We start from the raw sequence: 57129 nt of genomic DNA on the forward strand, positions 1-57129 counted from the left end.
AAGGTCGAGGGCACCGCCATCACCCTGGAAGTGCAGCAGCAGCTCGGCGACGGCGTAGTGCGCACGATTGCGCTCGGCTCCACTGACGGCCTCAGGCGCAACCTGCTGGCCACCAACACCGAGCGCGCCATTTCGGTGCCGGTCGGTGCCGGTACGCTGGGCCGCATCATGGACGTGCTAGGTCGTCCGATCGACGAAGCCGGCGACGTGCAGGCGTCGGACCATTGGGAAATCCACCGCGCTGCACCGTCGTATGAAGACCAGTCCTCCAGCACCGAACTGCTGGAAACCGGCATCAAAGTCATCGACCTGATGTGCCCGTTCGCCAAGGGCGGCAAGGTCGGCCTGTTCGGCGGCGCCGGCGTCGGCAAGACCGTCAACATGATGGAATTGATCAACAACATCGCCAAGGCGCACTCGGGTCTGTCCGTGTTTGCCGGCGTGGGCGAGCGTACCCGTGAGGGCAACGATTTCTACCACGAGATGAAAGACTCCAATGTGCTGGACAAGGTCGCGATGGTGTACGGCCAGATGAACGAGCCGCCGGGCAACCGTCTGCGCGTTGCGCTGACGGGCCTGACCATGGCCGAGTACTTTCGCGACGAGAAGGATGAAAACGGCAAGGGCAAGGACGTGCTGCTGTTCGTAGACAACATCTACCGCTACACGCTGGCCGGTACCGAAGTGTCTGCACTGCTCGGCCGTATGCCGTCGGCAGTGGGTTACCAGCCGACCCTGGCCGAGGAAATGGGCGTGTTGCAGGAGCGCATCACCTCGACCAAGAGCGGTTCGATCACCTCGATCCAGGCCGTGTACGTGCCTGCGGACGACCTGACCGACCCGTCGCCGGCGACCACCTTCGCCCATCTGGATTCGACCGTCACGCTGAGCCGCAACATTGCTTCGCTGGGTATCTATCCGGCCGTGGATCCACTGGATTCCACCAGCCGCCAGATGGACCCGCTGGTGATCGGCAACGAGCATTACGACACCGCCCAGCGTGTCCAGCAGACCTTGCAAAAATACAAGGAACTGAAGGACATCATCGCCATCCTGGGTATGGACGAGCTGAGCGAAGAAGACAAGCAGTCGGTCTCGCGCGCGCGCAAGATCGAGCGCTTCTTCAGTCAGCCGTTCCACGTGGCCGAGGTGTTCACCGGCTCGCCTGGCAAATACGTTTCGCTGAAGGACACCATCCGCGGCTTCAAGGCGATCTGCGACGGCGAGTACGATCACCTGCCGGAACAGGCGTTCTACATGGTCGGCAGCATCGAAGAAGCCGTCGAGAAAGCCAACAAGATGAGCGCCAAGGCGTAAGAGCCGGGATTTGGAATTCGGTACGGCGGTGATCGGGAGATGTGGGCGAGGGGGGTGATGACGGCGAATGCCGCTGCTGCCAATGCCCGATGCCCGATACCCGATCCCCGCCTAACAACGTGAGGCACCCACCATGAGCACTATCCGTTGCGACATCGTCAGCGCCGAGAAGGAAATCTTCCACGGTGAGGCGACCCTGGTCGTGGCCACCGGCGAGTTGGGCGAGCTGGGCATTGCGCCCAAGCACGCGCCGCTGATCACACGCCTGAAGCCGGGCAAGGTGGTGGTCACCACCGCCAGTGGCGAACAGTTGGACTTCGCCATTTCCGGCGGCATCCTGGAAGTTCAGCCGCAGGTGGTGACCGTGCTGGTCGATACCGCGGTGCGTGCGCAGGACATCGACGAAGCCGCCGTGCGCAAGGTCAAGGAAGAGGCCGAGCGTCTGCTGGCCAACCGTGGCGACACGGTGGACGTGGCCCAAGCGCAGCGCCAGCTGGCCGAGGCGACGGTGCAGTTGCAGGCGCTGGAGCGTTTGCGTCGTACGCTGAAGCACTAAGTGCGATGGCGTGAGCCGCTTTGGACGGCGCGCGCAAACGTGATAGCAGATGCATCGCCACACGCACGTGTGGACTGGAAAGGCTGACCTCGTGTCGGCGTTTTCGTTTGTGGAGATGCGCGTGCGTGGCGCGGCCCACGTACGCTGTGGCAGCAGGCACACTGTCTGCTTTGCGCTGTGCCGACGTCTGAAGGCGGCACAGCGTTCACTCATGCATGTCGAGGAACCCGCAATGACTCGCTTGATCGCTGGCATTCGCAGTTACGCGCTCACAGGCCTGCTCGCCGTGGCTCTGCTGGGTTGCGCGTTGCCTGCCCGCAGCCAGCCGCCGCTGGATCCGTTGCTGGATCGCATCGTGCAACGCAATGCGATCGGCGATGCAGTGGCGCTGAGCAAGTGGGACAGCGGCAAGCCGGTGCTGGACCAGACCCGCGAAGCGGCGGTGCTGCAGAGCGTGCGCGATCAGGCGCCTGCGCACGGGCTGGATGCCGACGATGCGGCGCGTTTCTTCGCTGCGCAGATCGAAGCCAACAAGTCGGTGCAGTACGCTTTGTTGAATCACTGGCGCGCACGCGGAAGCGCGCCGGACACCGCACGTCCGGATCTGACCGCGCTGCGCGCACGCCTGGATCAACTGCAGGGCGAATTGCTCGATGCATTGGCCGACGTTGCGACAGCACGCGCAGTGCCCGACTGTCCGACCAGCACCGCGCGTGTAGCAGCGCATTACGCCGCGCGATGGCAGTTGGACGCGCTGCATCGTGCTGCATTGGTACGCAGTCTTGGCGATTTCTGTCACTGAGTCGAGCGGCACCCCATGACAGAAAAGCACCCCATGACAGAAAACGATGGCAGTGACGCTGCTTCCGTTATCTGTCCGCGCGATGTGTTCGTTGCCGATTCTTCATATCAGCGATACACCACATGCCGGCCCAGAAAGAACGACACGATCGCCAGCCCGCCTTCGACCAGTGGCTTGGCCAGCCAGGCCTGACGCAGGCCGATTAGCTCGACCGTCATCGATAGTAGCCAGGTGCTGATCAACGTCAGCGCCAGCCACATCAGCGCAAAGCGTCGGAAGCGCTGCCATCCCAGACGCGCGCTGCCTTCTTGGGCGAAGGTGTAGCAGCCATTGAGCCAGAACCCGAGCATCGCGCCGCTGATGCGTCCGAGCAGATTGGCCGGCACTGCAGGCATGCCTACAGCGGTGGCGGCGATGAAGATGCCGCAGTCCATAGCCAACTGCAGGACGCCAATCATCATGAACTGGCTGCCTTGGCGGAACAGACTCATGCGTGCCTGATGATCGAGAAAGGGCGCTTATGCTAACGGCAGCAGCGCTTAAAGCGTCATCACTAAAAGACGGCCAGGCGGTAACGACGCACCGCCGAGACAGCGACTAGAATTTGACCATCTATTCGCTTTGGAACGTTTCGATGACTTTGCCCCTGCATGTCGTGATCCTGGCCGCGGGCGAGGGCAAGCGCATGCGCTCGTCCTTGCCCAAGGTGCTGCAGCCGCTGGCCGGCCAGCCGATGCTGGCGCACGTGGTTGCCACCGCGCGGCAACTGCAACCGGCCGCGATCCACGTGGTGTACGGACACGGCGGCGATCAGGTGCAGGTGGCGTTCGCAGCCCAAAGCGACCTGCACTGGGCCGGGCAACGCCAGCAACTGGGCACCGGGCACGCGGTGCTGCAGGCGATGCCTGCGATTCCGGATGCGGCGACGGTGCTGGTGTTGTACGGCGATGTGCCGCTGATCCAATCCGACGACTTGCTGCAACTGCTGCGCGCACCCGGACGTATGGCAGTGCTGGTGGCCGATGTGGCCAATCCCACCGGTTACGGGCGCATCTTGCGCGATGCGGAAGGCAAGGTTGCGGCGATCGTCGAGCAGAAGGATGCCAACGATGAGCAGCGCCGCATCCGCACCATCAATACCGGCATCCTCACCGCCGAATCCACCGCGCTGCGGCGTTGGTTGGTGGGTTTGTCGAACGAAAATGCGCAGGGCGAGTTCTATCTTACCGACGTGTTTGCTAGCGCCGCCGCCGATTTCACCCCGGCCGACATGGTGCATGTGGCCGACCCGCAGGATGTGGAAGGCGCCAATGACACCTGGCAGCTCGCCCAGCTCGAACGTGCCTGGCAGGCGCGTGCGGCGCGTAGGTTATGCCTGCAAGGCGTGCGCATGGCCGACCCGGCGCGCGTGGACCAGCGCGGCACCGTGCAGGTGGGCCGCGATGTGCAGCTCGATATCGATGTGATTCTGGAAGGCGATGTGACGCTGGGCGATGGCGTGGTCATCGGCCCGTTCGTGCGGCTGCGCGACGTTACCCTGGGCGCCGGCACACAGGTGCGCGCGCATTGCGATCTGGAAGGGGTGGTGACCGAGGGCGCGGTGATGATCGGCCCGTTTGCGCGCTTGCGTCCCGGCACCGTGTTGGCCGATGGCGTGCATATCGGCAACTTCGTGGAGACCAAGAAACTCACCATGGGGGTGGGCAGCAAGGCCAACCATCTGACCTATCTGGGCGATGCTGTTATCGGCAGCAAGGTCAACATCGGCGCCGGCACCATCACCTGCAACTACGACGGGGTGAACAAGTCGCAGACCACCATCGGCGATGGCGCCTTTGTCGGCTCCAACAGCGCGCTGGTGGCACCGATCGAGATCGGTGCCAATGCCACCATCGGTGCGGGGTCGGTGATCACCCGCGATGCACCGGCCGGCCAGCTCAGTGTGACGCGCCCGCGTCAGACCGTGATTGAAGGCTGGGAGCGACCTACCACGAAGTAACGCGGTTTGCCGCACTGTGCAGGACGTCGCAACGCGTGCTGCCAGGCCACTGCAAAATGAATGGCTAGCGTCACGAGTGCTTAATGAGGTGCGGGATGGAAATGCGATGCTGCTCATTGCGGGCGAAGCTGGTACTGACGTTGGTAGCGCTGCTGCCGGTTGCTGCATCTGCACAGACCTACCGGCTGTATCTGGCGCCCGATGGCAACGATGCCGCGGCAGGCACCAGCGCCTCGACAGCGCTGCGCAGTCTGGCTGCCGCCCAACAGCGCTTGTTCCAGCGGCAGCCTGCCGGCACGGTGGAAGTGGTGATCGCAGCAGGCACGTATCTCACGCAATCTGTGCAATGGACGTTCGCCAACGGCGCGCCCATCCGCTTTATCGCTGCCTCTGGTGTCGCCAGCCCACCGGTGTTCGATGGGCGCGGTGGCGCAACCTGGTTCACGCTGAAAGGCGGTCGGGATACCGCCACCCGCCTGACCTTCGACGGCTTGAAGGTCAGCAATTACTGGATGGCGCTCGATCTGGGCAGCAGCAAGCGCAGCGACGACGGCAATAGCGGCAACGTCATCCGTGACATGACCTTCGAGCGCATCGGTGGCGTCTATGGCAGCAGCAGTGAGGCGGCCTATTCGTTTGCGGCGATCCGGCTGCAGAACTCGCGCGACAACCGCATCGAACACAACCGGTTCGTGTCGATCGAAAACGATACCAAGACATCTGGTTTCATCCATGCGATTTATTTGGCGCGTCACTCGTCCGGAAACCGGATCGAAGACAATACCTTCACCAACGTCAACGGCGATGCCGTGCGCACCCGCGATGCGTCGGACAACACCTACGTCGGCGACAACCGCTTCGTCAGGGCCGGCAAGTACGCGGCGTTTTCGGACTGGATAAAGCCCGAGGTCGAATGCCCTTCGCAGGGCGGGCAGTTTGTCGACAATACCGTGGGCAATGGCTATTACGGCACGATTGTCGCCACGCGCACCACCGGCGCAGACGATGCTTGCGGAGCCTTGAAAAAACCGCGTATCGAGGAGCGCGGGACGTTGCGGCCCGAGTAAACGGACCGCCAAAACAGCTGTCGGCGATGCTGTATCGGCACTGCAAGGTGCTCGCCCCGCGTTTGGTCGAGTAGAGCGGCATCAGTGCATTGTGCAGCACTGCTTCGATCATGCCGTTGCCGCGATCGAGCACTTCGATGCGTAGCCGCTGTGCTACACGCCTCGCGGGTAGTGGAAATCACTGTCGGTAGGGTGGCTGCGCTTCGCTGCAGGCTTCGTGGGCATTCTTGAGCAGATTGAGCAGAGCCTGTTAGATCTGTGCGGCGTCGATCCGAGCACGTCGTCCCGATGCTGGCCTTCGAGCTTGCGACCGTCGTGCAACAGTTTGCTTGCGATGTTATTGGAAAACCCGATGCGGCGCACGCCATCGCTAACGGCCACCATCAGCAGCATCGCCACCGGCGTGTTCTGCAACATCGATGAGCTTTGTGCTCGTCAACGACTGTCGCATTGTCCGCCGACACGCTGTCCCGACACGGTCATGCGGCGGACAAGAGCGGACACGCTAAAATGACCTGCTTAATTCCTCAAGGGATGTTCTATGTGCGGCATTGTCGGAGCGATCGCCGGGCGCGACGTGGTCCCGGTCCTGATCGAAGGACTCAAGCGCCTGGAATACCGCGGCTACGATTCCTCCGGCATTGCGGTGCTCGATGGCGCGCAAGTGCGCCGTGTACGTCGTACCGGACGCGTGGTGGAGATGGCGCAGGCGGCGCAGGCCGAGCAGTTCGGTGCGACGCTGGGCATTGGCCACACCCGCTGGGCCACCCATGGGGGCGTTACCGAAGCCAACGCGCATCCGCACATCAGCGAAGGCGTGGCGCTGGTGCACAACGGCATCATCGAGAACCACGAACAGCAGCGCAGGAAACTGCGTGCGCTCGGCTACATCTTCGAGTCGCAGACCGATACAGAAGTCATCGCGCATTTGATCCATCATCATCTTGGCAGCGCAGGCGACCTGCTGATCGCACTGCAGCGCACCGTCAAGGAGCTCACCGGTGCCTACGCATTGGCGGTGATGAGCCAGGCCGAGCCGGAACGTTTTGTCTGTGCGCGCATGGGCTGCCCATTGCTGATCGGTGTAGGCGAAGGCGAGAACTTCGTCGCCTCCGATGTCTCGGCGATCGTTCAGGCCACCCGCCAGGTGATCTTCCTCGAAGAGGGCGATACGGCCGAATTGCGTCGCGATGGCGTGCGCATCTTCGATACCAACGATGCGCCGGTCGAGCGCCCGCTGCATCTGTCGGATGTGTCGCTGGCATCGCTGGAACTGGGCCCGTTTCGCCACTTCATGCAGAAGGAAATCTACGAGCAGCCGCGCGCGCTTGCCGATACCATCGAAGCGGCGATCGATGCGAAGGGCTTCCCCGCCTCGTTGTTCGGGCCGAACGCCGAAGCGGTGTTGCGCGACATCGAAGGCGTGCAGATTCTGGCATGCGGTACCAGTTATTACGCCGGCATGACCGCACGTTACTGGATCGAAGCCATTGCCGGGCTGCCGTGCAGCGTGGAGATCGCCAGCGAATACCGCTACCGCGCCGCATACGCCAACCCCAAGCATCTGATCGTCACCATCTCCCAATCCGGCGAAACGCTGGACACGATGGAGGCGCTGAAATACGCCAAATCGCTGGGGCATCTGCACACGCTGTCGATCTGCAACGTGCCGGAGAGCGCGATCCCGCGCGCCAGCGAACTGGTCTGCTACACGCGTGCCGGCGCCGAGATCGGTGTGGCCTCGACCAAGGCATTCACCACCCAGTTGGCGGTGTTGTTCCAGCTCACCATGGTGCTGGGCAAGTTGCAGGGCCGCATCAGCGAGATCGAAGAAGCTGACTATCTGGAGCAACTGCGCTTTCTACCTGGCAGCGTGCAGCACGCTTTGAATCTGGAGCCGCAGATCATGGCCTGGGCCGAGCGGTTTTCGGCCAAGGAGAACGCCCTGTTTCTCGGTCGCGGCCTGCATTATCCGATCGCGCTGGAAGGTGCGCTCAAGCTCAAGGAAATCTCTTATATCCACGCCGAAGCGTATCCGGCCGGCGAGTTGAAGCATGGCCCGCTGGCGCTGGTGGATGCAGCGATGCCGGTAGTGGTGATTGCGCCGAACGACCGGCTGCTGGAGAAGGTCAAATCCAATATGCAGGAAGTACGCGCACGTGGCGGCGAGTTGTTCGTGTTCGCCGATCAGGACAGCCACTTCAGCCAATCCGAAGGCGTGCACGTGATCCGCACCCCGCGTCACGCCGGCGTGCTGTCGCCGGTGATCCACACCATCCCGGTGCAGTTGTTGGCGTATCACGCCGCATTGGCACGCGGCACCGATATGGACAAGCCGCGGAATCTTGCCAAGTCGGTGACGGTTGAGTAGGCCTTCCATCTCGTGCGGCACGTGGCGGCAGGATGGCGGATGCCAAGCCAGCCAGCCTGCCACGGTAGCGCGACGTGGGCATCGCGGTCATGGCCGCCGAGGAGGCATCATGCAGGAGGCGAACGTCTGCCGAAGCGAGCACACTCAATCGCTGGTGGCCCTGGTCAACGTAGCAAGCAGTCGCCAGGTGAGTGCGGATGGCGCGGCGGAACCGCAATGTACTAGCGCTACATGAGGATTCCGAGCACCGGCCGCGCCCGCCTGGCGGTGAGCGCAATAGCTTTGTTAGCCACTCTAAGTTGCGGGTCGATCGATGGGACGTGCATTGCGCAGGTGCTGCGCCACGCCAGGGTGGGGAGGCTGTCGCCCTGGGCCGGACACCTGTTCTTTGGCCCGATTTATGCATGCGCTGTGGGCGAGGGTTACACAACGTAGGAGGACGTATGCACGAGTCTTTCAAGCAGGGCGCGCCGGCCGAGGTGTGGCAGGCGCTGGTACGTGAGGCGGGGCAGCGGATCGCGCGGCCGCTGGACGAATCGCGCGAGCACTATCTGGTGTTCGTGTTGCTGCGCTTCCAGCGCGATGCGCATCTGCTCTCGCGCACGCAAGCGCTTGCGTGGCTGCATGCGCAGGAGCAGAGCGGCAGCGTGCGGGCCGATCTGCTGCGCGATGTCGGCGACGGCTGTCTGTTGATCGCAGGATTGTTCCCCGGCGTAGCGCAGCGCCGCAGGCTAAGCGTGGATTACTTCATCGACCTGGGACGCGGTGCGTATTCCGACGTGGCCGACAGCCGCTGCAGCGATGCCGGCCTGTTCGCACAATTGGCCGAAAGCTACCGCGAACTGGTGCGCACACTCGCCGCACTGCGCACGCCACGCGGTTGGCGGCCGGGTGCGGGCGGGGTCTTGCGTGCCTGACTGGTGCGTGCCGGGACGGCCCCGACGCACGCGTCGCGGCCGTCCCGGCCGTCATGACCGCGTTGCGCACGCACGCTACCCTGGCAAGTCTGGACCGCAGCTGGCGTCGTTTTTGTAAGCGTCGTCAGGTGGCGCTAAGGGTTGTCGTCGGCCTTCGTCGGTTCGTGCAGATTGAATGGAAGGATCTCAACCATCCGCATCCTGACTCCCGAGCCCAGATATCAGGTGGGTAACGCCAGTTGTGTGTTGCCCGAGGGGTGTTCCAGGTCTGGGGCTTACGCTCGGTATCGACCTGGTTGCCTTTCTCGCTACCGCCAAACTCGCCAATGTAGGGTTCTATGCCTTGCAGCTTCCATGGCGTCCTGCTACCAGGTTCGCTGGTCATAAAGGTGGCGTGCGCCGGGGGTGCCTTGGTATCCGGCGCGGGAAAGTGATTCTCGCGCTCGGCACCGTTCATTGATCCAGCTGCCATTGGCGACTTCATAAGAAAGAGCGCCATCAGCGTCTACATTGCTGATGAAGTACAGCAGCACTCTGTGGGGGCGGGATGGCTGCAATTGTTCGGTCGCATCCTGCATGGGAGAAGCGCCATTTTTTGAAGGTCGGTCGGTAGCGGCTGTGGCCGTAGTCGGTGTTGCCAGCTTGGTAGCGGTATCCGAAGTGGCCGGCTTGCATGCGGAAATCGTTGCTGACGCAAGAAATGGACCAGTGGAATGTTCCATACAAGCATCGGATTGCATCCATCGCGAAGGTTAACGAAAAGTCTGTTCCAGCTCGATCGTGTTTCCGGTACTCGCGTAGTTACCTCGTCAGCTCCCTGGTGGAGGCCCGGTGCCGGGGGACAGTGTCCGCCATGTCCTTTGCCCGCGTCTTTGACAGCGCTGCCTGCAAGAGCGCCAACAGGCAGCTTGGCCTCGCGTCGTTACGCCAGCGGTGTATTGGAAATGATTTCCACCCAATAGCCGTCCGGGTCCTTGATGAAGGCCAGGTGCTTCATGCGACCGTCTTCCAGGCGCTTCTGGTAGGGCACGTTGAGGGTGTCCCAGCGTGCGCAGGCGGCGTGGATGTCCGGGACCGAAATGCAGATGTGTCCGAAGCCGCGTGGCTCGCTGTTGCCGTCGTGGTAGACCCGGCCGTCCTGGATTTCGGTGCCATGGTTGTGCGTGAGTTCCAGCACGCCCGGGATGCCGGCCATCCACAGGCGACGCTCGGCGTCGTCATCGGGGATCGTGGTGTCTTCCGGCAGCAACGCGAGAAAGTACAGGCTGAACTTCGCATCGGCAAAGTCGCGTGCATCGAGCAGGCGGAAGCCGAGTATGCGCGTATAGAAATCCAGCGACTGTTTGGGGTCCTTGACGCGCAACATGGTGTGGTTGAACACGAAGCCGAGGGTCTCGGCCGGCGCGGCGCTGGCGCCTGGCACGTGTTGCAGATCGGTCAAAGGCATGATGGCTCCTTGATGGAATTGGGGCGCAGCTCTGGCTGCGTTGGGCGCTGATTTTAGCCAGGCATGGGTTGTCGGTATGTCTGCACGGCGAGAATCGGTAATCTTGCCGCTGTGTTTTATCGTCGATCGCAAGAGGCACAATGCCCGAGGTCTATGGCGTGGCATGGGTCGAACGATCAGGCCATCGCGTACGCTGTTGTTGCCTCAGAACCAGAGACGCACGCCGGCAACGAACCGGCTATCGCGCGGCAGCTCGTCGTCCATTAGGGCCCATTGGGCGGTATCGCCGAAGCTACGGCTGTGGACCCAGCCGAGGTAAGGTGCGAAGCGGCGGGTGACTTCATAGCGCAGACGAATGCCGGCCTCGATCTGTTGCAATCCGCTTCCAACGTCACGCCGGTCGTCATCGGTCAGTGCAATGTTGGCTTCCACATGTGGTTGCAGGATCAGTCGGTTGGTGAGCAGTACCTCATATTCGCCTTCCAGCCGCACTGCTGCGCGGCGACCGCTGCCGATGTAGAGCGTAGCTTCGGTCTCGACCTTGTACGGCGTCAGTCCTTGCAGGCCGAGGGCGGCCCGGCTGCGATGCTTACCCGCGCCGATCTCCTGGCGTGCGCCGATCAGTAGATCCCACCATGGCGAGATGGCATGGCCGTAGAAGGCTTCTACTGCGGCGTGCTCAGCGCGTCCAGACTGCCGCTCGCCTTCGCTGCGCAACCAGAGCCGGTCGATATCGCCACCGATCCATGCACGTGCCTCCCACTCTTGAGCGCTGCCGCGATCAGTGCCGAAAGCTCCCAGGCGATCGAGCAGGACATAGTGGTTGATGCTCGTCGAATGCATCGCATGGCGTTGCAACGGCGCAAACGCGGCTGCAATCTCTTCGGCGGTGGGCGTGGGGAGCGGCTCGTGTTGCAGTGAAGTATTGGTCGGCGATGCAGGTGTTTGTATTTGTGCTTTAGCTGGCAGTGCGCGATCCATCTCGATGTGCTCCATCGGTGCGCGGTCCATTGCACCGTGGTCCATTGCATGCCCGTGATCGTCATGCGCGGATGCATCCATCGCATCATGCACATGCTCCTGCGCTCCGCTCGATGCGCTGACAAGCAGTGCGAGCAGCAATACGTGTTGAGTGCGAAGTGCGCTCATGCCTCCACCCGCACTTCGCGCATCATGCCCGCTTCCATGTGGTATAGCAGATGGCAGTGATAAGCCCAGCGGCCGAGTGCGTCGGCACGCACGCGATAGCTGCGGCGTGTGCCGGGCGGCATGTCGATGGTGTGCTTGCGCATCTGGAAATTGCCGTCGGCGTCTTCCAGGTCGCTCCACATGCCGTGCAAGTGGATGGGGTGCTGCATCATGGTGTCGTTGACCAGCACGATGCGCAGCCGCTCGCCGTAACGCAGAGGTAAGGGTTCTGCCGAGGCGAAGGCGATACCGTCGAAGGACCAGACGAACTTTTCCATATGCCCGGTCAAATGCAGCTCGATCTCGCGCCCAGGCTCGCGCCCGTCCGGGTCGTCGAACACGCTGTGCAAATCGGCGTAGCACAGCACGCGGCGGCCGTTGGCGCGTAGCCCGATACCGGGATCGTCCAGTCGCGGTGCAGCGGCATTGCTGCGCATGTCGATCAAGGGATGGCCGTCTTCGCTTGCGGGATGGCGGGGTGTTTTGGTCTGCGGCGGTTCGCTTGCATGCCCGTGCATGTGCATTGCCGGTATCGGCATCGCGTGCGCTGCATGCGGATCGCTCTGCGCCCCATCATCCCCATGCATGGCGTGGCCCCCATGTGTCATGTCATCGCCATGCCCCATATCGCGCATGGTCAGGATCGCACGTGGGTCCAATGCGGGAATCGGCGCCTGCAACCCATGTCGTACCGCCAGCGTGCCGCAGGCGAAACCGGTCCGCCCCATGTCCTGCGCAAACAACGTAAATGCATCTTGGCCGCGCGGTTCGACAATCACATCGAAGGTTTCGGCCGCAGCGATACGCAACTCGTCCACGCTGACCGGATGCACGTATTGGCCGTCGGCGGCTACCACGGTCATGCGCAGACCGGGAATACGAATGTCGAAATACGTCATCGACGAACCGTTGATCAAACGCAGCAATACCTTCTCGCCTGGCTTGAACACCCCGGTCCAGTTGCCGGCCGGGGCGACGCCGTTGAGCAGGTAGGTGTAGGTGTTGGCGTTGACGTCGGACAGGTCGGTCGGGGTCATGCGCATGCGCCCCCACATGCCGCGATCGGCCAGCGTTGCGCGCAAGCCGTCTTCGCGCGCATCGCGCATGAAATCGCCCACGGTGCGCTGCGCGTGATTGTCGTGGCTGGGCATCTGCTTGAGCCGCCGGAACAGTGCAGCCGGGTCCAGATCGGTCCAGTCCGACAGCAGCACCACGTGCTCGCGATCGTGCCGATACGGCGGCGGCGTCAGCGGGTCGATGACGATCGCGCCGTATAGCCCGGCCTGCTCCTGAAACATCGAGTGGCTGTGGTACCAGTACGTGCCGGATTGACGCAGCGCGAAGCGGTAGTGATATTCCTGGCCCGGCGCGATGCCGTCGAAGCTTATGCCTGGTACGCCATCCATGGTTGCCGGCAGCAGCAGGCCGTGCCAATGCACGGAGGTAGGTTGGTCGGTCAGTGCGTTGCATACGCGCACGCTCACCGTGTCGCCCTCGCGCCAGCGCAGCGTGGGGGCGGGCAAGCTCTGGTTGACGGTGATGGCCGGACGCGTGCGCCCGGTGAAGTTGACCGGCATGCGGCCGATCTGCAGCGCTTGGCTGCTACCGCGCAACACCTGCGTCACAGGGTTCGCCGCACGTGCGTCGCCGCGCCATAGGCCGGCGCTTGCGGTAACGCCGCCCAGGGCCAGGCCCTGCACGAAGCGGCGTCGGCTCAGTCCGCCGCTGGAGGGTGGATCGAAAGAATCGGAATCGAAAGACATGACATCTCCGGTGCGGCCCACCAGTGCAGGCGGACGTATGGCATCGCTAGGAAACCCCACGCAATACGCAAGCGGGGCCGATGACGGCAAGGCCGTCAGCGCTCAGGCGATGGGAGGTCGAACCGGTTGTTCGGGCACCGGGCTGCTGCGCCCCTCGGCCCGGGTGGCGGGCAACGTCGCGTGACCGGGCAGGCCCGCGGGCACCGCAGGCAAGGTCGGCAAGGCGAGACTGCAGTGCTGCAGGCAGTCGCAGCTACCCAGCTTGCGGCAATCGGTTGCATGCGCGCGCCTGGTCTTGTCGGGTAGCTGCATTGCAGCGTGCGGTGGCATGCCGTCATGGCGCGGCAGCGCGGCCGGCATCGCCGCATGCGCTGTTGACGCAGCCGATGCCATCTGCGGCATCGCCATGCCCACCGACGCCCACGCGCCGGTGGCCGTATTGGCGACCAGGCACAGGCACAGCAGCAGTCGGAGCAGGCAACGCAGCACAGGCGGTCGGGGGAGATGACAGGTGCGGCGAGCATATCATCGGCCTCCAGTTGTCCGCCCGATGACCTGGCCGCGGTGGGTGCGGGCCCGGGCGGCGGTAGAATTGACGCTTCTTTCATAGCCCAGTCCTGCCATGTCGCAGCGCCAGTGGGTGGCCGCCGCCATCCAGAAGATCGAAGCCGATTTCAACCGCTCGGCCGACACCCATCTGATTCCGATGGACCTGCCGGGCTATCCGGGCATCGACCTGTACTTCAAGGACGAATCCAGCCATCCGACCGGCAGTCTCAAGCATCGGCTGGCGCGCTCGCTGTTTCTCTACGCGCTGACCAATGGCTGGCTGCGCGCCGGGCGTCCGGTGATCGAGGCGTCCAGTGGCTCGACCGCGATTTCCGAAGCGTATTTCGCCCGTCTGCTGGGTGTGCCCTTCATTGCCGTGATGCCGGCGTCGACCTCACCGGAAAAGATCGCTGCGATCGAATTCCAGGGCGGCCGCTGCCACCTGATCGAGCGCGCCTGCGACCTGGACAGCGCCTCGCACCAGCTCGCACGCGAGACCGGTGGGCACTTCATGGACCAGTTCACCTACGCCGAGCGCGCCACCGACTGGCGCGCCAACAACAACATCGCCGAATCGATCTTCAAACAGTTGGCCGAGGAGCCGCATCCGATTCCCGAATGGATCGTGTGCAGCCCCGGCACCGGCGGCACCAGCGCCACGCTTGGCCGTTATGTGCGCTATCGGCGCCACGCCACCCGCATCCTGTGCGTGGACCCGGAAATATCGGTGTTCTTCGACGGCTATTGCCGCGCGGTGGACGGTCAATGCCCCAGGGAGCTGGCCATCACCGGAGGCTCGCGCATCGAAGGCATCGGCCGCCCGCGGGTGGAATCGAGCTTCATCGCCAGCTGCGTGGACGTGATGATCAAGGTGCCCGATGCCTTGAGTCTGGCGGCGATGCGCCATGTCAGCGCCACGCTTGGTCGCCGCGTCGGTGGCTCCACCGGCAGCAACTTCGTCGGTGTGCTGCAGGCCGCGCAGCGCATGCGCGACGCGGGCCGCCGAGGCTCCATCGTTACCATCCTGTGCGATGCCGGCGCACGTTACGCGCACAGCTATTACAACCCGGCCTGGTATGCGGCACGCGAGATCGATGTCACCGCCAGCGATGCCGCCATCGCCATTGCAGTGAATGGCGGCGACTTGCCGCAGCTACCTTGTGCTGGGCTGGAATGACCGCCATCTTCTTGTAGCTGCTATCCAAACTGTTGCGCATCGCGATCTTTTGCCAGCCACTTTTTTACTTCTTGATTCAGTCCACCGCCGGAGCATTCCATGACCAACCCGCTGCTCGACCTGTCCGGACTGCCGTCCTTCGATGCGATTCGTCCCGAGCACGTGGGCCCGGCGATCGATCAACTGCTCGCTGACGCCGAGGCGGCAGTGAAGGTGGCCGAACGCGTCAGCCCGGTGCGTTGGGACAGTTTTGTGGTTCCGCTGGACGATGCCACCGAGCGGCTGTGGCGCGCTTGGGGGCAGGTCGGGCATCTGCAGGCGGTGGTCAACACTGCCGAGCTGCGCGAGGCCTACAACAGCAACTTGCCCAAGGTGAGCCGCTTCGGCAGCGCGCTGGCGCAGAATCTGGCGTTGTATGGGCAATACAAGGCTTTGTCTGCATCGCCCGAAGCCGCGCATTACGACGACGCACGTCGCAAGGTGCTGGAAAACGCGCTGCGCGATTTCCGCCTCGGCGGTGCCGAGCTGGATGACACTTCAAAGGCGCGTTTTGCGCAGATCCAGGAAGAGTTGTCCGCGCTGGCAGCCAAGTTTTCGCAAAACGTGCTCGATGCCACCGATGCGTGGTCGTACGTCACCGAAGACGAAAACGAGCTGTCTGGCCTGCCTGCCGAAGTGGTCGCCGCCGCGCGCGCTGCTGCCGAGAAAGACGGCGTGCCGGGATGGAAGCTCACCTTGCAGATGCCATGCTATCTGCCGGTGCAAAGCGATGCGGACAATCGCGAGCTGCGCGCGCGGCTGTATCGCGCCAATGCCGAGCGTGCGTCCGAATTCGGCGACTCAGCCTTGGACAACAGTGCCAATATCGATCGCATTCTTGCCTTGCGCGCCGAGCTGGCGCAGCTGCTCGGGTTTGCCAATTACGCGGACTACTCGGTCGCCACCAAGATGGCGCAGAGCCCGGATGAAGTGATGGGCTTTTTGCGTGACCTGGCCGTGCGCGCAAAACCTCATGCGCAGCGCGATCGCGCAGAGCTCGACGCCTTCGCACGCGACGAACTCGGCCTGGACGCACTCCAGGCATGGGATCTGGCTTACGTCAGCGAAAAACTCAAGCAGGCGCGCTACAGCTTCTCCGAGCAGGAAGTGAAGCAGTACTTCACCGAGCCCAAAGTGCTGGCCGGCCTGTTCGATGTGATCCACAGCCTCTACGGGCTCACCGTCAAACCCGACAGCGCGCCGGTCTGGCACCCGGATGTGCGGTTTTATCGCCTGGAAGATGCGCAAGGTGGGTTGGTCGGCCAGTTCTATCTGGACCTGTACGCGCGCGAAGGCAAGCGCGGCGGTGCGTGGATGGACGATTGCCGCAACCGCCGCGACACCGCCCACGGCGTGCAGACCCCGCTGGTGTATCTGGTGTGTAATTTCGGCCGCGGCAGCGGCGATGCACCTGCCACGTTCCGGCATGGCGAAGTCACCACGCTGTTTCATGAAATGGGCCACGGCCTGCATCAGTTGCTGACGCGCATTGGCGAGCTCGGCGTAGCCGGCATCAATGGCGTGGAATGGGACGCGGTTGAGCTGCCGAGCCAGTTCATGGAGAACTTCTGCTGGGAATGGAAGCGCGTGCAGGCGATGACCGCGCACCTACAGACCGGCGAACCGCTGCCGCGCAACCTGTTCGATCGCCTGTTGGCCGCGCGCAATTTCCAGAGCGGCATGTTCACCGTGCGCCAGCTGGAATTTGCGCTGTTCGACATGCAACTTCACAGCAGCTTCGACCCGACCCAGGACAGCGTGCTGCAACTGATCGAGCGCGTGCGCGACGAAGTGGCGGTCAATCGCCCGCCATCATGGAATCGCTTCCCGCATCAGTTCAGCCATATCTTCGCCGGTGGTTACGCCGCTGGTTACTACAGCTACAAATGGGCCGAGGTGCTCAGCGCCGATGCGTATGCCGCCTTCGAAGAAGCGCCCGGGCAGGTGGCCGACATCGGCGCACGTTTCCGCCATGAAGTACTGGCGCGCGGCGGCAGCCGCAGCGCGGCAGAAAACTTCCGCGCTTTCCGTGGGCGCGCGCCCAAAATCGATGCATTGTTGCGCCATAACGGCATGGCGGGCTGAGCTTAAGGTCTGCTGTTTTCCTGTCGAGTTGACCGCCGTCGTGCGCGTCGGCGGCATGCGAAACTTCTTGGAGCCCGCTCAGATAATGGTCCAGGAGTGAGCACTGCAGGGCTGCACCATCAAGTGCGCGGCGCAATATGAAGTTCGAACACGCAATACACGCTGGTCGATTCGCTGCTGCAGCAGCGAACGGTTGTCTGGCTCAGGTGTCCTGCTCATCCTCTGAAATCCGCAAGTCGCGGCATACTGCGTGGCGTTCGCCTACCTGTGGCAGTACGCCCGGAAATCCCAAGGCATAGGAGTTCAGGTCGACCCATGCCGGGTTCAGTGTCTCCACCAACCGCCGCTGCCAGGCGTGCGGCCAGCGACGCAGCTGTTTGGCGCGGGCGCTGGCAAATGCCTGATCGGCGCAGGGTTCGAACCAGACCAGTAGCAGCGGTACCATGCGTTTCGCGGGCAAGGTCGCCTGCTGCTGCAAGATGATGCGCCGGCGCATTTTCTCGATGTCGCCCAGACCAGTTGCCGTGTCGATGTAGAACGCCTCGCGCTGCGCATGCGCCAGCAGGTAAACCACACATGGACCATGTTGCAAGCCGTGCCAGTCGGCGTGTTTGAATGCGGCAAATTCCGCTCTGACCGGGGGGCGCGTATCAGCCATCTCCAGCACATTCCTCTCCACCAGGGCGGCGGCGCGCAGCCAGCGTCATTGCCGGTCCGTCCGGGTTCTGGTCGATCTCTTCCTGCCGCGCAGTGGACGTCGGGCGTGTGTTCATCGCTTGCAGCGGTTCATTGGAGCCATCATGACTGGATTATCCCAGAACCGGTCCAGGTGCGGTCGGCGCATTCTGCCTTGCCCGCGCCATCGCTTCCTGTTGGTGGCCACCACGGGGCAGGGCGGAGCCTATAAGCGGCGAGCCGATGGTCGCCGTCAGCTGCAGGTGTCCAGCAGCTTGCGATGTAACACCCAATGCACACGGCGCAGGTGCCGCACAGCTTACCCTCAATCTGTGCGGCATCTGCAATGCGTCAGCCATCACACCCGGCCGAACACCAGTGCCGCGTTGGTGCCGCCGAAGCCGAAGCTGTTGGACATCACCGTGTTCAACGAGGCCTGGCGCGTTTCGCGCAGGATCGGGAAGCCTTCCGCGCGCGGGTCGAGTTCATCGATATGCGCCGAGCCGGCCATAAAGCCGTCGCGAAGCATCAGCAGGCTGTAGATCGCTTCGTGCACGCTGGCCGCGCCCAGCGAATGGCCGGACAGCGCCTTGGTCGAGGACAGCGGCGGCACGTTGTCGCCGAATACCTCGCGCACGGCACCCAGCTCGGTGACATCGCCCAAAGGTGTGGAGGTGCCGTGGGTATTGAGGTAGTCGATCGGCTGCGTAAGTCCTTGCATCGCCATGTGCATGCAGCGCACCGCGCCTTCGCCGCTTGGGGCGACCATGTCGGCGCCATCGGAGGTTACGCCATAGCCGAGCAGTTCGGCATGGATGCGCGCGCCGCGTGCGATGGCGTGGTCGTAATCTTCCAGTACCAACATGCCGCCGCCGCTGCCGATGACAAAGCCGTCGCGCTGCGCGTCGTATGGGCGAGATGCCACTGCGGGGCGATCGTTGAAGCCGGTGGACAGCGCGCCCATCGCATCGAACATCACGCTCATGGTCCAGTGCAAGTCTTCACCGCCGCCGGCGAACATCACGTCCTGCGCGCCATGCCGGATCAGATCGGCGGCCGTGCCGATGCAATGCGCCGAGGTCGCACACGCGGCCGACAACGAATAGCTCACGCCGCGAATCTTGAAGGCGGTCGCCAACGACGCAGACACTCCTGAACACATTGTGCGCGGCACCATGTACGGGCCAACCTTGCGCACGCCGCGGCCGCGCAGCAGATCGGCGGTTTCGACCTGCCATTGACTGGAGCCGCCGCCCGAGCCGGCAATCACGCCGGTACGCAGGCTGCTGACCTGCTCGGCATCCAGCCCGGCATCGGCGATCGCATCGCGCATCGCCAGATACGCGTACGCCGAGGCATCGCCCATGAAGCGCTTGAGCTTGCGGTCGATCAGGCTGTCCAGATCCAATGCCACCGCCCCGCCCACTTGGCTGCGCAGGCCGGCCTCTGCGTGATCTGGCAACGCGGTGATGCCGGAGCGGCTCTCGCGCAGCGCGTTGGAAACGGTGTCCAGGTCATTGCCAAGACACGAAGTGATGCCCATCCCGGTGACGACGACGCGGCGCATCAGAAGTTCTCCGTCGAAGTGAACATGCCCACGCGCAGATCCTTGGCAGTATATATCTCGCGCCCGTCCACCCGCATGCGTGCGTCGGTCTGCGCCATCACCAGCTTGCGGTTGATCACGCGGCTGACGTCGATTTCGTAACTCACCAACGCAGCGCTAGGCAGCACCTGGCCGGTGAACTTGACCTCACCGCAGCCCAGCGCGCGGCCGCGGCCCGGCGCGCCGATCCAGGTCAGGAAGAAGCCGGTCAGCTGCCACATCGCATCCAGGCCAAGGCAGCCGGGCATCACCGGGTCGCCGATGAAGTGGCAGCCGAAGAACCACAGGTCCGGACGGATCTCCAGTTCGGCGCGAATCACGCCCTTGCCGTGTGCGCCGCCGGTGTCGCTGATTTCGGTGATGCGGTCGAACATCAGCATTGGATCGTTGGGCAGACGGCCGCTGTCGGGTCCAAACAATTCCCCACGCGCGCTGGCCACCAATTGATCGCGCGAGTACGTATTTTGAGGGGTCATGACAAACGTTTCCTGCACGGAGCGAAAGACGAGGCGGTGAAGGGTGCATGAGGTGGCGCGGTTCAATCAAACGTTTTATCCGTACGCATGCGTGCTGTTTTCAGCAGATTGCGCACTGCGCAAGTGATCGGTGCTGGCCAGATCAGGGGCGGTCACGCACCCGTAGCGCGTGGTCATCGCGCATGTGTGGCCGGAGCGTAGGAACTGTTATGCACGCGTGATTCGTGCCGATTGAGCACCGGTCGCGCCCGTTTGCCGGCAGCGCGGTCATGTCGATCGCCGCGCAAGGTGTAAGAAGCAGCTGACTTATCATGTGCGCACGCCTGTGGAGAGAAACCAGCTCGATGCGCAAAATCGTGCACGTGGACATGGATGCGTTCTACGCGTCCGTGGCGCAACGTGACGATCCGTCGTTGCGCGGCAAGCCGGTGGTGGTGGCCTGGCGAGGCGCACGCTCGGTGGTATGCGCAGCTTCGTATGAAGCGCGTACCTTCGGCATTCGTTCGGCGATGCCGGCAATGCGTGCGGAGCGCCTGTGTCCGGATGCGGTGTTTGTGCCGCCGGATTTTGCACGCTACAAGGCGGTGTCGCGGCAGGTGCGCGAGATTTTTCATCGTCACACCGATCTGGTCGAGCCGTTGTCGCTGGACGAGGCGTATCTGGATGTGACCGAAGCCAAGACCGGCATGCAATTGGCCACCGAGATCGCGCAGCTGATCCGCACACAGATCCGCGAAGAAACCCAACTCACCGCATCGGCCGGCATCGCACCGAACAAATTCCTCGCCAAGATCGCCTCGGACTGGCGCAAGCCCGATGGCCAGTTTGTCGTCGCACCAAGTCGTATCGATGCCTTTCTGTTGCCGCTACCGGTCAATCGCATCCCCGGCGTCGGCAAGGTGATGGACGGCAAGTTGGCCGCGTTGGGCATTGTCACCGTCGGCGATCTGCGGCTGCGTCCATTGGAAGAATTGCAGGCGCATTTCGGCACCTTCGGGCAGAGCCTGTATCGTCGCGCGCGCGGCATCGACGAGCGTCCGGTCGAACCGTATCAAGAGGCGCAATCGGTCTCTTCGGAAGATACCTTCAGCCAAGACCTGGCCCTGGATGCGCTGGATCCGCATATTCTGCGTCTGGCCGAAAAAACCTGGCTCGCCATGCGCCGCACCGAGCGCATCGGGCGCACGGTGGTGTTGAAGTTGAAGACGTCGAATTTTCGTATTTTGACGCGCTCCTACACGCCCGATCCGCCGCCTGCGTCCTTGGAGGCGCTGGCAGAGATCGCATTGGCACTGACCCGGCGTGTGGAATTGCCCGCGCAGACGCGTTACCGCCTGGTCGGTGTCGGCCTGAGCGGTTTCAGCGATGTGGAAGAGGGCGCGGTGCAAGGGCAATTGTTCGGTGACGTGCCGCAGGCGGAGTGAGCGCGTAGTGGGTGCGTTGCTGCAGCACTACGCATGTGCCATGTCGAAGGGTCCGTGTTCGGCGATCACGGTGACACGCCCCGAATCCTGCACTCCGTACACTGCGGCTTTTCCCCCGCATGAGGTCGTCGGAATGTTTCCGTATCCGCTGGTGATTTTTGACCTGGACGGCACGCTGGTGGACAGCGCACCCAATATCGCCGAAGCACTCAACGGTACATTGCAGGAACTGGGGTTGCAGCAGTTCAGCCAATCCAAGATACGCACCTGGATCGGTGAAGGCGTGCATGTGCTGCTGACCACCGCGCTGCGCGAAGCCGGCAGCAACCGCGATGCCGATCCGGAAATGCCAGTGATGATGCGTCATTATGAAATGAGCCTGCTGCACGACCCACAGTTGTATCCGGGTGTTGCCGAAGCGCTGGCAGGCTTGTGCGAGGCGGGCGCCACGCTGGCGTTGTGCACCAATAAACCCTCGCGTTTTATCGCACCACTGCTGGAGCATCTGGGCATCGCCGCGCATTTCAGCAGTGTGCTCGGTGGCGATTCGCTGCCGCAACGCAAACCCGATCCAGCACCGTTGTTGCAGCTGGCCAAGCAGTTCCAGCACACACCGCAGCAGTGCCTGATGGTTGGCGACTCGGCCACCGATGCCGCTGCCGCAAACGCCGCCGGAATGCCCTTGGCGATGGTGCGCAACGGCTATCTGCGCGGCTTCGATGTACAGAGCTCCGGTGCGGTGGCGATCATCGATGACATGCGGGAATTGCTTGCGTTGAAGTAGAGCGCGTGGAATCACCTGCGTGTGCTCAAGAGTTGCTAACAACACTGAGCAGCTAACGTGCGGTTTCGTTCGCGCCTGGAGAACCAGATCGATCTGCGTCATCCGTTGGTGTAATTGAGCCACCGCATGCCGTGGGCGGCGTTGGAGCAGACGCTTTTGCCACATTTTCCGGCCACGCCAGCCGGTGGCGGTCGTCCCGCGCTGCCGGTGCGCCTGATCGCCGGTTTGCTCTACCTCAAACACGCCGACGACCTGTCCGATGAAGCGGTGTGCGAGCGCTGGCTGGAAAATCCGTATTGGCAGTTCTTCACTGGCGAAGTCGTGTTCCAGACGCGCTTGCCGTGCGATCCCAGCTCGCTGACGCGCTGGCGGCAGCGCCTGGGTCATGCAGCGCGTGCTGCGGCGTCAACGCACGGTGTTGGGGCGGGTGTTGCGCGACATGCAGCGCAAGCTGGACCAGGTGGAACCCGGCGTGCGCGAGCGCATCGCGGTCTGGCTGGAACGTGCGCAACGGCTGTACACGCAGCGTCCGAAGGACAAACAAAAACTGTACGCATTGCATGCCCCGGAAGTGGAATGCATCGGCAAGGGCAAGGGCAAGGCGCGTCAAGCGTACGCATTCGGCGTCAAGGTCGGCATTGCGGTCACCGCCTGCAAGGGATTGGTCGTGGGCGCGCGCAGTTTTCCTGGCAACCCGTACGATGGCGACACCTTGGCCGAGCAGCTGGAGCAGACACGCGGGTTGCTGCAGGATGTGCGCGTAGAACCGACGGTGGCGATCGTGGACCTGGGCGATCGCGGGCGCGAAGTCGATGGCGTGCAGGTCCTGCATCGCGGCAAGGCCAAGACGCTGACGCGGCGGCAATGGCGCTGGATCAAGCGACGACAGGCGGTGGAGCCGGTGATCGAACATCTGAAAGACGACTGCAGGTTGCCTCGCTGCAGGTTGAAAGGTGCACAAGGCGATGCGCTGCACGTGCTCGGCTGCGCCGCCGGCTACACCCTGCGCTGGCTGCTGCGCTGGATCGCGTTTTTGCGTGCCTGGAGGCGGGCGATGGGATGGTCGTCATTTAGCGCCGTGCCGCTGTCACCGACGGCACTTGGCGCTTGAAGGGGATTTTTCAGGAATGACTCTTTAGTGTCGCCCACCGTCCCGCTTAGAGAGGCTAACAAAACTACCACGCTCACCGCCAGGCGGGCGCGGCCGGTGCTCGGAACCGGCATGTACCACTCGTACACTGCGGTTCCTCCGGGCCGTCCGCACTCACACCTGGCGACTGCTCGCTACGTTTTGTTAGCCGCTCTTAATCTTTAGCAGGATGAGAATGAATCGGCGACAAAGTAAAACGCCCCAGCATTTAACTAGGGCGTTCTTGTCAAAACCAGACCTTATCAGCCTGGCAGGGTTTCGATTGGACCTATATCACCGGTCGGAATTCTGCCACCGCAGGTGCCGTAGCAGCCGCCACCGATTAGGACGCCACTACCACCACCACCTGTTCCAGCGGAGCCGCCACCACCGCCACCGCCACCGCCATTCGAAGGCTGTTGAGCGATCTGCTCGGCCATATCTTTCGCTTTCTTGTCACACGGCTTCTCGATATAAACCATGCCGCGACCGGTATGCATTAGAATTTTTACGGTATAGGAAAAATACCCTTTGTAGGAGTTTGCAATCCAATTGCTCTGACCCAGCAGCTTTGAGGCTGCGTCATCAAGCTTACCCATAAAGACGGCATTTGCAGGATTCTTATAATCGCTGAACTTTGGAAATTCCGACAAACTTACTTTGATGGGCGGCAACGGCGGCATCGGCAGTTCCGAGCACGCGGCAAATACAAGGCCGGCAAGCCCGGTCAACGACATCACGATGACGCCCAATTTACCAATAATTCCCATTTACACACCACTCCTTTGTTTAAGAAAATCGGACAAACCTACTGACCAATCGGACGCCTATCCAGTACTGGCGCACTACCGTGCTTAGACGTGTAGATCCTGTTTATCTCAGCATTGAGACGCAACGCCTCCGATTCTCCGAGCATCTTTTGCTCTGTCGAAAGCGGCTTAGACATCATGACTTCGCGAGTGATGGCTGCGCGAGCATCGCCCCGCATTTCAGCAACGCGGGACACGGCATACGCGGCGACAGGATCGCCATTTGAGCTACCGCCCTGAAAGGATGCCAGCATGTTCAATGCAAAAAGGTTGCCCTCCGCTCCAGCGTCCACCAGACGCTGCTGCGCCATGGGATCAGAAGGCAGAAGCCGCGCGTCCAAAATCGTTTGAGCGACTTTGTCTCCGGCTTCCGATGCCTGCTTCAGCAGAGCCTCCGGCGCTCCCATATAGGCCTCAAGCTGCTTTTCATTAGGAAAGCCATGGCGATCTAGCCACTTCTGCTCTGCCTTGCTTTCGACATATCCAGGGTCGTTATCGAAGCTCATTCCATCTCGAGTTTTCGGAACCTCGGGAAACGGGTTCCTGGCAGGAGTGGATGAATCAGGATTGACGCCCTTGCCAACCGCCTGAAATGCACCCTGAGCTTCCACTGACTCGTTCGACTCAGTGAAGGTCTCATTTTGATAAATGCCCTGCGTTGGGACTTCGCCCTTACGCGCTTCGTGCGTCCAGATGATGCCAGCTACTACGACTGCTAGTGCTGCTGCACTTAGCGCTACTGCTTTATTACCCATCTCACTTTCTCGTAATTCCATTACAGCTGCGGATACGCAGTCCTATGGAGCATAGAGTTGCAGATTAGCTCGCTTAACGCAAGCTTAATATTGCGAAAAAATGAGTCGTGTATCGGGAGCAACGGTCCGTCAGTTTTCAAGGCTCGCAGCGCGGACACATTGCATCAAGGCACTGAAGATGAAGGGGCGGATTCAACTCCGATTCGCAACGCTGTTGAGGACCTCTTCGGAGAAGACGTCGAGGGGCGTTTTGAATCCGAGTACCTTGCGTGGACGATTGTAGAGTCGCTGTTCGATCCATCGTAGGTGCGCGTGGGCGATGGTGCTGAAATCGGTCTGTCGTGGCAAGTACTGGCGCGTCGATCCGTTGGCATTTTCGTTACTGCCACCCTGCCATGCACAGTACGGGTCTGCAAAATAGAAATCGCTCTGCAAGCACGCGGTAATGAATTGATGATCGGCGAACTCCTTGCCGTTGTCGGCGGTCAGGGTGTGCACCGTGTGGCGTAGGCCGCCCAGGCGCTGGACGATGGCGTTGCGCACGTTCTCGGCGATGCCGTCAGGCGAGTAGGCCAGCAGATGCAGGCGACTGCGACGTTCGGTCATGCTGACCACCACCGCCTTGCCATGCGAAGCGCGAAGGGTGTCCAGCTCCCAATCGCCGACGGCAATCTGTTCCGGGCTGAAGTCCTCACCCAGCAAGAGCTCGATCCGGGCGATGCGCTCAGCGTCGATGCGCGCACACCGGCTGGCCTGCGTGCGCCGATGCTCGCTGAGGCGCTGCGCATGATCGGGCAGATACTGCCGAGCGTGCCGGTGACGGCGCAGTTCGCGGCTGATCGTGCTGGGCGCGCGCTCCAACGCATCGGCGATGGCCCGCATCGACATCCCGGTTCATATAACGCATGCAAACGGTATCGTTCTCACAGGTCCAGGCGGCTGGATGACATGGGCAACTCCACTTGGCGGTGAAGTCGCTCAGGTCAGGTCGCCTGGACCACGTCACAACCGTTGGTGTTGCGATCCAGAGGTGAAGCCATCGTCGCATTGATGACCTGTTCCATGATCGAGCACGGCCAGGCGAAGCGATATCCCCTCGGTTCGTTCGGATTCGATCTGGCTTGGCCCGCAACAGCTGCTATGCGGTACTTTTGAAGTGGGTGGCACGCTCATGCGGCTCGAATCGATAGTTTACCTATTTACGAATATATTCTTAATCATCGTGCGTCTCGCCGGGTGTCGCATCGTCATCGGCCGCATCGATCATGTCGCTATGCCCATCGTCGTTGTCGGCACGCGCGAAATGCACGGTTTCCACCGGACCACCGATTGCGCGGCTGCGCACCGGCAACAGCGCACTGGCTGCTTCGTATTCGGCGAGTAATGCATGGCGTCGCGCTTCCGGAACTTGCTGCCAATGACAATCGGCCAACGCGCCTTCCAGCGAGTAGAGCAGATTGAGGCTGGGCTTGAACCCGGCACGGCGCACTTTGACGAAGGCGTCCACCGCACCTATCGCCTGCAGATCCTGCTGCGTGCGCAGCCCAACCTGGCGCAGCCATGCCGCGCTCTTGGGGCCGATATTGCGCATCCGCTCAGTGGTCACGCCAAGGCGTCCACAAAGACCTGTGCAATCGCCTCCAGGCCGCGCTGGTCGTCCGCATCGAAGCGGCCCAGCTCCGGGCTGTCCACATCCAGCACGCCGATCAGCGCAGCGCCCTTGACCAGCGGAATCACCAGCTCAGAGCGCGATGCCGAATCGCAGGCGATGTGCCCCGGGAACGCATCCACATCGGCAATGCGCTGGCTTTGCCGGGTGCTGGCGGCCGCGCCGCACACACCCTTGTCCAACGGAATGCGCACGCATGCCGGCAAGCCCTGGAACGGCCCCACCACCAGCTCACGGCCATCGTAGAAATAGAAGCCGGCCCAGTTGAGCGACGGCAACGAATGGAAGATCAGCGCGGCCAGATTGGCGGCATTGGCGACGCGATTCGGCTCGCCGTGCACCAGTGCCTGGGCCTGAGCGATGAGCTGGGCATAGTATTCCGGCTTGCTGCCGGTTAGCGAAGAGGTTGCGAACATCGGTAAAGTCTAGCAGTGGCCGTCCGCAGCGTTGCACCTGCGCTAGCCATTGCCGCATCAGGTCGAGAATACGGTCGATACCGCGAGCAGCCAACCGCAGGTGGCGGACACTACGAAATCAAGTGCGCACGTGCAGGAATGGTGACGCTCGGCAGGGAGCATGCCGATTTCGCACTTCTGTTTCGCGTACTGAGCGCAGCGGCTCCCGCTCGGCCAATGCATTTGTCAGCCTTGCTCAGCGAAGCGTTCGGATGCGCACGCTATGCTGCGCGCCCTCAAGGCAATAGCGGCGCTGCCGCAGGAACGAACGCATGCAGCTTCCAGCGTTGTATGTCACCGGCACCGATACCGGCATCGGCAAGACCATGGGCAGCACCGCATTGCTGCACGTATTGCGCGCGCGCGGGCACACGGTCGTGGGCATGAAACCGGTCGCCAGCGGCTGCGAGCACACCCCGCACGGCTGGCGCAACGAAGACGCGTTGGCCCTGCAAGCCGCCAGCGACCCGCAGCCGGACTATGCCACCCTCAATCCCTATGCCTTGCCGGCACCGCTGGCACCGGAGCTGGCCGCGGCCGACCTCGGAGTGACCCTGTCGCTCAAGCCGATCACCGGCGCCTTCGCGCAATTGCGTGCGCAGGCCGAGGTGGTGGTGGTTGAAGGCGTCGGCGGCTGGGCCGCGCCACTGAGTGCCGATCTGGACCAGGCCGATCTGGTCCGCGCGCTGCAGCTTCCGGTGGTGCTGGTGGTCGGCATACGGCTGGGCTGTATCAACCATGCGCGCCTGACCGCCGCCGCGATCGCCGCCGATGGGCTGGAATGCGCCGGCTGGATCGCCAATGAAGTCGATCCGCAGATGGAGCGCGTCGACGAGAACATCGGCATGCTGCGCCAGCGTCTGGCGATGCCGTGCTGGGGCCGGATTGCGTGGCGGCCGGGCGCCGATGCCGCGACCCAGGCGCAGGAGTTGCAATTGCCGATCTGAGCAAAAGCGCTGGTCGGTAATGGCGTCGCCACCAGGGTGTGGTCGGTAGCCGGATCGCACTGTCACGCACGGAGCACCAAGCGCATGCCACCTGGCGGGTACGCGCTCTTTCGATCGGCCACTGCAAAGGCGCCTGCTTGTTGCGCTGACAAAGATTTGCGCCAGCAGGCAGGTCAGACAGCAGCCAATAAAAAAGCCCGACAGAGGGAGGGATCTGTCGGGCCGGATTGCACGGGGGGAGGGACCCATGCAAAGACGCTGAATTGTGTTGGCCGTTACTTGTGCCGGGTCTTACCGGCACTGGATTGCTCGCTCTTGGCGTCGAACTGCTGCTTGGCCAGCTGGCCGAGCGCGTCGGATGCCTTCAAGCCCAGGCCGACTACTTCCTGATTGGCCGAGGCCAGACGTTCCAGATTGTCGCGTGCCAGTTGCAGTCCCTTTGGCAAGAGGGTCTTGTAGGCGTCCAAGCCACGTGCTTGCGCAACCTCACCGAAAAAAGTGGTGGTCGCGCTGACGTTGCGTTCAAGCGTCTTCAACTGCAGGCCAAACGCGCTTTTCGCATGCTCCATCGCCAATTGGTTGGCACGTGCCGCTGCGGAAGCAAAGCTGCTGAAGCCATTCTCGAACTGCGCCGACATTGCGAACCCCTTGGGGAAGGCTGTGATCGTTGTTGCGTTGCAGCATACGCTGACTATTTATTGCGATGCAACACGTTTGCTGAAATTTTCCTAAACGGCTTCAAGCGCTTTTGTTCAAGTGCCTTTACAAATCAAAAGGTTACCTAACGTCGGAAACAACAAAGCCGCCCTAAAGGCGGCTGGGCATCACACGAGTGCGCCAGTCGATCAGCCGCGATAACGGCAGCCGGACGTGCAGGTTTCATGCACCACGATCTCGCTCAGGCTCGGCAGCGCCGGCTTGAGCTGCTGCCAGATCCAGATCGCCAGACGCTCGCTGGTCGGGTTTTCCAGCCCCTCGATATCGTTGAGGTAATGGTGATCCAGGCGGTCGTAGATTGGCCGAAACGCGGCCTTGATGTCGCCGAAGTCCATGATCCAGCCGGTCTCGGCGCCCGGTTCGCCGCTGACGTGCAGCTCGACCCGGAACGAGTGCCCATGTAGCCGGGCGCACTTGTGGTCCGGTGGCACATTGGGAAGCCGGTGCGCGGCTTCGAGCGTAAAGACTTTGAAGATATCCATGACGTGATGGGCAAACATCGAACGAGAAAAGAAAGCGCCGAGGACGTGGCCAGGGCGCCGATGGACGGACACGACAAGGGCCGCATCGCGGCCCTTGTCGTCAAACCGCCTGAGGTCAGACGCCGCGGCTGGCCGGCCGGCCACTGCCGCCACGCCCACCATCGCGACGGCCTGCACCCGCACCGGCGGCGGCAACACCGGCCTGACGCGGTCCGCTGCTGCGCTGACCACCCGGCTTCTTCGGTCCGGCATGTGCATGCGCATGACGCGGTGCATCGCCATGCGGACGACGGGCGTGGCTCTTGCGCGGAGCGCGCTCGCCACTCGGCTGTTCGGCACGGCCCGGCGCACTGTTGCCCCAACGGATCGGGGTCTGCGGCTCATAGCCCGGCACGTCGCGAATTTCGACATCGCGGCCCAGCATGCGCACGATCTGACGCAGCAGCTTGGCTTCGTCCTGCGCCACCAGCGAGATCGCTTCGCCGGTCGAGCCGTTACGGCCGGTGCGGCCGATGCGGTGCACGTAATCCTCAGCCACCATCGGCAGATCATAGTTGATGACCTTTGGCAGCTGGTCGATATCGATACCGCGCGCAGCGATATCGGTCGCTACCAGAACAGTCACGCGGCCGGCCTTGAAGTCGCTCAGGGCACGCATGCGCTGACCCTGGCTCTTGTTGCCGTGGATCGCTGCGGTCTTGATGCCGGACTTCTCCAGGAACAGCGCCAGCTTGTCGCTGCCATGCTTGGTACGCGCAAACACCAGGGTTTGCTCGCGGCTGTCCTGCGCCAACAGGTGCAGCAGCAGATCGCGCTTGCGCGCGCCATCGACCGGGTGCACGCGGTGGGTAATGCTCTCGGCCACGGTGTTGCTAGGTGTGACCTGGATCTGCATCGGGTTGCGCATGAACTCCAGCGCCAGCTGCTTGATGTTCTCTTCGAACGTTGCCGAGAACAGCAGGGTCTGACGGTTCTGGCGCGGCAGCTTGGTGAGGATGCGCTTGATCGACGGCAAAAAGCCCATGTCGAGCATGCGATCGGCTTCGTCCAGAATCAGCACTTCGATGCCGGACAGGTCCACGCTGCGACGCTCGATATGGTCGATCAGGCGGCCCGGACAGGCGATCAGCAGGTCTACGCCACGACGCAGCGCGTCGAGCTGGTTGCCCATGCCCACGCCGCCGTAGATCACCGCGCTCGGGATACGCAGGTACTTGCTGTAGCCGCGCAGGCTGTCATGCACCTGGGTAGCCAGCTCGCGGGTGGGGGTCAGGATCAGCGCGCGGGGCTTGCGCGGGCCATTGACCGGCTGCGGCGAGGTGCCCAGGTGCTGCAGCAGCGGCAGGCCGAACGCGGCGGTTTTGCCGGTGCCGGTCTGCGCGCCGGCCAACAGGTCATGGCCTGCCAACACCAGCGGAATCGCCTGCTGCTGGATTGCAGTGGGGGTTTCGTAGCCCTGCTCGGCCAACGCGCGCAGCAGGAAGGGCGCAAGGCCCAGGGATTCAAAAGACATCAGGAAGCTCCAAGGAAAGCGTCGCTGCCAGGACAGGCCCGGAGCGCAGACGCATTGCAGATGTAAAAATAGTGAGGCTCGGAGCGTTCCCGTGAACCGCGCTGCGAGATGGTGGATCGACCCAAGAAACGAGCGATGGGTTTGTCGGCACCACGAAAGGCGTCGGGTGGGGCGGGCGAGCGGATCAATCGATCCTGGCCTCGCCGGCTGTCCCTAAGGGAAACGGACGGCCGCATGCAGACCGGGTAAGCATACGCGCGTTTGGCGCGCTGCACAAAAGGCTAGGACTGCGGTTGGGCTCCGGGTCAGTTATTTCAGATGCGACCACTGGTATGGCAGGCCATACAATCGGCAGATCAGTACAGCACAGGATGGTCATGAAGCTAGGTTCCCTGAAGGAAGGCGGCCGCGATGGCAGCCTGATCGTGGTCGCGCGCGATCTGCGTAAGTCAGTCCGCGCCACCGGCATCGTGCCCACGCTGCAGCGCGCACTAGAAGACTGGAGCAACCTCGCGCCGCGGCTGAATGCCCTGTCCGCCTCGCTCAACGATGGCAGTGCCGATGGCGTGTTTGATCTGGATATGCAGGCGTTGGCCGCGCCGTTGCCGCGTGCCTATGAGTTCGTCGACGGCAGCGCCTACCTGCCGCATGTCGAACGGGTGCGTCGCGCGCGCAATGCCGAAGTGCCGGAAAGCTTCTACACCGACCCGCTGATGTACCAGGCCACCAGCGCCGGGTTCTACGGCCCGCGCGATGCGATCAAGGTGATCAGCGAAGACCACGGCATCGATCTGGAAGCCGAACTGGTAGTGATCACCGACGACGTGCCGATGGGCGCCTCGCCCGAGCAGGCTGCCGCGCATATCCAGTTGGTCGGCCTGGTCAACGACGTCTCGCTGCGCAATCTGATTCCGGCCGAGCTCGCCAAGGGCTTTGGTTTCGTGCAATCCAAACCGCGCTCGGCGTTGTCGCCGGTGTTCGTCACCGTGGATGAGTTGGACGAGGTATGGCGCGACAACAAGGTGCATCTGCCGCTGGTCACCCACGTCAACGGTGCCTGGTTCGGCGCGCCCGAAGCGGGGCAGGACATGCAGTTCGACTTCGCCCAGCTGATCGCCCATGCCGCCAGGACGCGGCCGCTCTCGGCCGGCACCATCGTCGGCTCGGGCACCATCGCCAATTGGGACACCACCCTGGGCGCCTCGTGTTTTGCCGAGCAGCGCGTGGTGGAAACCCTGCGCGACGGCAAGCCGAGCACACCGTTCATGTCCTTCGGCGACGTGGTGCGGATCGAGATGTTCGATGCCTACGGCGCCAGCATCTTCGGTGCGATCGAACAGCGCGTCGAACGTCAGCCGCTGCCATGACGGTTGCGATGACGTCCACGAAAGACGTCACGCGAGGCCGTGCATGAGCGCGCAACAACTGGAGCTGTTTTCGTACTGGCGCTCCAGCGCCGCGTATCGCGTGCGCATCGGCCTGCAGTTGAGGGCGTTGGCCTACGTGACGCATCCGGTGCATCTGGTGCGCGCTGGTGGCGAGCAGCACGCATCGGCGTATACGCAGCTCAATCCGCAGGAACTGGTGCCTACATTGCGGCATGGTGCGGTGGTGATTCCGCAGTCGCTGGCGATCCTGGAGTATCTGGAAGAAGCGTTTCCCGACACTAGGCATCTGCTCCCAGCAGCGCCGGCCGAACGCGCCCGCGTGCGCGCATTGGCGCAGGTCATCGCCTGCGATGTGCATCCGCTCAACAACCTGCGTATCACCCAGTTCTTTGAGCACGAATGGCAATTGGATGCTGCGCAACGCCAGGAGTGGACGCATCGCTGGATGCAGCGCGGGTTTGCGGCGCTGGAAGCGCAGTTCACTACCGATCCTCACACCGGAAGCTTCTGCCACGGCGACACGCCGGGCCTGGCCGATTGCGTGCTGATCCCGCAGCTCTACAACGCGCACCGTTTTGAGATCGCCCTGACGCCGTATCCCACTCTGCAGCGCACCGAACAGGCATGCCTGGCATTGCCGGCATTCGATGCGGCGCGACCAGAAACACAGCTGGATGCGTCGCCGAGCAGCTGATTGGTCACACTACCTCAAACCTCGCTCAGATAAACCCGTGACTGATCTTCGGCGCCGCTGCCGTTTCGTAATCCGCATACGGGTCGTGCTCGCCGGAGCTGCCTTCGGACAGGCGGAACTTCAACGCCAGGCCATCGCGCGAGTCGGCTGAGCGCAGCGCTTCCTCCTGCTCGATTTCGCCTGATTTGACCATCCGGAACAGGCATTGGTCGAAGGTCTGCATGCCTTCTTCCAGAGATTCCTCCATCGCTTGTTTGACCTCGTGCACCTGGCCGCGACGCAGTAGGTCGCGAATCATCGGGGTGTTGAGCAGCACTTCGGTAGCGGGGCGGCGGCGCCCGTCCGCGCCCTTGACCAGCCGCTGTGAGACGACGGCGCGCAGATTCAGCGCCAGATTCATCAGCACATTCTTGTGCGCGCTTTCCTGGAAGAAATTGAGGATGCGCTCGATAGTCTGGTCGGCATTGTTGGAGTGCAGCGTCGCCAGACACAGGTGACCGGTTTCGGCGAAGGCGATCGCCGCCTCCATGGTTTCGGCGTCTAGGATTTCGCCGATCAGGATCACGTCCGGCGCTTCACGCATCGCGTTCTTTAGCGCGCTTTGGAAGGTATGCGTATCCAGACCTACCTCGCGCTGATTCACGATCGACATCTTGTGCTTGTGCAGATATTCGATCGGGTCCTCGATAGTGAGGATGTGCCCGGTAGTAGTGCTGTTGCGGTGGTCGATCATCGAAGCCAGCGAGGTCGACTTACCCGAGCCGGTCGAGCCGACCACCAGCACCAGCCCGCGCGGTGTCATGATGATGTCCTTGAGCACCTGCGGCAGATTGAGTTCTTCGATGCTGGGGATCCTGCTGCGGATGGCGCGGATCACCATCCCCACCTCGCCACGCTGTTTGAACACGTTCACGCGGAAGCGCCCGGCATCCTGCAGGGCGATTGCCATGTTGAATTCCAACTCGCGCTCGAACCGCCTCACTTGCTCTTCGTCCATCAACGAATATGCGATTTTCCTGACTATTCCTGGCGGCAACCCCGTATTGCCGAGCGGGTAGAGCTTGCCTTCGATCTTGATGTACACCGGTGCGCCGGTGGTCAAGAACATGTCCGAGGCATTCTTTTCGGTCATCAGCTTCAGGAAGTAGCCGATATCCATGCGCAATGGTTCCCCAACAAACAGCAGCGTCTCGTTGCAAGTGCGCCGCAGGCTTCCGACAATGGCCGTGCTCAAGACCTCTCGCTACGGCTCCCCTAATGACGGCTAGCTTCGCATACTTGCGGCGATCCCTGTACGGCATCGCCTTTTTCATGGTTCTTTCCTCTCCTGTCGCCGCCCAGGTGGCACCGGAGCTCACCGCCGCCGAACAGGCCGTGCAACGCGCCACCCAGGCCGATGCCGACCAATATGCCCCCGATCTGGTCAACCTGGCCCGCCAGGAACTGATGCAGGCCCAGCAGGCGCAACTGGACAAGCGCCAGCGCAAGCAGGTGCCACAGATCGCCTTGCGCGCAGCCGCCGATGCCGATTTGGCCAAGGCACGCAGCGAAGAAGCGGTGGTCGCCGCCCAGCTGGAACAGCGCCGCAAAGAAGTTGCGCAGCTGCAGAACAGCCTCAACACCGGGGAGAGTGGCCGATGAAACTGCATCCACTCCTCTATCTCGGTGTATTGAGCTTGGCCGCACTGCCGCCGCTGGCGATGGCCGCGAAGGACGACCCGCAGGCCGACACGCTTAACCGGCGCTTGGCTGCCCTGCAAAACGACCCGCAAGCCAACGAGTTGGCACGCTTCGAGCGGCTCCAGGCGCAGCAGAGCGTGGCTGCTCTGGCCGAAGCCAAGCGCCGCGACCGTGACGAACTGGTGTTCCTGGCCGATCGCCGGGTCGAAATCGCCGAGCTCACCGCCCGCACCGCACTGGCACGACGCGAGCTGGAGCGGCTGGAAGGCACTCGCAACGATTTGCTGATCGAAGCCAGCCGCCGTGACGCCGCGCATGCGCGCCAGGAGGCTGAGCGGTTGCGCGTGCAGGCGCAGATCCAGGCCGAGGAGGCCGAGCGCATGCGTCAGGCTGCCGAACAGGAAACGTTGGCTCGCCAGGACGCGGAGCTGGCGCTGACCAGCGTGGCCGGCAAGCAGACCGCCAAGCTCAATGCGGCCCAGCAGAAAGCCGTGCAACTGGCGCACGAGGAAGCCGAACTGGTGTCCGGAGCCAAGTTGCCGTCCGCCAGGTTCGAACCCCGCGGCGAAGTGTTTTCGTTGGGCAGTGGTGCGTTCGGTGGCAAGGCTGCACTGTCCGGCGATGCGGCAGGGCAGGTCAAGGCGCTGGCCGAATATCTGAACATCGTCAAGAAAGGTCGGGTGAGCATCGTCGGCTTCGACAGCGATGCAGCCACTGCCAACAAGCGGGCCGAATCGGTCCGTGACGCTCTGGTCGCCGCTGGCGTTACCAGTGCGCGGCTACAGGTGATCGGTAGCAAGGCCGCCGCCAGCAAGACGCGCGCTGCCGATGTCGTTGTGTCGCCGTAACGCAAGTGGTTGGAAGTTAAGGCCTTTTAACCCGGACATGACGCCTGGTTGAACCCCGGTCACTGATTGACGCAGCGGACGGCAAAAGCCCCGTTCTGGCCTTGAACCCCCTCCGCGACCGGCGTAGGGTCGTATTCCTGGGCAGCACACCCGTTGCCTGGAAGTACGGAGGGCCGGGCCAGTGACGCAAGCGCACGCATTCACGCAATTGGGTGAGAAAACCGGTGTTTCAGCCCGCGCGTCTGCTGTTGTAGTTTTGGCTGTTGTGACGCCCGGGTCTTCCATCCCGAAGCAGCGCCCCGTCCCCCAAGCGGCCGGGGCGTTCTTGTTTCAATTGTATAAGAAGGAGGTAATGCCATGTTCGAAGGGCAACCGCAGACCGAAATCGACGCATTGGTCAAGTCCGATCCCGAGTTCAAGCAGCTGTACCAACGCCACAAGCTTTTGAACAAGAAATGCATGGATGCCGAACTTGGCGTGCTCCCCATCGATGACGTGACCTTGGGCCAGATGAAACGCGAAAAATTGCAGGCCAAAGAAAAGCTCACCCGGATGTACGACCAGCTCACGCACTGATCTTTCCCCACCGTCAGAACAAGTTCACCGTCGCGGGCGGTGGCAGCCTCCTCGTCGGCTAGCCACCGTCCGCGTCTTTACTTTTTGGGGCCTTTCGAGCACCTGATTGAGTACGCTCGTTCATAGGCGGGCGCAATCGCTTTAAGAGCGGCTAACAAAACGACTGCGCTCACCGCCAGGCGGGCGCGGCCGGTGCTCGGAATCGGCATGTACCACGCGTACACTGCCGTTCCTCTGCGCCGTCCGCACCCACCTGACGACTGCTCGCTACGTTGTGTTAGCCGCTCTAAGTCTGAATGAGCATTCCCTAGCCGTTCGTCGGATAATGGGCGCCTTAGCCCTGTGCGACGCAGTGACGACACCCCGATGGCGATCCATTCCTCCGTACTCGAACTGATCGGCAACACGCCGATCGTCAAGGCACAGCACCTAGACACCGGCGTCTGCGAACTGTTTCTCAAGCTGGAGGCGGCCAACCCCGGTGGATCGATCAAGGACCGTATCGGTCTGTCGATGATTGAAGCAGCCGAACAGCGCGGCGATCTGAAGCCTGGCACGACGCTGGTCGAAGGTACTGCCGGTAACACCGGCCTGGGTCTGGCGCTGGTCGCGCAGCAGAAGGGCTACCAGCTGATCCTGGTAGTGCCGGACAAAATGAGCCGCGAGAAGATCTTCAACCTCAAAGCCATGGGCGCCCAAGTGGTGATGACCCGTTCGGACGTGGCCAAGGGTCACCCGGAGTACTACCAGGATCTGGCCGCCAAGATTGCATCCGAAACGCCCGGCGCCTACTTCATCAACCAGTTCGGCAACCCCGACAACCCGGCCGCGCACCAATTCGGCACCGGCCCTGAGATCCTGGCGCAGATGGACGGTCAACTGGACGCGATCGTGTTCGGCTGTGGCAGTTCCGGCACCATGACCGGCCTGTCGCGCGCCTTCGCTACCGCTTCGCCGCACACCGAATTGGTATTGGCCGACCCGGTCGGCTCGATCCTGACTCATTACATCGAAGAAGGCACGGTCAGCGAAAAGTCCGGTAGCTGGCTGGTCGAAGGTATCGGTGAGGATTTTCTGCCGGATATCTCCGACTTCTCGCGCGTCAAGAAGGCGTATTCGATCAGCGATGCCGAAAGCTTCCACACCGCGCGCGAGCTGCTGGCCAAGGAGGGTATCCTCGGCGGCTCGTCCACCGGCACCCTGCTGGCTGCCGCGCTGAAGTATTGCCGAGAACAGACCACGCCCAAGCGCGTGCTGGTGTTCGTCTGCGATACCGGCAACAAGTACCTGTCCAAGATGTACAACGACTACTGGATGCTGGACAACGGCTTCCTGGAGCGCCCGCAGTACGGCGATCTGCGCGACCTGATCCTGCGCCCATACAACAAACGCGACACCGTGGTGGTCGGCCCCAAGGATCTGCTGACCACCGCCTACCAGCGCATGAAGCTGTACGACGTCTCGCAATTGCCGGTGATCGACGACGGCGAGCTGGTCGGCATCGTCGACGAAAGCGATGTGCTGCTGCATGTGTACGGCGACGAAGCGCGCTTCCGCGACCCGATTTCCACCGCCATGGTCAGCAAGCTCGATCGTCTGGATCTTGCATCCCCGATCGAAGCGCTGCTTCCGGTGTTCGACCGCGGCCAGGTTGCCATCGTGATGGACGGCAATCAGTTCCTCGGTCTGATCACCCGCATCGACTTACTCAACTACCTGCGCCGCCGCGTGCAGTGATCGCGCAGTGCCACACGCCTGGATAAGACGCGCGGCACCGGCCATTCAGACCTGCTTGTTACAATCCGCCACTTTTTCCGGGAAGCTCCATGTCCAATCGCACCACCACCAGCCACGACGGCGAGCGCGAACTTTCGCCCGCAACGCTGGCGATCCATGGAGGGCAGTCGCCGGATCCCAGCACCGGCGCAGTGATGCCGCCGATCTACGCGACGTCCACCTATGCCCAGTCCAGCCCGGGTGAGCATCAGGGCTTCGAGTATTCGCGTACCCACAATCCCACGCGTTTCGCCTATGAGCGCTGCGTGGCTACGCTGGAAGGCGGCACGCGCGCATTCGCGTTCGCCTCCGGCATGGCCGCCACCTCCACGGTGATGGAATTGCTGGATGCCGGCAGCCACGTGGTGGCGATGGACGACCTGTATGGCGGCACCTTCCGCCTGTTCGAGCGCGTGCGTCGCCGCACCGCTGGCCTGGATTTCAGCTTCGTCGACCTGACCGACCCGGCCGCCTTCGAAGCGGCGATCCGCCCTGAAACCAAGATGGTGTGGATCGAAACCCCAACCAACCCGATGCTCAAGCTGGTCGACATCGCCGCTATTGCCGCCATTGCGCGCCAGCACGGCCTGCCGATCGTGGTCGACAACACCTTCGCCTCGCCGATGCTGCAACGCCCGCTCAGCCTGGGCGCCGATATCGTCGTGCACTCGGCCACCAAGTACCTCAACGGCCACTCGGACATGGTCGGCGGCATTGCAGTGGTGGGCGACAACGCCGAGTTGGCCGAACAACTGGGGTTCCTCCAGAACTCCATTGGCGGCGTGCAAGGACCCTTCGACAGCTTCCTGGCCCTGCGCGGCCTCAAGACCCTGCCGCTGCGCATGCGCGCGCATTGCGAGAACGCCCTGGCGCTGGCGCAATGGCTGGAAACCCACCCCGCAATCGAAAAAGTGATCTACCCCGGCCTGGCCTCGCACCCGCAGCACGCACTGGCCAAACGCCAGATGTCCGGTTTCGGCGGCATCGTCTCGATCGTCCTCAAGGGCGGGTTTGATGCGGCGAAGCGTTTTTGCGAGAAGACCAAACTCTTCACCCTGGCCGAATCGCTAGGTGGCGTGGAGAGTCTGGTGAATCATCCCGCCGTTATGACGCACGCCTCGATTCCTGTGGCTCGCCGCGAACAGCTTGGCATCAGCGATGCGCTGGTGCGGCTGAGTGTGGGGGTTGAGGATGTGGGGGATTTGCAGGGGGATTTGGAGCGGGCGCTTGGCGGTACTTCTTCATGAATCAAATGATCTCCTCTTCCATCGCTGCGTCGGGTTCGCCGACCTCCATGTTGCGCAGCTTCGTCGGCAATCGCGTCCTCATCTACCAGCTAGCTAAACGAGAAGTCATCAGTCGTTATCGTGGCTCGTTGATGGGTCTTGCCTGGTCGTTTTTTAACCCACTGCTGATGCTGGCGGTCTACACCTTTGTGTTTTCGGTTGTCTTCAACGCGCGCTGGGGTGTGGAGACGTCGAACAAGGGCGACTTCGCCATCATTCTGTTCGTTGGTATCTTGGTGCACGGCATTTTTGCCGAATGCGTGAACCGCGCTCCCAGCCTGATCGTCGGTAACGCAAGCTACGTCAAGCGCGTGGTGTTTCCGTTGGAGACGCTTCCATGGGTAGCAATGGGAGCAGCACTGTTCCATGCATTGGTGTCGCTGGCTGTGCTGCTGCTTGCACAGTTGTTTATCCGTGGGGTCTTGCCGATGACGGTGGTGTACCTCCCGTTGGTACTGTTCCCACTGGTGATGCTGACGATGGGTTTGGCCTGGATGCTGTCCGCGCTCGGCGTATTCGTACGTGACATCGGACAAATGACCGGAATCTTGACCACGATCCTGTTGTTCCTGGCGCCGGTTTTCTACCCAGTGACCTCGTTGCCCGAGGGTATCCGCAAGTGGATCTACCTCAACCCGCTCACTTTCATCATTGAACAGTCGCGAAATGTATTGATATGGGGCCTTCCGCCTGATTTCGCTGGGTTGGGTAAATACACCGTCTTTGCTGCGTTTTTTGCCTGGTTTGGCTATTTGTGCTTTCAGAAGCTGCGCCGAGGATTTGCCGATGTCATCTAAGCAATCAGTCCAAAGCGAAGCAGAGCTGGCTATCCGTGTATCGGATGTCACCAAGTGTTTCCAGGTCTACTCGCAGCCGCAGGATCGGCTCAAACAGGCAATTTTGCCGCGTCTGTCGCGCTTCCTGGGCAAGCCCGGTCATACCCACTATCGAGAGTTCTGGGCGCTGAAAGGCGTCAACTTCGAAGTGCGCCGTGGCGACACGGTGGGCATCATCGGGCGCAACGGTTCCGGTAAATCCACCCTGCTGCAGATCATCTGCGGCACCTTGCAGCCAACCACTGGCGAAGTCGCCGTGCGCGGGCGTATTGCAGCGTTGTTGGAACTCGGCGCGGGTTTCAACCCTGAATTCACCGGGCGCGAGAATGTGTACATGAGCGCCTCGATCCTCGGCCTGACGCGCGAGGATATCGATCGCAAATACGATGACATCGTCGCATTCGCCGACATTGGCGACTTTCTCGAACAGCCGGTCAAAACCTATTCCAGCGGCATGTATGTGCGACTGGCATTCGCGGTGATTGCTCACGTCGATGCCGATATTTTGGTGATCGACGAAGCGCTCGCGGTAGGTGATGCCATCTTTGTGCAGAAATGCATGCGCTTCCTGCGCAAGTTCCGCGAGAACGGCACGCTGCTGTTCGTCAGCCATGACACGTCCTCGGTACTGAATTTCTGCCAGAGCGCGGTGTGGCTCGATCGTGGTGAAATGCGGATGCACGGTACGGCGCAGGAAACATGCAATGTGTATATTGAGTACTGCTCCCAGGAAGTGTATGGCGACACGGTCAAGCTACAGTCGCGGCAGGCAGGGAAGAGCGAGCCAAAGGCACCGCCGGCAGTCCGTATTGAGAAGGACCTGAAGGTTGAGCTCTTCGACAACGTTGCCAACTCGGGTGGATGGCAATCTGGCGTTGCCAGCATCGACTCGGTGACCCTGTGCAATGATCAGGGCGAACCTTTCACTTCTTTTTCCGGTGGCGAAGATGTCTTGTTGAAGGTGCGGGCCACTGCCTACCAACCGCTGCAGAGTCCGCTGATTGGGTTTTTTGTCAAGGATCGGCTTGGACAATCGTTGTTCGGCGAACACACCTATACCTATGTGCAGCCGCCCATGCAGGTAGAGGCTGATACCGGCCTGGAGGCATCATTCCGTTTTACTCTGCCACTTCTGCCCAACGGCGAGTACTCCATGACGGTCTCTATTGCCGATGGCGATCCATACGCCAATACCCAGCACGCCTGGTTGCATGATGCGGTATTGATTCGTGTCGCCTCGCCGCGTTTGCGCTATGGGTTGGTGGGTATCCCGTTCGATGAGGTAACGATGAAACGGACGGATGCAAGATCATGAGCAGCGTAGCTGCTCTGCCGTCGGTGACGGAGCGTCACGGATTCATTCCTCCATTGTTGACTGACGACCCGCGCATTTCCGTTGGTCGCTTCACTTACGGAAATCCACAATTCAAGTTGTGGAGCGAGGGTGAGCGCATTGATGTCGGTGCATTTTGTTCGATAGCCGATGGTGTGCTCATCTTTGGCGGTGGCGAGCATCGCCTGGATTGGGTTACCACGTATCCGCTACGGATCGCACTGAACTCCCCGGGCGCAGGGCAGGACGGACATCCGCACACGAAAGGCCCCACCGTCATCGGTAACGATGTCTGGATCGGGCATGGCGCCATGGTGGTTTCCGGCGTCGCTGTAGGTGATGGTGCGTGCATCGGGGCTGGCGCAGTCGTCAGCAAGGATGTGCCGCCTTATGCCGTTGTCGCGGGTAATCCGGCGCGTGTAGTGCGCATGCGCTTCGACGAACAGGTCATCGCGCAACTGCTGAAGATTCGCTGGTGGCAATGGCCGATCGAAAAGATCCGTGCATTCGAATCCCTTCTCTGCGCTGACGATATCAGCGCGTTTCTCGCTGCTGCCGTCTCGCAGAGTGACGAGTCCACTTCTCCTTTGGCCAATCAGACCGTTTGATGATCGACTTTTCACTATCTCCCAGTATGTTGATCGCTCCGCGATCGGTCCCTTTCAGCGCATGGCTGGGGCATGTCCCGTTCGCGTCGTGGCTTGTTGAGCAGCTTCGGCCGCGGTCGATCGTGGAGCTGGGGACGCATAGTGGTGCATCTTTCCTTGCCTTCTGTCAGGCGGTCGAGGAGCAGGAACTCACCTCGCGCGTGTTTGCAGTCGATAGCTGGGAAGGCGACGAACACGCCGGCTTCTATGGCGACGACATTTACAACGAGCTACGTGGTTATCAGCAGCGCAACTACCCCGGTATCTCCGAAATGCTGCGGATGCGCTTCAACGAAGCGCTGGAATACTTTGCTGACGACTCGATCGACTTGTTGCACATCGATGGGTTACACACCTATGAAGCGGTGCGCGAAGATTTCGAGACGTGGTTGCCAAAGCTTACCAGTTGTGGTGTTGTGCTATTTCACGACACCTGTGTGCGCGAGCGTGGTTTTGGAGTCTGGCAGTACTGGGCCGAAATCAGCCAGCAATATCCTGCATTCGAATTTACCCACACTTATGGGCTTGGTGTGCTGCTGGTTGGCGAACAACGTAATCCAGCTCTATTAGAGCTTGCCGACACCGCTTCGGCGGGTGCGTTCGCACCGATTAATCGCTTGTTCGACGTGCTTGGGCGCAATGTCAAGAATATCGAGGAGCTTGAGCGCGTCTATGCAGGTCTGGCCGATGCGCGTGGTCAGGTTATGCATCTGACTCAGCAAGGGCAGATGCAGCAGCAGCACGTACAACACTTGGAGCAGCAGGCACAGCAGCTGCAGCAGCAATTTCAGCAGCTGGAGCAGCAGGCTCAGCAACACCTCCATGACCTGGAACGGCAGTCCCAGCAACACGCGTTGCATGTCCAGCAATTGGAGCAGCAGGTTCAGCAGCTTTCACAGGACTCCGCGGCGTCTGCAGAGCTGCAGCGGGCAGTTGCCGAGGAGCGCGCACAAGCGCTGAATGCAATCAAGGCGTTAGTGGTGCCACGTTTGGAGAGTAGTGAGCAAAAACTCGACAAGGTGTTGCTGCAACAACGTTGGTGGCGCCGTTGATTGGCAACTGAATTCACGCCATGTGCCTTGGCCGTAAGGTTGTTGCCAAGAGCACAAAAAGACCAGAGGGCTCTGGTCATGTACGATCAAGCGGTCTGTAGCAGGGGGATTTCTGCTTCCAGCCTTGAAGGTGTCTCGGTAACCGGGATCTATCTGAATTTTTGGGATAACAATGTCGACTGTAAAGCCAATTGCCTTTTATCTGCCGCAGTACCACCCGGTAGCTGAAAATTCAGAATGGTGGGGTCCTGGTTTCACTGAGTGGACCAATGTAGCCAAAGGGCGGCCGAATTTCGTTGGTCATTATCAGCCGCATGTTCCTCGCGAACTTGGGTTCTATGATCTGCGTCTTGTCGACAATATGCGAGCACAGGCGGAGCTTGCCAAGCTGTACGGTGTGCATGGGTTCTGTTTCTATTACTACTGGTTCGATGGGCGCCGTATCCTCGAGCTGCCGATCGACAACTATTTGAAGAGCGACATCGAGTTTCCATTTTGCATCTGCTGGGCGAACGAGAACTGGACGCGGACCTGGGACGGCATGGAAAAGGACGTCCTGTTAGAGCAGAAGCACGGGGAGGATGAAGATCGCCGGTTCCTTGAGGATATTTTGCCGTTGTTGAGCGATCGACGTGCGATCCGGGTGGACGGAAAGCCGATGCTACTCGTCTATCGTGCAGACTTGTTTCCGGATTCAAAGCGCACCGCAGAGCGCTGGCGCGATGTCGCACGGCAGCACGGCATTGGCGAAATCCATCTGGTCGCCGTGCAGTTTTACGGAATCGTCGATCCCCGCGACTGGGGTTTCGACGCTGCCGTCGAATTTCCACCTCATACCTTTCTCGGCTCCGAAAACCGAGTCACCCATCATGTCGATATGCTCAATCCGGAGTTCCGGGGCGGCATAGCTGACTATCGCAAGGTTGTCGCGCAGTCCATCAGCCGCGAAAAACCTGATTTTCGCTGGTACCGCGGCATTGTCCCTTCGTGGGATAACACTGCCAGACGTCAGCACACGTCTCACATCCTGTTGGATTCTTCACCGTCGATCTACCAGTATTGGCTGCGCCGGCTGATCGATTACACGCGTGTCAACAATGCCCCTGAAGATCAACTGATCTTCATCAACGCCTGGAACGAATGGGGGGAGGGCTGCCATCTCGAACCCGATCTGAAGCATGGCTTGGCCTACCTTGAAGCGACGCATGCCGCGGTGACGGGAGGGCGCCCCGACCTGGAGGAACTCTTCAGCGACGGTCAGCTGCTTCGTGCGCTCGGTGGTGAACGCGCGACGGAGCTGCTGGATGATCGCGACCGCCTTATCAACGAAGTGGTACTGCTTTCAGCGGAACTACGCCGCGCCAAGCCGTTGGAAGCCCCTCTCATCAAGCCATCGCGCGTTCGATCTTTGATTGGAAGGGTGCTGAGGCCCTTCCCGCGATTTCGTGCGTTCGCCGTCCAGGTTTACCAGGTATGGACCCGATGACGGCCACGCGTCGGGTAGCGGTCGTCGCACACTTCGACGCCGAAGGCTTGCTTACAGAGTTCACTCGGCGCCTGCTTGACGAGTTGCTGTCGCACGCCGAACGGATCGTATTGGTATCGACCCGGTTGGCGCCCGAACAGGCCCTTGGTCTGGATGACCGGATCACGGTGATCGTGCGCGAAAACGTCGGCTACGATTTTTACTCGTTTCGTACCGGTATCTTTGCCGTCGAGGCGCTGTATTCCTACGATGAGCTGATCATCGCCAATGACAGCGTGGTCACGATTGATCGGGGCGGCATCGGCAAGGCATTCGCACAGATGCACGACGTCGACTGCGATGTTTGGGGGATGACAGAGTCGTTGCAGGTCACTCGCCACCTTCAGTCGTACTTCCTAGTGTTCCGCAAGAGCGCGTTCTTTAGCCATTACTTTGATCGATTCTGGAGAAATGTCCGCGTATTGGACGATAAGTGGGAAATCATTCTTTCCTATGAAGTTGGCTTGACCCAATGGCTCCTCAGTCATGGTGCGAAGATCGGGGTTGCGTATCGCCCTGACGCAACCGCAAAGCGGGTGGCGGCGGCCAGAATAAAGCGCAAGCGGCTACGCGAAGGTGTCAACGCTCTTATCGCAGCGCCGAGCAAACAGGGAGTGCTCCAGGCCAATCCCGCTCATTACCACTGGGACGAGCTGTATCGCCGGTTTGGCTTTATCAAGAGCGAAGTGCTTCGCGAAGATCCGAACGGAGTGCTCGACGTGGAGTTGGCAAGCGTCATTCCCGATGCGGATGTGCGGGCGATGATAGAGCGTGAAGTCGCGCGGATGCGCCAGACACGTAAGAACATCATGCCGATCGTTACTGGAGACGATTCTCCCGCTTCGGATGAGCTGGAACATTACGGTGTGGGAGCAATAGATGCAGAAAGTCTAAGCTCTCGTTTTGGGATCGTCCTGCACCTATTTCATATCGATCTGATCGATTCGATTTGCGCCTATATGCGCAACGTGATCGTCGATTACGATGTCTTCGTGTCTGTGAAGTCGATTTCCGACCGGCGAATTGCGGTTCGTTACTTTCAGGAGCATAAGATCCGGGCATCCGTATTCATCCATCCTAATATTGGACGCGATGTTGGGCCATTCATCAGCCTGCTCAACACAGGGCTGCTCGATCGCTACGACGCTGTCTGCAAGATACATTCGAAGAAGAGTGTCTACCACGATGGCGGCGGCCAGTGGCGCGATGATCTGATGAAGGCGTTGCTGGGATCGTCGTTCGACGTTCTGAGAGTGCTTCGCGCTTTTGATGATCATCCGGCATGCGGCATCGTCGGTCCCGAGTCGGCTTACCTCAGCAACGCAAGATTTTGGGGGGGCAACGAGGAGCGCCTGCGTGTTCTTGCAGCCGAGACCGGCATCGAAGAAAAGCGGATCCGTCTTGGTTTTTTCGCAGGTACGATGTTCTGGTTCCGTCCCGCCGCGCTGAGTGCACTTCGGGCGCGAAGCATCGGATTAAGCGAGTTCGACCCGGAAGCGGGGCAGCGGGATGCTACGCTGGCGCATGTGATTGAGCGCTTGTTCGTGCTTTGGGTGGAGCAGGCAGGTTTTTTCGCAGCTACCACGCGTTCGCCAAACGCTGCTTTACGACAGGAGAGTTACGAAAATCAGGGAATTTTCGTCCTGCCTTCCTAACTGGTTCGATCAACGGAGCATGGTAATGGATGATCAGCAGTGGTATGAGCTTCTTCTCCGTTCAATCAATGACTCCTCGCTCGGGTTGCCCGGTTTTCCGTCTGTCTATCAGCAGGAGGTGTTCGTTGGCAAATCCAACGAAGTCGCCTTGGCCGAAGCATTCACGTTCTACAAAATCGTGAAATCCGGGGCGAATTCAACTCCGATTCGCAACGCTGTTAAGGACCTCCTCGGAGAAGACTTCGAGGGGCGTTTTGAATCCGAGTATCTTGCGCGGACGATTGTAGAGCCGCTGCTCGATCTATCGCAGGTGCGCGTCGGCGATGGTGCTGAAATCGGTCTGTCGTGGCAAGTACTGGCGCGTCAACCCGTTGGCATTTTCGTTGCTGCCACGCTGCCAGGCACAGTACGGGTCTGCAAAATAGAAATCGCTCTGCAGGCAGGCTGCAATGAGCCGATGATCAGCAAACTCCTTGCCATTGTCGGCGGTGAGGGTGTGCACTGTCTGGCGTAGACCACCCAGCCGCTGGACGATGGCGTTGCGTACGTTCTCGGCGGTGCCGTCAGGCGAGTAAGCCAGCAGATGCAGGCGACTGCGGCGTTCGGTCATGCTGACCACCACAGCCTTTCCGTGTGAGGCCCTGATGGTATCCAGCTCCCAGTCGCCGATGCGGCTGCGTTGCTCCACCACGCTTGGGCGCTGTGTCCAGCTGCGCCGATGTGTCAGCTGCCCGCGGCCATCGCGCACGCCCCGCCGACGGCGCTTGCGGCGGCGCTTGCGTAGATGCGTGAACAACTGACCACCGCGCTTCTGGTCGGCGTAGATGTGCCGATAGATCCATTCGTGACTGGCCAAGCCGGTGCGACCGGCAATCTGTTCCGGGCTGAAGTCCTCGCCCAGCAAGATCTCGATCTGTGCGATGCGCTCAGCGTCGATGCGTGGACGCCGGCTGGCCCGTGTGCGCCGATGCATCGCTGAGGCGCTGCGCGTGATCTGGCAGATCTGCCGAGCGTGCTGATTGCGGCGCAGTTCGCGGCTGATCGTGCTGGGCGCACGCTCCAACACACTGGCGATGGCCCGCATCGACATGCCGGTTTCATATAACGCATGTAGACGGTATCGTTCTGACAGGTCCAGGCGGCTTGATGACATGGGCAACTCCATTTCGCGGTGAAGTCGTTCAGGTCAGGTCGCCTGGACCACTTCACAACTGTTGGTGTTGCGAATCAGAGTTGAAGCCGCCGGGGGAACTTATTTGCCAATCAGATGCGGGTTTTCCTGCGCCGACCTTTCATGGTCGGACGCAATGTGCATCGCCATGTCCGAACACCTGCGCTTTTACAAGGACATCGTCTTTATCTTCGGCCTCTGGGGGTGGGGCGCTAGATCAGGTAGCAGCCTGCAATCAGATCAGGCGCGATGGAAAGGCGAGGGCGCCGGGCTTGTCAGGGTAATTCAGGGCCTGAAATCGATATTCGAAGCCAGGGGACAGAACCGCCCTCGCGTATAGAGCCATGCGCTCACCTGGCCGTTGGCGGAGATCACATAGCCACGCCAGCCGGTTGTGCCGGAGGCGCCTGCCACGGCCTGAGCAACGTCGGGGCGTACCTCACCGAGTACGCCATAGCCCACAGTGGCGTCATCCTGTCCGGTGAGCACGATAAGCTTTGCCTTCCGGTCTGCTTCGGCCAATGCCCAACCGTTGAGCAACCAGGCGCCATCGATGTGCTTGGCATCATCCAGCGAGCCTTTGCATGCGGTGGCGTCCACCCGATCGCGCGAGAATTCAAGCGTTCCGATGTTTCTAACCCAATCCTTGCCGTAGACGGTCAATCCTTCCTTGTCGGCATAATTCATCAGTGATACGACGATATCCTGCCCGTTGCGCGGATACATCCAGTCGATATAGCTGCCATCCCGGATCCCCATCTTGACGCCCAACACTGCAACATCACGGTAGAACGGCTGCGGCGGCATGGTCATCATGACGCGCTGGCTCCATAAACCAGCGGGCAGTACCAGCACGCCAAGTACCACGACGACAGTCCAGAAGCGTGTCTTGCTGGCAATATCGGCAAACAGCAGAAACGCACTCAGCCAGGCGATCAACGCAGGGGTGGTATAGCGGCTAGTGACCGCGGTATCGAGGCCCAGGTTGTATCGGCCACTGCCTGCTAACAGAGCGGCTGCCGCGGCAAACGCGAAGGCGGCTCCGATGTATAAGCGATAGCTGTTGAGCTCGCCACGCCGCACCAGCAAGACACTCATAGTCGTCACTGCCATCAGCAGCAACGTGCCGACGATCAGTGGCGCATGCAGGCCAGCGCCGAGAAATGCCGCTGGGGAACCCAGAAAATTCAGCGCGTAATGGATGACGTCGATCGGATGGTGCAGTATGCCGTCCACCGGAGATGCATGATAAGGGGGGCTCCGGTAACCATGAAAATACAGCGCCCACGCAACGCCCATGGCCGCAATCGCAACGAGGCGGTGCTTCCATGTCAACCGCAGCATGAAGGACATGACTACCAGAACGGGAAACGCGATCAAGCCATTGCTCATGCTGAGCATTGAGGTAAATGCCAGCACCAGACCAAGCACCTGAGGTGTCAAGGGTCCTTCCCGAGTGGATCGGCTGTATGCAAGGAATGAGGCGATGGCAAAAAGGTAGACGGCGATGAACTGACTCTGGAAACCCCATGTCAGGTTATCGTCCTGCATCCATAGAAAACGTCCGGTAAGCACTACGCCGACGACGACGGTAAGTGAGTGGCGCTGCGTGGCAAAGCGAATATATGCAACGATGAAAACGGCAGCGATGGCCAGGTGCAAAATCACATTTGCCGGAATCAGCAGATAGCCCTGCCCTTTGAAAAAGTGCAGGTCCAGCCAGAACAGGGCGCGGGTCAACACGATCCGATGTTCATTGTGCTGTGCCCACCATGCGCTCGTGTCTCCATTGCCGAGCTTCTGCCAGAACCCAATCATTCCGTCCCACTCGTCCATATAGATCGTGGACGAAAAGTGCTGAGCGACGCCGAAAATCGTGCTGAGCAGAATGACCAGGCCACCAAGCAGCCACCACGCAGAAAGCAGGCCCCGCCAGTGGCCCAGGCTCCGCTCGGACAGCGGTGGCAGCGGTTTCGAGTCAGTAAATCGATTGTCGGAACTGTTTTGGTTCACCGGAAGTTTTCCCTGCTCAAAGTGACGATCGATGTGACATGCCGCGCTCCGGTAACTTTAACGCCCGCCTTCGACCACAGGATACGAAGCGACCGCCATGCATTGCGTGATGCCTGCTCAGCCACCGCGTGGAATGCCGGCCTGCGAGCTTTGTCAGGAATGCCCGCCGGTGTGCGAACGCGGTTCAGGTTCTGAACGAAAATCGCTTATGCCCGAGGTAACTGGTGATCACCGGCACGACGACGCCGATGCTGTGGGCGATAGTCTCATTGTGGAAATCCACACCGATGGCAGGCAGCAGCCATCGTGCAAGCAGGAGACTGATGACGATCGTCTGCACCACAGCCACCAGATTGATCAAGATGAACCACATGACCTGATGGTGGAGACGATTGCGAGCTTCGCTGAAAACGAACAGCTTGTTGAGCATGAATGCCGACATCATACCCAACAGGTAGGCAATGATGATCGAAGGCACATAGTCCATCCAGTGGCTAAGAGCGATGCGCGAGCCGAAGTTGACCGCCGCAGCAAGACCGCCCGCAAACAGGAACATGATGAACTGACGAGACGGAACGGTAGCCTTCACTTGCCGGCAGCACCTTGGGCCGCCAGGCGGGCCAACGTCTGGCCTACCGCGATGCTTTCGTTGATCGAGCGGTCTTCCGGATAGTAGTAGGCTGTGTCCGCCATGAAGAATCCCGCCAGAGGAGACTGCATCGACGGCAGCATGTCTTGGAAGCCTGGCGGACAGATGGTCTGCGCGTACTCATACCGGTGGCAATGTGTTGCACGGATCCATTCCGCCTTGAATGCTGGATTGATCATCGGCAAGTAGCTGATCACCTCGTCGATGAGCTGCTGGTTGGCCCATCTCCACTTGGGATGGGTCTTTGGCATGTAGTAAGGCGCATACACGATGTGCTCCCCCGGACCCCTGCCGGGGTTGAGGTTGCTGTATTCGATCAGGCCAGGGATGTCGATACGCTCATCGCTGATGTTCATCCAAAAGTTTTCGCTGACCGGGTGCGACAACTTCAGGATCACGCAAGCTACCGGGATGTTGTCGATGACGGCGATCTTGTCGGCATAGTCCTTGGGCAGGCAAGGGACCAGCTTGGGGACGTACTGGATGGGTGCGGTAGAAATCACATTGGTATAAGCCTTGTGCGTTTCCGGCGTGAGGATGCCTGTTACCTTGCCGTCCTTGGACGTGACTTCCTCAATCGGTTGGCTCAGTAGGATGTTGCCGCCAAGGCGACGGACCTCTGTCGCCATCCGGTCGAGCAGCACCGCTGACCCCCCCTCCAAGTAACCCATGCTTTCATTCAAAAGATTGCGCCGCGACAGCGCCACACGCTTGATGCGCGTGCCGATCCAGGATGCTGACAAGTCATTTTGATACTCGAAGAACTTCAGTGCGAAGGCCTTCTCCCACATTACCTTGTAGGCCTTGGGGCCGATCCAGCGGGTGATCCAGTCGCGCGCGTTCTCCTTGTCCAAGGCTGACCAGTCCTTGATTCCCTTGGTATGCATCACGTGCAGCGCATAACGCACTTTGTCCACCAGCCCCAAATGCGGGAAGCCGAGCAACGCAAAGGGTGTGCCCCATTTGTGCAGTCTGCCTTGGTAAAAATACCCCATCTTGGTGTCCGTCCAGTGCAGGCGGTCCGACAGCTGCATCTCATCGAGCAGCGAAAACAGCGGGTAGTCGGTCTTGCAGATGAAGTGGTAATAACGCTCGATACGCAGGCCATCGAAATCGAAGTCGGCCGACATGCCGCCTATACGGTCGTCGCGTTCATACACATCGACCTGGTGACCCTTCTTAAGCAGCTCCAGTGCTGCCATGAGGCCCATGGGGCCGCTTCCGATGATGGCGAATGTGCTCATTGATGTGGTTCCGTCTATATTCTGTCTGGTCAGCGCTGCAACACGATGTGGCTATAGCGCGGGTCGGTGTAGCTTTCACGAATGGCGTCTTCGAACGATGTCTGACGCACACCGAACACCGCTTCGGTGTCGATCCCCTTGAAGTCGTCTCCAGCGCTCAGTGCCTTGAGCTGGTCTGCTGTGAAAGGAGGCTTGCTGGTGAACAGTGAGTAGGTGCGTAGAAGGAATGCAAAGAAGCCGATTGGGACGTGCACGATGATGGTACGGAGATTCTTGACCCGCTTGATGGTGCGGATGATATCGACGTAGTCCACCCGGGTCTCGCCGACGATGTCGTAGGTGCCTTCCGGTTCGGTTTCGATGCACTTGGCGATGCAGCGACAGAAGTCACGCTCGTACAACGGCTGGCGCATGAAGCGGCCATCGCCGGGAATCGGGAACACGGCCGTGCGCTCCATAAAGCGAGACAGCCAGCCTAGATGCTTAGGATCGAACCAGCCGAACATCAGCGTCGGGCGCAGCACGCAATGATGCTGGCCACTGGTCACCACCATCTCTTCCTGGGCGCGCTTTGTGTTGGTGTAGTCATCGTTGGCAACCGAGTTCACCACCGATGAGCTGATGTGCACCATATAAGGCACTGCGGCCGCCTTGCAGGCGGCCAATACGTGTGCCGTGGCCGTCTGGTTGTTGCGAACGAACTGATCGGTGCTCTTGCCTGTGATCTGTGCGTGTAGCTGGACTACCAGCCGCGCGTCCCGGAAGGCTTCGGCCCACTCGCCTGGCTCGGCAAGATCTGCATGGATAGTCTTAACGTCTGGATGTAGGCTTTGCATAATGCCCAAGTTATGCGCATGCTTGTCGATGGCGACCAGCTGGGTATAACCCTGTTGCTTCAGCTCGACGATTAGGTTCTGCCCTACTAGGCCTGCGGCGCCTGTCAGGATGATTTTGTCATTCTTCTGTGCCATGGATGGACTCGGAAACGGATGGGATGAGATTCGCTCTGGCAATGTCATGGGTGGCGCTTCGGTATAGCTAAACGGGCCATGCTGGCGTCATGATGCGATCGAGTTGCCGACTGAGCAATCATTGCCGGCCGTAGTATTCATTGGTGGCAGCATGCATTGGCAATTTTTGCTTGTAGAGCATGCAGCTTTACAACGGGCGCCTGACATGGCATTCGACTCGTCGTTGATAGGTTTTTTGCAACAGTATCAATAGGTGTCCCGGATAGTCCTTGGGAAAGGATCATGTTGGCAGATCGATCGGCTATCACTGCGCTCCCTCGTAGAGATAAACGATGCGAATAGCAAGCCGCCGCAGAAAAATATGGTTCCCAATAGATAAAGCGCTTGCAGGTCAGGTAGGAAATGTCTGTCCAATATATAGATGAAAAGCGCGGCCGCGACGTTGGCGGCGCAGATCGGATAAAAAAGATAAGCGCTGCTGCGCCAGGCAGCAGCTAAGACTACAAGTTGCAGTAGCAACGTGCCTGCGTAAGCGCCTGTATGGATTGTCGTCGTCCCGCCTTCAAATAGCGCTGTGACCCAAATGAATATGGTAAGGGTGATTGTCGCTGCCATTTGCAGCATGTCTTTGAATGCGAGATCGGCATGTCTGCTGCGTCGGGAGCGCAAGTAAATAAGCGATAAGCAGGGCAGTAGCAATAATGGCGTAGAAAACCACATTGAATGGAATGTATAGAAGAAGTCATCATCGATGAAGCGCGACGCCATTGCTGGGTCTTGCTGCGCGATGGTCCGCATTAAGTCGTAGGGACTTGATAGCGCCCCCTTGAGGATCGCGGAAAAATTCTCCATTCGGCCAGAAATCCATGTGGCAGGGGTCAGTTGAGAGTAGGCGCTGGCAATGGCATGCATCGCGGTTTCATCACTGACAGGGATTTTGCCGGCAAAATGCCATTTGAGCAGGCGGTCTCCTGGTGGGTCAACGAGCCGTTGATATGCAATCCACGGAAGATAGAGGACGATTGCAATTGAGCCGGCCCGCACCAACATGGCCACGCTCTGACGGCGGTAAAAAGCCAGGTGCACGAGGGAGGCGCCTACCAGGAAAAACAATGCGCCGCCATGGGCAAGCAGTGCCATCGCTGCTGCGATGCCTGCTTGGCCCCATCGCCTGGGCATACGTTCGCCCGGGAAAAGCGCTAGATAGTAGATCAGGGAAAAGGCTGCCGCAAAAAGCTTGGGCCAGACGAAAAGCGTATTGATGAGCATCGACGCGGAAAGGCAGAGCACAAGCAACGCAATTGCCTGAGCCCTGGTGTTCACTAGACGAGCGAGCAGCGAAGCCAAGGGTAGCAACACCAATGCCTGTGCCCAAGTCGATATGCCTTGGTAAACCAGTGCACGCGTTTCGGGCAATACCTTGTACAGCATGAGATACAGCCCTACCTGGAGGGGAGGGCGGTCACTACTGAGCCAATCGCCTACCATCGGTACGTCGATTTTGCCGCGTGCCAGCATGTCGCCAAAGAACAACGGGAGCCAGGCATCTGTCGACAGGTGAGACCACCGGATGGCAGGGTCGCCATTGGGCTGCCCGTCCCAGTGGAACGGGAACAGACCGACCCAGAGCGTCAGAACTGCGAACATAAGCACAGGCAACAGTGCCTTTTGCATGCCGGCAAGCTCAGTTAGCAGCGTATGGCGTCGCCAACCGAGCAGCAGCGCAGCAGGGAAAGGCAAGATCAGAAACAATGACGCCATCACACCACCCAACTGGGGCGATGCGACGTAGCCAATGAAGATCAGCAGCCAGGCGCAGCTGCCGGCAAGCAAGCCTTGGAGCAGCCGATCGCGAGGGTGACCAACTCCAGCTCCAGAAAAGCACAAGCACACTGCGATCAGCCACGTGTTGCCCAACAGCACGGCCGCCAACATGGGCAGCAAACCGTTTGCAAAGGCCTTGGCAGGGCTAACTTTTGAAGCGCCAATTCCCGCCCAGCCAAAATGGTCGACGGATCGATCTTCAATACGGATCCGAAATCCGGCCTGCGAAACACGGGGCGGGATCTCTAGCATTACGCGTTGCCAGCGCTCTCGTGGCTGGGAAGGAAACAGCGGGAACGTTGCCTTGCCTGCATTGGCAACCGCACTGATGGTCACGCCCGGGGTATTTGGGTAGCCGGTCAGCATGACTTCGACGTTTCGCGTGCCTGGCGGATAGGTCTGGGATTCAATCGTGCCGGTCCAGCCGTCACCGCCCTCGCAATATGTAATGCGGCCATCAACCGTTGGGTCAGGCGGCAGGAAAGGAGAGCTTGTTGGAGCACACCCGCCGTTGGTGTCCAAAACCGGGTCTTTATAGGCACTGCATCCGTTCACGAACAACAGACAAGCGAGCAGCAGGCCCTTCAGGACGTAGAGGGGTAGGTTCCCGATAGTGCGGGGGGAGACAACGCCGTGATCAATAAGGCCAGTAGCATTGGTGCTGAAGACCGCAATAGCGTGTTTGTCGCTCATGTCAGAGCTTGATCCTGCGGAAAACGAATTCTGGTATGTTTTTGATCACCAGCATGATGGCCCACCAAAAAGCCGGCAGATAGGCCACAGCGCGACGCTTGTCCACTGCACCGATGATCCCCCTGGCGATCTGGTCCGGCTTTGCCCACAGTGCGCCCTTTTTGAACGCTGCGGTCATGGGTGTGTCGACGAAGCCCGGCTTGATCGTGAGCACGTTGATGCCTTCCGCGTGCAAACGCTGGCCGAGTCCGCTCAGGTACGCAGTCACAGCCGCTTTGGCGCTGCCGTAGAGATAGTTGCTGGCACGGCCGCGGTCGCCTGCCACCGAAGAAATGACTGCAAGCGTGGCGCCCGAGGCCAGCCGTGGCACGATCGCTGCGCACAACGCGATGGTAGAAGTACCGTTGGTTGCGAATTCACGAAGCGACAGTTCGACCGATGCGTTGCACGCAGCCTGATCCGGCAGCGTGCCATGTGCAATCAATACGATATCGACGCCGCCCAATGCAGCCCAGGCAGCATCCAGGATGTCGCCATGACGTGCATTGTCGTTGACATCCAGTACGCCGATGCTGCTCTTGGCGCCACGCGTCGTAAGGTCCGCGGCAATTGTTTCCAGGCGGCCTGCCTGTCGGCCGAGCAGATGGATGGCGGCCCCGCGTGCGGCGTAGCGGCGGGCGGTTGCTTCGGCGATGGCCGAGGTGGCACCGATGATAAGAACGCGTTGCATGTCTACTCCGTGACCCGGCGCCAGAAGCCGGAAGAAAAGCGTGGATCGAGATAGCTGCTGAATTCGCGCCAGCGACCGTAGGCGCGCTGGAACGAATGCGCGGCCATACGTGCATCCTTGGCAGGGTACAGAGCGCCGCCTGCTTCGTCGACGATGCGGTCGAGTCGCTCAAGCAGGCGGAACACGTCAGGGCCGCTATTGGGAAAATCCAGTGCCAGCGTCGTACCAGGCCTGGGAAACGACAGCATGCCAAGAGACGATGTATTACCGAACTCTTTCAGCACCGCCAAAAACGAGCCGCTCCCGCTGCGCGCAATCTCTGCAAGTAACGCGTCGACGCCATCGCGCGAGGCGGTCGGTGGCAACACGCATTGATACTGTAAAAACCCGGCGGGTCCATACATGCGGTTCCAGTTGCGGATGCCATCCAACGGATAGAAGAACGGCAACAGATGACTGACGAAGCGTTTGCGCGGTGCGGGCTGACGCCAGTAATAAAGCGCATTGAAAGGTCGCAGGGATAATTTGTTCACCAACGACATCGGTGGCGTAATCGGCATGGGCAGACTGGCGCCTGGCGATTTCGGTCGCTCCTGGGCAAGCCCGGTGCAGTGATCGGCACGGGTGAAGTGCCCGCGTCCGCGTGCCTTGCCGCTTGCCAGACAATCGATCCAGGCCACGCTGTACTCGTGGCTGTCGGCCGATGCCGCCGACAACTCAAAGAACTCGTCGAGCGAGCCGAAGCGGATGTTCTCTGCTTCCAGCGTGGGACTGCCGACACGGCGTAACTGAATTTCCGCCCAGGTGATCAGGCCGGTCAATCCCAGCCCTCCCACCGTGGCTGCGAACCAGCGGTCGGCGTCATCAGGGGTGCATAGCCGCCGCTGGCCGTCGCTGCGCAGCAGCTCGAATGCGCGCACATGGTGGCCAAAATTGCCGGTGCGATGGTGGTTCTTGCCATGCACGTCGTTGGCGATCGCGCCGGCGACCGTGACGTAACGAGTGCCGGGCGTCACGGGCAGAAACCAGCCTTGCGGCAACACCAGCTCGATGATTTCGGCAAGGGTGACCCCCGTCTCACAGCGCAGGACGCCAGTGCCTGGATCAAAGGCGATGAATCGATCAAGCCCGCGTGCGCACAGCAGCGCCCCATCCGGATTCAGGCAGCTGTCGCCATAACTGCGCCCATTGCCGCGGGGCAGCGCAAGGTCATCGAATGTTGGCAACGGCGCAGCGCGATCATTGACCGGTATCAGTATCTGATGTGCTTTGGGATAGCGTCCCCACGATTGCCCCGCTGCCATCAGATGGCGCTCAGGGCGAACAACCCGCAAAGCACCACAACGATCTGACTCACTGGGTCTGTGGCGGCAAACACGATCGGGTCGTCATGCATTTCTCCGCGATGCGCAACGATCCATACCCGGCTCACCCAGTACAACAGCACCGGGCAGACCAGCCACAGCACCTTGGGATGCCGGTACAACTCCACGCTCTCGGGGCTGTTGATATACAGGGCCATCACCATCACCGCGATGTAGCCAGCTGCCGCGCCCATCGACTGCAGCAGCGAAAGGTCTTCTACCGAATAAGCGCGCCCACTGGCCTTGGTCTTGCCGCTGCTCAACACGGCATGCAGTTCGGTGTAACGCTTGAGCAGTGCCAGCGACAGGAACATGAACATCGAAAATGCCAGCAGCCAGAACGATAGTTCGACGCCGATCGCCATGGCGCCGCCGATGATGCGCACGGTATACAGCGCTGCAAGAAGCACCACATCGATCATGACAATACGCTTCAAGCGTAACGAATACGCCAAG

General features: G+C 60.9%; 51 protein-coding genes, 3 other RNA genes and 3 pseudogenes (2 of these 57 cut by a window edge). 28 read left to right on the top strand and 29 right to left on the bottom strand.

What is annotated here, in order from left to right; genetic code table 11:
- The 3 genes from atpD to J5I97_RS02705 all read left to right on the top strand — a co-directional run.
- A protein-coding gene (gene atpD, locus J5I97_RS02695; RefSeq protein WP_208588861.1) for a F0F1 ATP synthase subunit beta crosses the window boundary here: on the top strand, positions 1 to 1317 show its 3' portion. It extends 90 nt beyond the left edge of the window; the window shows 1317 of its 1407 coding nt (coding positions 91–1407); the start codon falls outside the window, past its left edge; it ends in the stop codon at positions 1315 to 1317.
- A 133-nt stretch (positions 1318 to 1450) separates the two neighbouring features.
- Positions 1451 to 1873, top strand: coding sequence for a F0F1 ATP synthase subunit epsilon (locus J5I97_RS02700; RefSeq protein WP_002814084.1), 423 nt, complete (start codon positions 1451 to 1453; stop codon positions 1871 to 1873).
- 232 nt (positions 1874 to 2105) lie between these two features.
- Positions 2106 to 2675, top strand: a complete 570-nt coding sequence (locus J5I97_RS02705; RefSeq protein WP_208588870.1) for a chorismate mutase — start codon at positions 2106 to 2108, stop codon at positions 2673 to 2675.
- 107 nt (positions 2676 to 2782) lie between these two features.
- On the opposite strand, the gene J5I97_RS02710 is transcribed toward J5I97_RS02705, so the two are convergent.
- Positions 2783 to 3166, bottom strand: coding sequence for a GtrA family protein (locus J5I97_RS02710; protein ID WP_208588872.1), 384 nt, complete (start codon positions 3164 to 3166; stop codon positions 2783 to 2785).
- A gap of 143 nt (positions 3167 to 3309) precedes the next feature.
- Between J5I97_RS02710 and glmU the strand changes: the two genes are divergently transcribed.
- Both glmU and J5I97_RS02720 read left to right on the top strand, forming a co-directional pair.
- The gene (glmU, locus tag J5I97_RS02715) at positions 3310 to 4674 is read left to right on the top strand and encodes a bifunctional UDP-N-acetylglucosamine diphosphorylase/glucosamine-1-phosphate N-acetyltransferase GlmU (protein WP_208588875.1); all 1365 of its coding nucleotides are present in this window, start codon (positions 3310 to 3312) and stop codon (positions 4672 to 4674) included.
- Between the two features lie 95 nt (positions 4675 to 4769).
- Entirely contained in the window at positions 4770 to 5741 is a 972-nt protein-coding gene (locus J5I97_RS02720) for a NosD domain-containing protein (RefSeq protein WP_238135625.1), read from the top strand.
- Positions 5742 to 5784: 43 nt separating this feature from the next.
- Here J5I97_RS02720 and J5I97_RS20460 read toward each other — a convergent pair.
- A pseudogene (locus J5I97_RS20460) lies at positions 5785 to 6018 on the bottom strand (ATP-binding protein); the annotation flags it as partial.
- Between the two features lie 264 nt (positions 6019 to 6282).
- Here J5I97_RS20460 and glmS point away from each other — a divergent pair.
- Entirely contained in the window at positions 6283 to 8112 is a 1830-nt protein-coding gene (gene glmS, locus J5I97_RS02730) for a glutamine--fructose-6-phosphate transaminase (isomerizing) (RefSeq protein ID WP_208588882.1), read from the top strand.
- Positions 8113 to 8274: 162 nt separating this feature from the next.
- Here the strand turns inward: glmS and J5I97_RS02735 are convergent.
- A non-coding RNA gene (locus tag J5I97_RS02735) (sX9 sRNA) lies at positions 8275 to 8345 on the bottom strand.
- 210 nt (positions 8346 to 8555) lie between these two features.
- Between J5I97_RS02735 and J5I97_RS02740 the strand changes: the two genes are divergently transcribed.
- A complete protein-coding gene (locus J5I97_RS02740) occupies positions 8556 to 9029 on the top strand; it encodes a hypothetical protein (RefSeq protein WP_208588884.1) in 474 nt (157 codons plus the stop codon).
- Between the two features lie 922 nt (positions 9030 to 9951).
- On the opposite strand, the gene gloA is transcribed toward J5I97_RS02740, so the two are convergent.
- From gloA to J5I97_RS02760, 4 genes are all read right to left on the bottom strand, one after another.
- Entirely contained in the window at positions 9952 to 10476 is a 525-nt protein-coding gene (gene gloA, locus J5I97_RS02745; RefSeq protein ID WP_208588886.1) for a lactoylglutathione lyase, read from the bottom strand.
- Positions 10477 to 10680: 204 nt separating this feature from the next.
- The gene (locus tag J5I97_RS02750; protein ID WP_208588888.1) at positions 10681 to 11625 is read right to left on the bottom strand and encodes a copper resistance protein B; all 945 of its coding nucleotides are present in this window, start codon (positions 11623 to 11625) and stop codon (positions 10681 to 10683) included.
- Positions 11622 to 13448: a copper resistance system multicopper oxidase gene (locus J5I97_RS02755; protein WP_208588892.1), complete on the bottom strand. Its 1827-nt coding sequence runs from the start codon at positions 13446 to 13448 to the stop codon at positions 11622 to 11624. Before J5I97_RS02755 ends, J5I97_RS02750 begins: the two co-directional genes overlap by 4 nt.
- A gap of 81 nt (positions 13449 to 13529) precedes the next feature.
- A complete protein-coding gene (locus J5I97_RS02760; RefSeq protein WP_208588895.1) occupies positions 13530 to 13916 on the bottom strand; it encodes a CopL family metal-binding regulatory protein in 387 nt (128 codons plus the stop codon).
- A gap of 133 nt (positions 13917 to 14049) precedes the next feature.
- Between J5I97_RS02760 and J5I97_RS02765 the strand changes: the two genes are divergently transcribed.
- Together J5I97_RS02765 and J5I97_RS02770 are read left to right on the top strand one after the other, a co-directional pair.
- Positions 14050 to 15153, top strand: a complete 1104-nt coding sequence (locus tag J5I97_RS02765; protein ID WP_208588896.1) for a PLP-dependent cysteine synthase family protein — start codon at positions 14050 to 14052, stop codon at positions 15151 to 15153.
- Between the two features lie 99 nt (positions 15154 to 15252).
- Positions 15253 to 17277: a M3 family metallopeptidase gene (locus J5I97_RS02770; RefSeq protein WP_208588897.1), complete on the top strand. Its 2025-nt coding sequence runs from the start codon at positions 15253 to 15255 to the stop codon at positions 17275 to 17277.
- A 202-nt stretch (positions 17278 to 17479) separates the two neighbouring features.
- Here J5I97_RS02770 and J5I97_RS02775 read toward each other — a convergent pair whose 3' ends face one another.
- The 3 genes from J5I97_RS02775 to fabA all read right to left on the bottom strand — a co-directional run bounded on the left by J5I97_RS02775 (position 17480) and on the right by fabA (position 20034).
- Positions 17480 to 17935, bottom strand: coding sequence for an endonuclease (locus J5I97_RS02775; RefSeq protein ID WP_238135716.1), 456 nt, complete (start codon positions 17933 to 17935; stop codon positions 17480 to 17482).
- Positions 17936 to 18310: 375 nt separating this feature from the next.
- Positions 18311 to 19519, bottom strand: coding sequence for a beta-ketoacyl-ACP synthase I (gene fabB / locus J5I97_RS02780; RefSeq protein ID WP_208588901.1), 1209 nt, complete (start codon positions 19517 to 19519; stop codon positions 18311 to 18313).
- Positions 19519 to 20034 carry a 3-hydroxyacyl-[acyl-carrier-protein] dehydratase FabA gene (gene fabA, locus J5I97_RS02785; protein WP_208588905.1) on the bottom strand — a complete coding sequence of 172 codons (516 nt, stop codon included), beginning with the start codon at positions 20032 to 20034 and terminating at the stop codon, positions 19519 to 19521. The genes fabB and fabA overlap by 1 nt, the downstream gene beginning before the upstream one ends.
- A gap of 344 nt (positions 20035 to 20378) precedes the next feature.
- Here fabA and dinB point away from each other — a divergent pair, with 344 nt between their 5' ends.
- From dinB to J5I97_RS02805, 4 genes and pseudogenes are all read left to right on the top strand, one after another.
- A complete protein-coding gene (dinB, locus tag J5I97_RS02790; RefSeq protein ID WP_208588907.1) occupies positions 20379 to 21458 on the top strand; it encodes a DNA polymerase IV in 1080 nt (359 codons plus the stop codon).
- 133 nt (positions 21459 to 21591) lie between these two features.
- Positions 21592 to 22242, top strand: a complete 651-nt coding sequence (gene gph, locus J5I97_RS02795; RefSeq protein ID WP_208588913.1) for a phosphoglycolate phosphatase — start codon at positions 21592 to 21594, stop codon at positions 22240 to 22242.
- A gap of 57 nt (positions 22243 to 22299) precedes the next feature.
- Positions 22300 to 23353 (top strand): annotated as a pseudogene (locus J5I97_RS02800) (transposase).
- 111 nt (positions 23354 to 23464) lie between these two features.
- Positions 23465 to 23542: non-coding RNA, sX9 sRNA (locus J5I97_RS02805), on the top strand.
- A 92-nt stretch (positions 23543 to 23634) separates the two neighbouring features.
- Here J5I97_RS02805 and J5I97_RS02810 read toward each other — a convergent pair.
- From J5I97_RS02810 to J5I97_RS02830, 6 genes and pseudogenes are all read right to left on the bottom strand, one after another.
- A complete protein-coding gene (locus tag J5I97_RS02810; RefSeq protein WP_208588915.1) occupies positions 23635 to 24141 on the bottom strand; it encodes a hypothetical protein in 507 nt (168 codons plus the stop codon).
- A gap of 38 nt (positions 24142 to 24179) precedes the next feature.
- On the bottom strand, positions 24180 to 24935 hold the full coding sequence (locus J5I97_RS02815; protein WP_238135626.1) for a hypothetical protein: 756 nt from the start codon (positions 24933 to 24935) through the stop codon (positions 24180 to 24182).
- A gap of 192 nt (positions 24936 to 25127) precedes the next feature.
- Positions 25128 to 25541, bottom strand: coding sequence for an IS30 family transposase (locus tag J5I97_RS20465; protein WP_430541834.1), 414 nt, complete (start codon positions 25539 to 25541; stop codon positions 25128 to 25130).
- A gap of 191 nt (positions 25542 to 25732) precedes the next feature.
- Positions 25733 to 25823: pseudogene (locus tag J5I97_RS20470) on the bottom strand (helix-turn-helix domain-containing protein); the annotation flags it as partial.
- A 325-nt stretch (positions 25824 to 26148) separates the two neighbouring features.
- The gene (locus J5I97_RS02825) at positions 26149 to 26541 is read right to left on the bottom strand and encodes a TfoX/Sxy family protein (protein ID WP_208588917.1); all 393 of its coding nucleotides are present in this window, start codon (positions 26539 to 26541) and stop codon (positions 26149 to 26151) included.
- Positions 26538 to 27020, bottom strand: coding sequence for a GAF domain-containing protein (locus J5I97_RS02830; protein ID WP_208588919.1), 483 nt, complete (start codon positions 27018 to 27020; stop codon positions 26538 to 26540). The genes J5I97_RS02825 and J5I97_RS02830 overlap by 4 nt, the downstream gene beginning before the upstream one ends.
- Positions 27021 to 27331: 311 nt before the next feature.
- Between J5I97_RS02830 and bioD the strand changes: the two genes are divergently transcribed.
- On the top strand, positions 27332 to 28006 hold the full coding sequence (gene bioD / locus J5I97_RS02835; protein ID WP_208588921.1) for a dethiobiotin synthase: 675 nt from the start codon (positions 27332 to 27334) through the stop codon (positions 28004 to 28006).
- Between the two features lie 275 nt (positions 28007 to 28281).
- Here bioD and J5I97_RS02840 read toward each other — a convergent pair whose 3' ends face one another.
- The 3 genes from J5I97_RS02840 to J5I97_RS02850 all read right to left on the bottom strand — a co-directional run bounded on the left by J5I97_RS02840 (position 28282) and on the right by J5I97_RS02850 (position 30718).
- The gene (locus J5I97_RS02840) at positions 28282 to 28644 is read right to left on the bottom strand and encodes a phasin family protein (RefSeq protein WP_208588923.1); all 363 of its coding nucleotides are present in this window, start codon (positions 28642 to 28644) and stop codon (positions 28282 to 28284) included.
- Positions 28645 to 28851: 207 nt separating this feature from the next.
- Positions 28852 to 29205 carry a 6-carboxytetrahydropterin synthase QueD gene (queD, locus tag J5I97_RS02845; protein ID WP_002814044.1) on the bottom strand — a complete coding sequence of 118 codons (354 nt, stop codon included), beginning with the start codon at positions 29203 to 29205 and terminating at the stop codon, positions 28852 to 28854.
- Positions 29206 to 29320: 115 nt separating this feature from the next.
- Positions 29321 to 30718, bottom strand: a complete 1398-nt coding sequence (locus J5I97_RS02850; protein WP_208588927.1) for a DEAD/DEAH box helicase — start codon at positions 30716 to 30718, stop codon at positions 29321 to 29323.
- Between the two features lie 377 nt (positions 30719 to 31095).
- Between J5I97_RS02850 and J5I97_RS02855 the strand changes: the two genes are divergently transcribed.
- Positions 31096 to 32085 (top strand): fumarylacetoacetate hydrolase family protein, encoded by a 990-nt coding sequence (locus J5I97_RS02855; RefSeq protein ID WP_208588929.1) that lies wholly within the window; start codon positions 31096 to 31098, stop codon positions 32083 to 32085.
- A gap of 43 nt (positions 32086 to 32128) precedes the next feature.
- On the top strand, positions 32129 to 32800 hold the full coding sequence (maiA, locus tag J5I97_RS02860; RefSeq protein ID WP_208588937.1) for a maleylacetoacetate isomerase: 672 nt from the start codon (positions 32129 to 32131) through the stop codon (positions 32798 to 32800).
- Between the two features lie 25 nt (positions 32801 to 32825).
- Here the strand turns inward: maiA and J5I97_RS02865 are convergent, their stop codons facing one another.
- Positions 32826 to 33959, bottom strand: coding sequence for a PilT/PilU family type 4a pilus ATPase (locus J5I97_RS02865; protein WP_208588939.1), 1134 nt, complete (start codon positions 33957 to 33959; stop codon positions 32826 to 32828).
- Between the two features lie 98 nt (positions 33960 to 34057).
- Here J5I97_RS02865 and J5I97_RS02870 point away from each other — a divergent pair, with 98 nt between their 5' ends.
- The 12 genes from J5I97_RS02870 to J5I97_RS02925 all read left to right on the top strand — a co-directional run bounded on the left by J5I97_RS02870 (position 34058) and on the right by J5I97_RS02925 (position 46014).
- Complete coding sequence (locus tag J5I97_RS02870) at positions 34058 to 34441, top strand: DUF4398 domain-containing protein (RefSeq protein ID WP_208588940.1); 384 nt, start codon at positions 34058 to 34060, stop codon at positions 34439 to 34441.
- The gene (locus J5I97_RS02875) at positions 34438 to 35328 is read left to right on the top strand and encodes a hypothetical protein (RefSeq protein ID WP_208588942.1); all 891 of its coding nucleotides are present in this window, start codon (positions 34438 to 34440) and stop codon (positions 35326 to 35328) included. Before J5I97_RS02870 ends, J5I97_RS02875 begins: the two co-directional genes overlap by 4 nt.
- A gap of 357 nt (positions 35329 to 35685) precedes the next feature.
- Positions 35686 to 35904 carry a YdcH family protein gene (locus J5I97_RS02880; RefSeq protein WP_002814034.1) on the top strand — a complete coding sequence of 73 codons (219 nt, stop codon included), beginning with the start codon at positions 35686 to 35688 and terminating at the stop codon, positions 35902 to 35904.
- A 207-nt stretch (positions 35905 to 36111) separates the two neighbouring features.
- Positions 36112 to 36187, top strand: a non-coding RNA gene (locus J5I97_RS02885) — sX9 sRNA.
- A gap of 83 nt (positions 36188 to 36270) precedes the next feature.
- Positions 36271 to 37641 (top strand): pyridoxal-phosphate dependent enzyme, encoded by a 1371-nt coding sequence (locus J5I97_RS02890; RefSeq protein ID WP_208588944.1) that lies wholly within the window; start codon positions 36271 to 36273, stop codon positions 37639 to 37641.
- Between the two features lie 89 nt (positions 37642 to 37730).
- Positions 37731 to 38927 carry a cystathionine gamma-synthase gene (locus tag J5I97_RS02895; RefSeq protein WP_208588946.1) on the top strand — a complete coding sequence of 399 codons (1197 nt, stop codon included), beginning with the start codon at positions 37731 to 37733 and terminating at the stop codon, positions 38925 to 38927.
- Positions 38924 to 39763: an ABC transporter permease gene (locus J5I97_RS02900; protein WP_208588947.1), complete on the top strand. Its 840-nt coding sequence runs from the start codon at positions 38924 to 38926 to the stop codon at positions 39761 to 39763. The genes J5I97_RS02895 and J5I97_RS02900 overlap by 4 nt, the downstream gene beginning before the upstream one ends.
- A complete protein-coding gene (locus tag J5I97_RS02905) occupies positions 39753 to 41117 on the top strand; it encodes an ABC transporter ATP-binding protein (protein WP_208588949.1) in 1365 nt (454 codons plus the stop codon). Before J5I97_RS02900 ends, J5I97_RS02905 begins: the two co-directional genes overlap by 11 nt.
- Complete coding sequence (locus J5I97_RS02910) at positions 41114 to 41743, top strand: CatB-related O-acetyltransferase (RefSeq protein WP_208588950.1); 630 nt, start codon at positions 41114 to 41116, stop codon at positions 41741 to 41743. The genes J5I97_RS02905 and J5I97_RS02910 overlap by 4 nt, the downstream gene beginning before the upstream one ends.
- Positions 41743 to 42834, top strand: coding sequence for a class I SAM-dependent methyltransferase (locus J5I97_RS02915; RefSeq protein WP_208588951.1), 1092 nt, complete (start codon positions 41743 to 41745; stop codon positions 42832 to 42834). The genes J5I97_RS02910 and J5I97_RS02915 overlap by 1 nt, the downstream gene beginning before the upstream one ends.
- Before the next feature lie 172 nt (positions 42835 to 43006).
- Positions 43007 to 44320, top strand: a complete 1314-nt coding sequence (locus tag J5I97_RS02920) for a glycosyltransferase WbsX family protein (RefSeq protein WP_208588952.1) — start codon at positions 43007 to 43009, stop codon at positions 44318 to 44320.
- The gene (locus J5I97_RS02925) at positions 44317 to 46014 is read left to right on the top strand and encodes a rhamnan synthesis F family protein (RefSeq protein WP_208588953.1); all 1698 of its coding nucleotides are present in this window, start codon (positions 44317 to 44319) and stop codon (positions 46012 to 46014) included. The genes J5I97_RS02920 and J5I97_RS02925 overlap by 4 nt, the downstream gene beginning before the upstream one ends.
- 301 nt (positions 46015 to 46315) lie before the next feature.
- On the opposite strand, the gene J5I97_RS02930 is transcribed toward J5I97_RS02925, so the two are convergent.
- From J5I97_RS02930 to J5I97_RS02970, 9 genes are all read right to left on the bottom strand, one after another.
- Positions 46316 to 47104, bottom strand: a complete 789-nt coding sequence (locus tag J5I97_RS02930; RefSeq protein WP_430541815.1) for an IS30 family transposase — start codon at positions 47102 to 47104, stop codon at positions 46316 to 46318.
- Positions 47105 to 47470: 366 nt separating this feature from the next.
- Entirely contained in the window at positions 47471 to 49198 is a 1728-nt protein-coding gene (locus tag J5I97_RS02935; RefSeq protein ID WP_208588954.1) for a hypothetical protein, read from the bottom strand.
- Positions 49199 to 49382: 184 nt separating this feature from the next.
- On the bottom strand, positions 49383 to 49787 hold the full coding sequence (locus tag J5I97_RS02940) for a GtrA family protein (protein WP_208588955.1): 405 nt from the start codon (positions 49785 to 49787) through the stop codon (positions 49383 to 49385).
- On the bottom strand, positions 49784 to 51091 hold the full coding sequence (locus tag J5I97_RS02945) for an NAD(P)/FAD-dependent oxidoreductase (protein ID WP_208588957.1): 1308 nt from the start codon (positions 51089 to 51091) through the stop codon (positions 49784 to 49786). The genes J5I97_RS02940 and J5I97_RS02945 overlap by 4 nt, the downstream gene beginning before the upstream one ends.
- A gap of 29 nt (positions 51092 to 51120) precedes the next feature.
- Complete coding sequence (locus J5I97_RS02950; RefSeq protein WP_208588959.1) at positions 51121 to 52062, bottom strand: NAD-dependent epimerase/dehydratase family protein; 942 nt, start codon at positions 52060 to 52062, stop codon at positions 51121 to 51123.
- Between the two features lie 246 nt (positions 52063 to 52308).
- Positions 52309 to 54474, bottom strand: coding sequence for a hypothetical protein (locus tag J5I97_RS02955; RefSeq protein WP_238135717.1), 2166 nt, complete (start codon positions 54472 to 54474; stop codon positions 52309 to 52311).
- A gap of 106 nt (positions 54475 to 54580) precedes the next feature.
- Positions 54581 to 55309 (bottom strand): SDR family oxidoreductase, encoded by a 729-nt coding sequence (locus J5I97_RS02960; RefSeq protein ID WP_208588962.1) that lies wholly within the window; start codon positions 55307 to 55309, stop codon positions 54581 to 54583.
- Between the two features lie 2 nt (positions 55310 to 55311).
- On the bottom strand, positions 55312 to 56613 hold the full coding sequence (locus J5I97_RS02965; protein ID WP_208588963.1) for an FAD-binding oxidoreductase: 1302 nt from the start codon (positions 56611 to 56613) through the stop codon (positions 55312 to 55314).
- Positions 56613 to 57129, bottom strand: partial view of a UbiA family prenyltransferase gene (locus tag J5I97_RS02970; protein ID WP_208591529.1) — the final stretch only. Its footprint extends 872 nt past the window's final position; the window shows 517 of its 1389 coding nt (coding positions 873–1389); the start codon falls outside the window, past its right edge; its stop codon occupies positions 56613 to 56615. Before J5I97_RS02970 ends, J5I97_RS02965 begins: the two co-directional genes overlap by 1 nt.

It is taken from the genome of Xanthomonas fragariae, assembly GCF_017603965.1.
GTDB classification, from domain to species: domain Bacteria; phylum Pseudomonadota; class Gammaproteobacteria; order Xanthomonadales; family Xanthomonadaceae; genus Xanthomonas; species Xanthomonas fragariae_A.

Excerpts from the sequence above, each read along its gene's own strand:
- J5I97_RS02700 (WP_002814084.1), top strand. The coding sequence starts at position 1,451 with ATGAGCACTATCCGTTGCGACATCGTCAGCGCCGAGAAGGAAATCTTC.
- J5I97_RS02705 (WP_208588870.1), top strand. The coding sequence starts at position 2,106 with ATGACTCGCTTGATCGCTGGCATTCGCAGTTACGCGCTCACAGGCCTG.
- J5I97_RS02710 (WP_208588872.1), bottom strand. The coding sequence starts at position 3,166 with ATGAGTCTGTTCCGCCAAGGCAGCCAGTTCATGATGATTGGCGTCCTG.
- glmU (WP_208588875.1), top strand. The coding sequence starts at position 3,310 with ATGACTTTGCCCCTGCATGTCGTGATCCTGGCCGCGGGCGAGGGCAAG.
- J5I97_RS02720 (WP_238135625.1), top strand. The coding sequence starts at position 4,770 with ATGGAAATGCGATGCTGCTCATTGCGGGCGAAGCTGGTACTGACGTTG.
- glmS (WP_208588882.1), top strand. The coding sequence starts at position 6,283 with ATGTGCGGCATTGTCGGAGCGATCGCCGGGCGCGACGTGGTCCCGGTC.
- J5I97_RS02740 (WP_208588884.1), top strand. The coding sequence starts at position 8,556 with ATGCACGAGTCTTTCAAGCAGGGCGCGCCGGCCGAGGTGTGGCAGGCG.
- gloA (WP_208588886.1), bottom strand. The coding sequence starts at position 10,476 with ATGCCTTTGACCGATCTGCAACACGTGCCAGGCGCCAGCGCCGCGCCG.
- J5I97_RS02750 (WP_208588888.1), bottom strand. The coding sequence starts at position 11,625 with ATGAGCGCACTTCGCACTCAACACGTATTGCTGCTCGCACTGCTTGTC.
- J5I97_RS02765 (WP_208588896.1), top strand. The coding sequence starts at position 14,050 with ATGTCGCAGCGCCAGTGGGTGGCCGCCGCCATCCAGAAGATCGAAGCC.
- J5I97_RS02770 (WP_208588897.1), top strand. The coding sequence starts at position 15,253 with ATGACCAACCCGCTGCTCGACCTGTCCGGACTGCCGTCCTTCGATGCG.
- J5I97_RS02775 (WP_238135716.1), bottom strand. The coding sequence starts at position 17,935 with ATGGCTGATACGCGCCCCCCGGTCAGAGCGGAATTTGCCGCATTCAAA.
- fabB (WP_208588901.1), bottom strand. The coding sequence starts at position 19,519 with ATGCGCCGCGTCGTCGTCACCGGGATGGGCATCACTTCGTGTCTTGGC.
- fabA (WP_208588905.1), bottom strand. The coding sequence starts at position 20,034 with ATGACCCCTCAAAATACGTACTCGCGCGATCAATTGGTGGCCAGCGCG.
- dinB (WP_208588907.1), top strand. The coding sequence starts at position 20,379 with ATGCGCAAAATCGTGCACGTGGACATGGATGCGTTCTACGCGTCCGTG.
- gph (WP_208588913.1), top strand. The coding sequence starts at position 21,592 with ATGTTTCCGTATCCGCTGGTGATTTTTGACCTGGACGGCACGCTGGTG.
- J5I97_RS02810 (WP_208588915.1), bottom strand. The coding sequence starts at position 24,141 with ATGGGAATTATTGGTAAATTGGGCGTCATCGTGATGTCGTTGACCGGG.
- J5I97_RS02815 (WP_238135626.1), bottom strand. The coding sequence starts at position 24,935 with ATGGGTAATAAAGCAGTAGCGCTAAGTGCAGCAGCACTAGCAGTCGTA.
- J5I97_RS20465 (WP_430541834.1), bottom strand. The coding sequence starts at position 25,541 with ATGACCGAACGTCGCAGTCGCCTGCATCTGCTGGCCTACTCGCCTGAC.
- J5I97_RS02830 (WP_208588919.1), bottom strand. The coding sequence starts at position 27,020 with ATGTTCGCAACCTCTTCGCTAACCGGCAGCAAGCCGGAATACTATGCC.
- bioD (WP_208588921.1), top strand. The coding sequence starts at position 27,332 with ATGCAGCTTCCAGCGTTGTATGTCACCGGCACCGATACCGGCATCGGC.
- J5I97_RS02840 (WP_208588923.1), bottom strand. The coding sequence starts at position 28,644 with ATGTCGGCGCAGTTCGAGAATGGCTTCAGCAGCTTTGCTTCCGCAGCG.
- queD (WP_002814044.1), bottom strand. The coding sequence starts at position 29,205 with ATGGATATCTTCAAAGTCTTTACGCTCGAAGCCGCGCACCGGCTTCCC.
- J5I97_RS02850 (WP_208588927.1), bottom strand. The coding sequence starts at position 30,718 with ATGTCTTTTGAATCCCTGGGCCTTGCGCCCTTCCTGCTGCGCGCGTTG.
- J5I97_RS02855 (WP_208588929.1), top strand. The coding sequence starts at position 31,096 with ATGAAGCTAGGTTCCCTGAAGGAAGGCGGCCGCGATGGCAGCCTGATC.
- maiA (WP_208588937.1), top strand. The coding sequence starts at position 32,129 with ATGAGCGCGCAACAACTGGAGCTGTTTTCGTACTGGCGCTCCAGCGCC.
- J5I97_RS02865 (WP_208588939.1), bottom strand. The coding sequence starts at position 33,959 with ATGGATATCGGCTACTTCCTGAAGCTGATGACCGAAAAGAATGCCTCG.
- J5I97_RS02870 (WP_208588940.1), top strand. The coding sequence starts at position 34,058 with ATGACGGCTAGCTTCGCATACTTGCGGCGATCCCTGTACGGCATCGCC.
- J5I97_RS02875 (WP_208588942.1), top strand. The coding sequence starts at position 34,438 with ATGAAACTGCATCCACTCCTCTATCTCGGTGTATTGAGCTTGGCCGCA.
- J5I97_RS02880 (WP_002814034.1), top strand. The coding sequence starts at position 35,686 with ATGTTCGAAGGGCAACCGCAGACCGAAATCGACGCATTGGTCAAGTCC.
- J5I97_RS02890 (WP_208588944.1), top strand. The coding sequence starts at position 36,271 with ATGGCGATCCATTCCTCCGTACTCGAACTGATCGGCAACACGCCGATC.
- J5I97_RS02895 (WP_208588946.1), top strand. The coding sequence starts at position 37,731 with ATGTCCAATCGCACCACCACCAGCCACGACGGCGAGCGCGAACTTTCG.
- J5I97_RS02900 (WP_208588947.1), top strand. The coding sequence starts at position 38,924 with ATGAATCAAATGATCTCCTCTTCCATCGCTGCGTCGGGTTCGCCGACC.
- J5I97_RS02905 (WP_208588949.1), top strand. The coding sequence starts at position 39,753 with ATGTCATCTAAGCAATCAGTCCAAAGCGAAGCAGAGCTGGCTATCCGT.
- J5I97_RS02910 (WP_208588950.1), top strand. The coding sequence starts at position 41,114 with ATGAGCAGCGTAGCTGCTCTGCCGTCGGTGACGGAGCGTCACGGATTC.
- J5I97_RS02915 (WP_208588951.1), top strand. The coding sequence starts at position 41,743 with ATGATCGACTTTTCACTATCTCCCAGTATGTTGATCGCTCCGCGATCG.
- J5I97_RS02920 (WP_208588952.1), top strand. The coding sequence starts at position 43,007 with ATGTCGACTGTAAAGCCAATTGCCTTTTATCTGCCGCAGTACCACCCG.
- J5I97_RS02925 (WP_208588953.1), top strand. The coding sequence starts at position 44,317 with ATGACGGCCACGCGTCGGGTAGCGGTCGTCGCACACTTCGACGCCGAA.
- J5I97_RS02930 (WP_430541815.1), bottom strand. The coding sequence starts at position 47,104 with ATGTCGATGCGGGCCATCGCCAGTGTGTTGGAGCGTGCGCCCAGCACG.
- J5I97_RS02945 (WP_208588957.1), bottom strand. The coding sequence starts at position 51,091 with ATGAGCACATTCGCCATCATCGGAAGCGGCCCCATGGGCCTCATGGCA.
- J5I97_RS02950 (WP_208588959.1), bottom strand. The coding sequence starts at position 52,062 with ATGGCACAGAAGAATGACAAAATCATCCTGACAGGCGCCGCAGGCCTA.
- J5I97_RS02960 (WP_208588962.1), bottom strand. The coding sequence starts at position 55,309 with ATGCAACGCGTTCTTATCATCGGTGCCACCTCGGCCATCGCCGAAGCA.
- J5I97_RS02965 (WP_208588963.1), bottom strand. The coding sequence starts at position 56,613 with ATGGCAGCGGGGCAATCGTGGGGACGCTATCCCAAAGCACATCAGATA.